Below are 49414 nucleotides of genomic sequence, written 5' to 3' on the forward strand. Positions count from 1 at the left end.
CGGGCCGCATGCGGCCCGGTCGCATGCCTGCAGGGCCTCTTTCAATTGATCAGCCGTCCAGCGTCCCTCGCCGACACATTTCAGCGAGCCGACCATGGACCGCACCTGATTGTGGAGGAATGAGCGCGCGGAGGCTTCAACCCTGATGATTTCGCCATGCCGCGAAACGTGGAACCGGTCGAGTGTCTTCGCCGGCGATGCCGCCTGACACTCGGCGGAGCGAAACGTCGTAAAATCGTGATGGCCGAGGAGTCCTTGCGCGGCTGCATGCATGGCCTCAGCGTCGAGTGGCTTGAACACGCCCCAGGCCCTGTTGCGCTCCAGCGCCAGCGGCGGGCGCCGATCGACAATGCGATAGAGGTAGTGGCGCGCCTTGGCCGAGAAACGTGCATCAAAACCTCTGGCCACATAGTCGCATGACAGAACGGAAATGGGATCTGGTCGCACCTGCGCATTCAGGGCATCGCGCACCTTTGCTGGCGCCCAGTCTTTCTCAAGGTCGAGATGGGCGACTTGGCCTGTTGCATGCACGCCCGCATCCGTGCGCCCTGCGCCGCGCGGGATGGCGGCCTCGCCCGAGAACGCACGAACCGCCTCCGACAACCGTCCCTGTACGGACATTTGGCCGTCCTGTACCTGCCAGCCTACGAAGGGGGTGCCATCATATTCCAATGTGAGCTTGTAGCGGGGCATCCGTTAGTCTGCCTCAACAAGCGAGCTGCCAGGCGGCAGGTCGATGCCACGCAAGAAGGCATCAGATAACATGGGCTTCTTGCCGGCTCTCTGGACACGAGTTAGGCGCACCGCTCCTTCCGAGCAAGCGACCGTCAGGCGATCGTCCAAAAGCGTACCCGGTGCGCCATGTCCTTTTTCCCTAGTGGCTTCTTGGACTTTGACACGCTCAGTCTTACCGTTCCTCACAATCTGGAACCAGGCGCCCGGATACGGCGACAATCCACGAATGTGATCGTGGACTTCCCTCGCGGGCCGCGCCCAATCGATCTGGGTCTCTTCGTTCGAGAGTTTCGCGGCATAGGTCGCAAGACTATTGTCTTGCTCGATGCAACGAAGTTCTCCCTCATCGAGAGAGCCCAGCACCTCGACCATCAACTCCGCCCCAATAACAGACAGTGCATCATGCAATGCGCCCGCGTTCATGTCTGGTCCGATTGCGACGCGCTCCATGAGGCAAACCGGTCCTTCGTCGAGCCCTGGCGTCACCCGCATAATGGAAACACCGGTTTCGGGATCGCCTGACATGATAGCCCGGTTTATCGGAGCAGCCCCTCGCCAGCGTGGCAGCAAAGAGGCGTGGATGTTGAACACCCCGTAGCGCGTCCCGTTGAGGATTACCTTCGGCAGAATGAGCCCATAGGCCACGACGACCGCCGCGTCGGCTTCTAGGGCAGCAAACTGTCTCTGTTCGGCTGGGCTCTTGAGGTTTTCTGGCACCCGCACGGGCAGGCCAAGCGCCTCGGCTTCTAAGTGTACCGGTGACCTGCGCAACGCCATGCCGCGCCCTGCCGGCCGCGGCGGCTGCGTGTAGACCGCTACAACATCATGCCCAGCTGTGGCGATAGACAGCAGCGCAGGAACAGCAAAGTCCGGCGTACCCATAAAGATGATCTGCATGAGCCGGTCTTAGGCTGGTTCTATGCATAAGGGAAGCCGCTACGCTGGGATCTACGTCGTCGCTGCGCGCTTCTGCTTGGTAAATTTCCGAACGATCATGTCGCGCTTCAGCCGTGACAGATAGTCGATGAATAGGACGCCATTCAGATGGTCGACCTCATGCTGCACGATTGTGGCCAGAAATCCATCGAGCTCCACCTCTCGTGGCTTCCCCTCACGGTCGAGATACGACACGCGCGCGGCAGCCGGTCGCTCGACCTCGGCTGTCACCTCGGGAATTGATAGGCATCCTTCCTCGTAGATGCGCATCTCCTCGGAGCGGTCCAGAATAATAGGATTCGCCATGGCGATTGGCGCAGGCTCCTCTTCGTCGCGCGCAGGGTCCATTACAATCACGCGGCGGAGGATCCCAATCTGAGGCGCCGCAAGTCCGACGCCAGGCGCGTCGTACATGGTCGCGAGCATGTCGTCCATGAGCGTGCGTAGTTCATCGTCCACGCGTTCAACGGGCTTAGCCGTCTGGCGTAACACCGGATCAGGAATGGTAATGATGGGGTGGGTTGTAGCCATATCTGACGCTGAGATAAGTACCGTTGGCTCTCGGGTCAATGCGCGCCATCGATCCGACGGTTCGTGCTGTCCCTCTGTATGTTCCCGTTTTGGTCTAGCTTCCCGAATCAGCCTATAGCTACGCCTATGGTTCTTGAGCCGCTTCAAGTCGGGACGATAACGGTCGACCCTGTTTTGGTTGGCCTGGTGCTTGCCGGCCTGGCTGTGCTCGCGCTGCTGATATTGGCGATTGTTACGATCGTTCATCTTATGCGCCGGAAGCAGGACGCCGTTGCCCAAGACGAACAACTGGGCGAGCTGCGCGTGCGGCTGCAGACGCTGGCCGAAATCAGCGTATCGCGGCACGGCGAGCTCGCGAGGGCCGTGAACGAGCGCCTCGACCGCATGACTCATAAGGTCGGAACAGATCTCAACGAGAGTGCCCGCAAGACGCACGAGACCATCTCGCGCCTTAACGAACGTCTTGCGGTCATCGATACGGCCCAGAAAAACCTGACGGATCTCTCCAGCAACATGGTCAGTCTTCAGGAGATCCTTGCCAACAAACAAGCCCGCGGCGCATTCGGCCAAATGCGCATGGAGGCCATCATCAAGGATGGGTTGCCAGCGGGCGCCTACACTTTCCAGGCGACGCTCTCGAACAACAAGCGGCCAGACTGCCTCCTGCATATGCCGAACATGCCTGCAGGCCTCGTGATCGATGCCAAGTTTCCGCTTGAAGGCTTCGAGGCATTTCGTGCCGCCCGCAGCGAGGAAGAGAAGAAATACGCCGCGCGGCGCATTCGCACCGACGTGGGCGAACACATCAAGGCGATGGCAGAGAAATACTTCATCGCCGGCGAGACTCAGGACACCGCTATTCTATTCGTCCCGTCCGAATCGATCTCTGCAGATTTGTCGGAACACTTCCCCGATGTTCTGCAAAAGGCCCATCGTGCGCGCATTGTCATCTGCGCTCCCAACATGCTGATGCTTGCGGTGCAGACCATGCAGGCAATCCTGAAGGATGTGCAGATGCGCGAGCAGGCACATCTCATCCAACGCGAAGTAGCCGCCCTCATGTCGGATATGGGCCGCTTTCGGGATCGGGTCCTCGATTTGCAACGCCATTTCGGTCAGGCCAATGCCGACATCGATAAGATTCTTACGTCGGCAGACAAGATCACCAAGCGCGGGCAAAAGATCGACCAGCTCGACTTCGACGAGGAGGTCCGAACCGCGCAAGTCTCGAGCAATGGACGGCCAATCTCACCAGCAACGGCGTCCGCGCCGAACGTGACCGAGGCAAGCACCGAGCGAGGCGTCCGCAAGAGGCCGCGGATCATCCGCCAGCCCGATCTCTTGGCCGGCGAATAGACAAGCAAGACAAAATGCAGGGCGCCAGGACTCCGAAGATAGTTGAAACAGGGCTAAGGCGCGTCCGCGCTGCGCGCGCTTTCGGCACCGCCAGCGCCCTCGCGCCTGAAGAGCTTATCTAGCGGCCAGAGCCCGCGCTTGGGTGCAAACAGGAAAGCCATCAGGAACACGAAAGCTTGCACAAGCACAATGCAGGCCCCCGTTGCGCCGTCGATGTGAAAGCTGATGAGCGTTCCCAGCACCGATGACCCGCACGCCACCGCAACGGCAATCGCAAGCATCCGCTCGAACCGGTCTGTGAGAATATAAGCAGTGGCGCCCGGTGCGATCAGCATGGCAATTACAAGGATGATGCCAACCGCTTTAATCGAACTGACGATGGTAAGGGACAGCAGAATCAGCAGTCCGTAGTGCAAAAGGTTGACCGGCAAACCGATCGCTCGCGCATGGTTTGGATCGAAGCAGAAAAGTAAAAGGTCGCGGCGCTTTGCGAACACGATCAGAAGGGTGCCGCCGGCGATAATTGCCGTTTCGATCAAATCGCCCACGGTAACACCGAGGACATTGCCAAACAGGATGTGATTGAGATGTTGATCCGTTTCGACCTTGGTGAAAAGCACAAGCCCCAAGCCGAACATCCCTGAGAACACGATTCCCATCACCGTGTCTTCTTTGACCCTGCTGTTGTACTTCAGATACCCGGTCGCTAGCGCACAGGCGAGACCAGCGACGAACGCACCAACCGCCAGCGGAATGCCGAGCACAAAGGCGATAACAATGCCTGGCAACACAGCATGGGCTATGGCATCGCCCATCAGAGACCAGCCCTTGAGCACGAGATAGCAGGACAGCACGCCACAAACGGCCGCGACGAGTAGCGACATGCCAAGCGCCCGCTGCATAAAGTCGTAAGCGAAGGGCTCTATGAGGAACGCGACCGGGTCCATCAGGCACTCTCCTGTATGGTAGGTCGCTCACGGATCGCGTTGCCTTCCCGAAGGTTTTCATCCTGGACAGCCCGTGCCTTGCGTCGCGCCGCGATCACCCCATGTTTCGGCGCGAAGTAGAACGCAGTCAAGAACAGCAAAGTCTGGAGCGTCACGATGACGCCGCCCGTCGCCCCGTCGATGAAATAGCTCAGATACGCGCCGACAAAGCTTGTTACCGTGCCGATCGCGACGGCGATAGCGATAAGACGGTCGAACCGATCTGTGAGCAAGTAAGCCGTCGCACCCGGCGTAACGACCAGCGCGATAACGAGACATGCGCCCACGGTCTGCAGCGCTGCCACCGTACAAGCGCTGAGGAGCGTAAAGAAGACCACCTTCAGCGTGCGCGTTTTCAAACCAATGCTTTGCGCATAGGTCTCATCGAAGAAGGTGATCATCAGGTCTTTCCAAATGAAGAACAGCACAGCGAATGAGATGGCTGCGATGATGACGACCTGCATGGCATCCTCGTCAGGGATCGCGAGAATGTTCCCAAGCACAATTGTTTGGATTGAGACCGAGGTCGGATACAGCGAAGCCATGAGCACGCCGAGCGCAAAAAGCGTCGTGAACACAAGGCCAATCGTTGCGTCCTCACGCAGCCGGGAGTGCTGCTTCACGAACGCCATGCCGAGCGCCGCCAAGATGCCCGCGAAGAAAGCCCCGGCGGCAAAAGGCGCGCCGATGATGTAGGCGCCAGCAACGCCGGGCACGATAGAATGGCTTAGCGCGTCGCCCATCAACGACCAGCCTTTGAGCATCAGGTAACAGGACAGGAATGCGCACACCGCACCCACGAGCGCGCTCACCCACATCGCTTTCCACATGTAGTCGTACGCGAACGGAACAAGGAGTTCTGACAAGAGCTCACTCATTCGCTACGTTCCCGATCGGCTTTGCCTGCGTTCGTCTTCTTTTTGCTCTTCTTCACGCCATAGAAGACCAGAGGCCGCTCGTCGTCCGTGATGACGTTGAGGCTGCGTGCGTCGTCGTCTTTGTGGAGCGCATGTCCGCTCAACTCGAAGTTCCGCAGCACACCTCCGAATGTGCGCTCGAGGTTTTCTTGGGTGAAGGTCTCCGCGGTCGGCCCCGCCGCCAATACCGTACGATTCAACAACACGACTTGATCGCAGAAGTCGGGAACGCTGCCGAGATTGTGCGTCGAAACTAGGATCAAATGACCGGCATCGCGCAACTCGCGCAACAAATCGATGATTGCGGACTCCGTTGTCACATCGATGCCGGTAAACGGCTCGTCGAGCAGGATGATGCGTCCTTCTTGGGCCAGGGCACGGGCGAGGAAGACGCGCTTCTTCTGTCCGCCTGAGAGTTCACCGATTTGGCGCGTGCGATAGGCCGTCATGTTCACGCGTTCCAAAGCTTCATCCACTTTTCTGCGATCTTCTTTGGATGGAATACGGAACAAGTTCATATGGCCGTACCGGCCCATCATAACGACGTCATCGACGAGAACCGGGAAGTTCCAGTCAACGTCCTCACTTTGCGGAACATAAGCGACAATGTTCTGGGAAACCGCTTCGTCTACAGGCAGGCCACAGAGCCGCACCTCGCCGGCGGAGGGCGTCACAAAGCCCATGATCGCTTTGAATATCGTCGATTTGCCGCTGCCGTTGACACCCACGAGCGCGCAGATTGTTCCTGGCCCCAGTTCAAACGAGGCATCACGAACGGCTGTGAAACCGTTCGGATAGGTTACGCTTAAATCTTCAACCGAAATGCTCGGGGCGGCGGCTTGGGCGTCTGTTCGGGGCAGCAAATCAAGACGGTTCATCAGCCTCTTCTCCAACCTCCGTCGTCTTGCTGGCCCGCTCGCATCTCTTAGGACCCTTGCGCGTTCTCAAAACCCTTTGCGACTGTATCGACCGTCACACTCAAAAGGTCCAAATAGGTTGGAACGGGACCACCTTCCTTGCTCAGCGAGTCGACGTACAAGACGCCGCCGTAAGAGGCGCCGCTTTCCTTCGCGACCTGCTTCGCCGCCCGATCAGAGACGGTGCTTTCGGAGAAGACGACGGGTATTCCGTTTTCTTTCACAAGCTCAATCACGGCACGAACCTGTTGAGGCGTACCCTGTTGATCAGCGTTGATGGGCCAAAGATAGGCCTCTCGCATGTCGTAGTCCCTCGCGAGATATGAGAAGGCACCTTCCGATGTGACAAGCCAACGCTTGTCCTCGGGGATCGCTGCGAGCCGTTTCCGCAGCGGCGCATCCATCGCTTTGATTATGTTCGCATAGACCTCTGCGTTCTCGTTGTAGACATCCGCGTTTTCGGGATCATGCTGCACAAGCGCCTTGCGGATGTTCTCGACATATTGGAGCGCACTGGTCGGCGACATCCACGCATGAGGATTGGGCTTGCCGTTATACGGACCTTCGGTGATGCCCATCGGCTCGATGCCCTCACTCACGACCACGCCGGGCACGTCTTTGATGTTCTGAAAGAACTTCTCGAACCAACGCTCCAGGTTGAACCCGTTCCACAGAATAAGGTCCGCATCCTGCGCTTTGACGATATCGCCAGGTGTCGGCTGATAGTCATGAATTTCGGCGCCAGGTTTTGTGATGGAGTCGACAATAGCCACGTCGCCAGCAACATTCTGGGCAATATCCTGGATCACCGTGAAGGTCGTTACGACGCGAAACTTGCCGTCTGACTGTTCTGGGCTCTTCGATCCCGATGCCGACTCTTGATCGCCGCAGCCCGCAAGCCCCGCCAAGACGACAACAACCATCGACGCGAGCAGTCCGCGGGTCAGAATTAACCAATTTTCTGTCAACGAGGCCTCCTTGGCATTGTGACCCTGGCTGAGAAAACCATCTTTTTGCATTGCAGCATAGCGCCAGTTGCAAATCATTCTCAAGTAGAAATTGGGATAATTCGCAAAGTCCAACGGGACAGCGGGCCGCGTGAGCGCTTTTTCCGGGACAGGGAGCTGGGAAGCCATGACGTATGGTCGGGCGGCTGGTAAGAACGACTCATGACGGCCACAGGGGGATCGCCCGACAAATCGCAGGTCTCGGAAACCCGGCGGAGCTGGACCGAGATTCTGTTCACACGGAAGATGCTGGCTTGCATTTTCCTCGGCTTCAGCTCCGGCATGCCGCTGTTTGTGCTGGTATCGCTGGTGCCCGCGTGGCTTCGTGACAACGGTGTGGACCTCGCGACGATTGGTTTGTTCGCCCTGGTCGGCCTGCCCTACACTTGGAAATTCCTGTGGTCGCCGGTGATGGACCGCTTCAAGCTGCCCTTCCTCGGCCGCCGGCGCGGCTGGGCTCTGCTGACACAGGTTTTGCTTCTCCTATCGATTGGCCTACTGGGCCACTTCAACCCGGCGACATCGATACAATCCATCGTCTGGATCGTTTTTGCGGTCGCTCTGTTCAGTGCCAGCCAGGACATCGTGATTGACGCCTACCGTCGCGAACTCCTGGCCGACGACGAACTCGGAACCGGCACCTCTTTTTGGATCAACGCCTACCGGTTGTCAGGCTTGGTGCCGGGCTCGCTTGCTCTGATCCTGGCAGACCACCTGCCTTGGTCGACTGTTTTCTGGATAACGGCCCTCTTCATGCTGATCGGCATCATCACGACGCTGCTCGTGAAGGAGGTCAGCGACGACGAGCTGGCGCCGCATACATTGCGCGAGGCGGTGATCGATCCGTTCGTAGAATTCTTCAGCCGTGATGGCATCGCAACCGGGCTTGCGATCCTCGCCTTTCTGTTCCTCTACAAGCTGGGGGACAACATGGCGACGGCACTGGCTACACCCTTCTATCTCGACATGGGCTACAGCAAGACGGAGATCGGCAGCGTTGCCAAATTTGCCGGTCTCTGGGCGGTTCTCGCCGGCGCCACAATCGGCGGTGCGGTCATGCTCAAGCTGAGTATCAATAAGGCGCTTTGGCTCTTCGGGCTCGTTCAGCTCCTAACGATCATTCCTTTCATTTGGCTGAGCCAAACAGGGCATACACTCACCGGATTGTTCATAGTGGTCAGCGGAGAGTATCTCGCGGTTGGCCTCGGCACGGTGGCCCTGACTGCCTTCATGGCGCGCGAAACCAGCAAAGCCTTTACAGCGACCCAGTTCGCTCTCTTCTCAAGTCTCATCGCCGTCCCGCGAACTTTTGCCAATGCGACGACGGGGTTCATCGTCGAGAACGTGGGCTGGACGCAGTTCTTCGTCATCTGCACGCTGCTTGCGATCCCGGGCATGTTGATGCTGTTCATCGTAGCCCCCTGGGGCGTGGAGGATGAAACGCCCGACGAGGAAGCCCTTGGGGAAGAGGCAGCCGCTGAGGAAGAGGCTCGCCTGTGAGCGATGGCGGTCGGCTCTTGTGGATCGTTGGCGTGTTTGCCGCCGCCACCGTTGGCATGCTCATCGGAATCTGGATCGGCGGCGATATCGAAGCCGGTATCTACGAAGACATCTTGAAGAAAGCCAACCTACCCGCCGAGTGCTGGGAAAAGATCTCAGCCGGTGCTCAAGACTTGGTCCGCGAGCTTGAAGGTGGCGAGAAACCGGCAGCCACAAAGGCCGAGTAGCCTCACCCACCCATCGCCTTGCGGGCCTTCACGGCTGCGGCCAGCGTGCCTTCGTCGAGATAGTCGAGCTCACCACCAATGGGAACGCCCTGCGCAAGACGCGAGACCCGGACGCCGCAATCGGCCAGCTGGTCGGTGAGGTAGTGCGCGGTGGCCTGTCCCTCCACGGTCGCATTGAGGGCGAGCAGAACTTCGGTCACAGCGTCCGCCCCCGCCCGCTCTACGAGCTTCGGAATATTGAGATCGTCAGGTCCCACCCCATCGAGCGGCGATAGCGTTCCGCCCAGAACATGATAGCGCCCGTTCACGACGGCGGCCCGCTCCAGCGCCCAAAGATCACCGACCTCTTCTACGACGCAGATGAGCGATGCATCCCGCGTCGTCTCCTGGCAGAGCGCACACGGGCTCTGAGTGTCGATATTCCCGCAGATTTCGCAGGTGAGAATACTATCACGGGTCTCCGCGAGCGATGCTGCCAACGGGTCGAGCAGTTGCTCCTTCTTCTTCACAAGATGCAGCGCTGCCCGTCTGGCCGAGCGTGGCCCAAGACCCGGCAACCTCGCCAAAAGCTGTATGAGCCGCTCGATTTCGGGACCAGCCGCCGCGCGCGCCATGAACCGTCCTTCTTTTCAAAACCTCGGTATCGCGGAAAACCCGCGTACCGATTAACCGCGTGACGATGTCCGCTACGCCCGCTTAGGTCGTCAGCTTAGCTGAGTCGTGCCGTTGATCTAGTTCGGAGAATAGTTCGGAGCGGTTTGAACGCCCGCCAGGATTCCCGGCTGGGCCGCTTACGCCCGGTTCCCCAGTGCGGCGACGCTAGAAGAGCTTGAATCCGGGAGGGATCGGCAGACCGCCCGTGAGGGAAGCCATCTTTTCCTTCATGGCCTCCTCGACCTTCAGCTTCGCGTCTGAATGCGCGGCAAGAATGAGGTCTTCGAGGATCTCGGCCTCCTCCGCCTTCAACATCGATGGGTCGATCGCGACGCCCGTCATTTCGCCCTTGCCATTCAGCGTCACGGTCACCATACCGGCGCCTGCTCGGCCTTCGCAGGTCATGGCCTCCATCTCCGCTTGCATATCCTGCATGCGGCCCTGCAGTTCCTGTGCCTGCTTCATCATCTGCGTGAAGTTCTTCATCGCGGTCCCATCTCGTCGCGTTACGTGGTCGTTTTGATCTAGACGTTGTCCGCCCTAATTTGTCTCGCCGCTCGCGATGACATCGTCGTCGGTGTCATCATCCGGAGCCTCTTTAGCATCCTCCAGCTCTTGCGAAGCCTCGCGAACGGTCTTGATCTTTGCTCCCGGGAAGTGCCGCAGCACTTCTTGAACTGCCGGGTGCGACTGAAGTGCTTCGACTTCTTGTGCCGCGGCTGCGCGGCGCTGCGCGCCCAGAGGCTCTTCGCCCTCTTGTTCGCTTGTAGAGACGATCCAAACGCGGCCGGTCCAAGCTTTGAGCTTTCGCATCAACTCTTGCAAAAGATCCGGCGCCGCGAGCGGCAGCGGGTTGAGAGAAATATCCCCCGGCTTGAAGTGTACAAGACGCACCTGTTCCAAGAGAGCGTTCTTCAGCTTCAGGTCGCGTTGGGCCTCAGCAAGATCGACTACGTCCGCCAAACTCTGCGGCATGGGTGCTTCGGGAAGCGGTTTAGTCTGTGGCGCTTCCTCGACATCAGACGGCGCAGTGTTTTCCGACTTGGCGACCGTCGGCGCATCGACCGGCGCGTTAGCGGTAACCTCTGTCCCAGCGGACGACTTATCGCCCGGTTTCGGAGGCTTCGTATCTCGTGCTGTGGGAGCGGGCTGGCGCGCTACATCGCTCGGTGGTGGCAGGTCAACCACGTAGGAAAGCCTCACCAACACCATGTCGGCGGCCGCAAGCGGACGCGGACTATTGCGCACTTCGTCATGGCCTTTCAGCAGCATCTGCCAGGCGCGTGCAAGCACGGGCATGGAGAGTCGCTTGGCGAGGTCCTCAATCCGGCGGCGTTCCTCTTCGCCGGCAGCTGGATCGATCCCTTCTGGCCCTGCGGCCTTTGCAACTGTCACTGCATGGACGGCGTCCGCCAGGTCCGTAATTACTTGGCCTGGCTCGGCGCCGTCGCGATTGAGTTGGTCCAGAGCCTTCAAGGCGCCGCCCGTATCACCCTTAAGCACCGTTTCGAGCAAATCGAAAATGCGTCCTCGGTCTGCGAGGCCCAGCAAATCGCGCACAGTCCCCGGCTCAATGCAGCCTGAGCCGAATGCAATAGCGCGATCGAGGATGGAGAGAGCATCGCGCACCGAACCCTCGCCCGCCCGCGCGATGAGCGAAAGCGCAGCATCGTCGGCCTCGGCACCTTCCTCTTTGGCGATGCGCGCGAGATGCGACACCAGGGTTTCAGCCTCAATCCGCCGCAAATCGAATCGCTGACATCGCGACAACACAGTCACGGGTACTTTACGAATTTCGGTCGTCGCGAAGATAAACTTCACATGCTCTGGCGGCTCTTCGAGCGTCTTCAACAGGCCGTTGAAAGCCTGTTTCGATAGCATGTGAACCTCGTCAACGATGTAGACTTTGTAGCGGGCAGAGTTCGGCTTGTAGTGGGCGCTATCGATCAAATCCCGGATGTCGTCGATACCGGTATGCGAGGCGGCATCCATTTCGATCACATCGAGATGCCGTCCTTCCAATATTGCCTGACAATGGGCGCCTTCCCGTTCGATATCGATCGTGGCCCCCTCGCCATCGGGACCCTCATAGTTGAGGGCGCGCGCCACCAATCGCGCCGTGGTCGTCTTACCGACACCCCGAACGCCCGTCAGCATGTAAGCCTGAGCTATGCGGCCCGACGCGAAGGCATTCCGCAAGGTGCGAACCATTGGGTCTTGGCCAATGAGTTCGGCAAAGACCTTCGGCCGGTATTTCCGCGCCAAGGCAGCGTGACTGCCTGTCGCATTCTGTGTCGTGTCTAGAGCCTGGTCTTTGGACATCGAGAGAATAGCGCTTGCGCCGAGGCTTCAGTGAAAGCGGGCATTTGGACCGTGGGGACCAAGTCGACCGCCCGGTGCATTGTACTCGACGAATGGAGAATGGCACATGGGAATGGTGGGAGGCTGAACAATCAACCCGCGAAACGCTCGTTAGGGCTGCTTCCTTCCGGACCTGACCCGGTTGGCGAGGCACGCGCCTGCCGCCAACCTCCCTACCCCTAATATCGTGGAAGCCGAGCCTTGTGGCAAGCGGGCTCAGTACCAAGCCAGTCGGCAATTCGACATGAGCAACCCACCGGCGCCGCGGGACTTACCCTAGGCCCCTAGCGTCTGCCGAAACTTGCTCGCCGGATACGTCCCGAGCACTGTGATTTCGCTTGTATAGAAGCCGAGTTCTTCCATTGCGAGTTGCACCGCGCGCGTGTCGGGGTGCCCCTCGATATCCGCATAGAACATCGTAGCGTTGAAAGACCCTTCGAGCTGGTAGGATTCAAGCTTGGTCATGTTCACGCCATTCGTGGCGAAACCGCCGAGCGCTTTGTAGAGCGCCGCAGGCACGTTGCGGACGCGAAACACGAAGGTTGTTAACACGGGGCCGTCCTTGGCCTTTGTCTTTACAGGCTTCGAGGAGAGAACCACAAACCGCGTCGTGTTGTGGGCGGCATCCTCAATGTCGCGCTTGGCGACTTTCAACCCATAAATTTTAGCGGCAAGCTTCGAAGCTATTGCAGCCTGCGTAGGATCGGCGGACTCACTCACATGTCGAGCCGCACCAGCGGTATCGGCTTCGGTCACGGGCGTCAGCTTCATATCGGCGATGACTTTTCGGCATTGTCCCAACGCCATGATGTGACTGTGGACGGACTTGAGGTCCGACAGGTTGACGCCGGGCAAAGTCAGCAATTGATGCCGAATCCGTTCGAAGTGCTCGCCGATGATGTAAAGCCCCGAGTCGGGCAAGAGATGATGAATATCGGCGACACGTCCTGCCACCGAGTTCTCGATCGGGATCATCGCCAGCTTCGCTGAGCCGGATTTGACCGCCGCCAACGCATCTTCAAATGTCGCGCACGGAACAGCCTCCATCTCTGGATAAGCGTCATTCGCCGCCAGGTGAGAATTGGCTCCTGGCTCTCCCTGGAAGGCGATCCGATTTGCGCGCTTCTTGGCCATTGCGTTCTGAGAGTTCTTTGCGGGTCGTGCTGCCGAGGGTCAGAAATTCCTATGCGGTTTCAAGAATTTCGCGCGCCCTCGCGAGGTCGGCGGCAGTATCGACACCGATCGGAACCGTGTCAACGAGACCGACATGGATACGCATACCGTCTTCGAGCGCGCGCAGTTGTTCAAGTTTCTCGCGCATTTCGAGGGGTGACGGCCTTAACCCCACAAACCGTTCTAGTGCGGCGCGGCGATAGGCGTAGAGCCCGATGTGATGATAGAGCGGCCCGTCGCCATACGGCGCGGTTGCGCGTGTGAAATACAGCGCATTGAGGATCCCACCCCGCGACAGCGGAGATCCAACGACCTTCACGACATTTGGATTTGTCCGCTCCTCGTCACGCACGATCTCCGCGGCGATCGTTCCGATATCCGCCTCGCCAAGCTCAAGGGCTTCGACGCATTTCCGGATCAGGGCGGGCGAGAGCGTAGGCAAATCCCCTTGCAAATTAACTACCACGTCGTACTGCCGCTCTTCATCGACGGCCTGGAGCGCTTCAAAGATTCGGTCCGAACCGCTCACATGGTCGGGACGCGTGAGGATGGCTTCGCCGCCGGCAGTCGCAATGGCATCCTCGATCGCCTGCGAGTCTGTTGCCACCAAGACGGGCCCGCAGCCCGCCTCAATCGCCCGTCGCCACACATGAACGATCATGGCCTCGCCGCCGATATCTGCTAATGGCTTGTCCGGAAGGCGGGTTGCCGCAAGTCGCGCGGGAATAACAACAATCGATTTTACCATATTTTTCAGTCTGTTAACATTGATACGCGTTTCAGAATGACTCAGTGACCTGCGCTTATTCTCTCAGTTGCAACAACGGGCTGCCCCTTATAGTGTCGGCCTCCGTAAGAGCTACTCAGAAGTAGCCTTTATTGTTGCCTGCCGGGGGGTCGTCGCTGATGAAATACTACTTCTACAATAAAGTCGCTATGTCGGTGCTGCTGGCGCTGCTGCTGTTCTTTGGCACACGAACACTCATTGACATCGTGTTTCAGGAGGAGCTGCCCGAGACGCCGGGTTACGTGGTGGCTGGCGCCGGAGACGACCTTGTTCAAGGCGGTGGAGAGAAGAAGGAAGAGGATAAGGGCGCAGCCTTCATTCTAGCCCTCAACAAGGCTGACCCGGCAAAAGGCGAGCAGGGTGTTGGGCTGTGCAAGGCCTGTCACAGCTTCGAAAAGGGCGGCCCGAACATGATCGGACCGGGACTATACGGAATCGTCGGAAAGAAGATCGGCGCCCATGAGGGGTACACATATAGCGCGGCTCTGAAGGACAAAGGCGGCGAGTGGACCTTCGAGGACATGAACCTCTGGCTCGAAAATCCGCAAGGTTACGCCGCGGGGACGACCATGGCCTATGCCGGCATCCCCGATGTGCAGGACCGCGCTGATTTGATCGCATACCTAAACCAGAACAGCGACGATCCACTACCAATCCCTGAGCCTCCTGAAGAGCCGGCTGCCGAAGAGGCTGCGGACGCAAGCGCGGCAGAGGAAAGCCCCGACGAGGCGGCCCCTGAAGTCTTGTCTCTTCTTGCCGAGGCCGACCCGGCCTTAGGCGAGAAAGAAGCGGCACTCTGCAAGGTCTGTCATTCCTTCGAGGCTGGTGGCGCCAACATGGTCGGTCCGAATCTGCACAACATCGTCGGGGCGGAACTCGCAAAGAAAGACGGATTTAGCTACTCGCAAGCGCTCAAGGACAAAGGCGGCGCCTGGACCTATGAGCGGCTAGACGTTTGGCTCGAGAATCCGCAAGCGTTCGCAGCCGGCACAACGATGGCGTATCCGGGCATTGCCGACGCGAAGAAGCGCGCCGATGTCATCGCTTACTTGCGCAGCGAGACCGAAAACCCGCCGCCCCTTCCCGCAGCTGACGCCGCAGCGGCGCCTGCCGAGGGCGAGGCCGCTTCCGAGAACGCGGATGACCCCGCAGAGGCTGCCGAGGACGCTGCCCCTGCCGGGGAGTCTGCTGCCGAGGAGCCTGCTGCCGAGGAGCCTGCTGCTGAGGAGCCTGCTGCTGAGGAGCCTGCTGCTGAAGAACCAGCTGCTGAAGAACCAGCTGCGGCCGCTACAGAGGCACCTTCCGCGACCAACGGAGAGGCGTCCGGCGAAGCGCCGATCGTCAATCCGCCGACTGTGGCGGAGGATGCGCCCTCGCTACCGCACAAAGGCGAACCGCCTTCTCCGAACCAGCCGCAGCCAGTCGTTCCGGCCGACCCGGCATCCACGACCACGCGGGCCGATGAGCCGAGTGCGGCCGGTAGCAGCGATGGCCAGTCTTCCTGGCCACAGCCCGTCTACCCAGACGGCAAACCGGACGGAGTCGAGTAGACGCCCCTTCACACCAAAGTGTTTGGATCCAGGGCCCCTCTTCAGGGGCCCTTTTTTGGCTCCAATTGAGCCTAATTCAGTCGTTTGACGCACACCCCACTCGCTTATCGGCCCGCTAGACATGACCGATAATTCATTTGGCGCGGCAGACGCTCATGCTAACTTTTTTGCTGGCTGAGATTTTTTGCAGCCCCAGTATAGATTTGAGTCGCTTCACCGATCCGTGGCGCGCTCGGATCAGACTCGCCGAGATAATCCCGATAACGCGAAATGGTGCACATTTTGTCATGGCATTTTCACGACTAGCATTTGCTACGGCGCTCATGGCGCTTTTGATTGGCCCCGCCACGACCCAAGGGGGCGCTGCGCTAGCTGAAGACGGAAAGACTGATGTTACCGGGTCATCTGGCCAGAATAAGCATCACGCCTTGTCTCTCGTGGGAGAGCCGCGTTATCCGGCGGACTTCGCACATTTCAGTTTCGTCAATCCGAATGCCCCAAAGGGCGGGCTTGTACGCCTTCCGTCGATTGGCAGTTTCGACAGTCTCAACCCGGTGCTTTATCGCGGCGAACGCGCGCCGGGCATCGGCCTCGTCAACGAAAGCCTCATGTCCGATAGCATTGATGAGCCTTCAACAGCCTATGGACTGATCGCTGAGTGGGTTTCGTATCCGGAAGACTACTCGTCGGTGACCTTCAAACTGCGCGACGAAGCGCGTTGGCATGACGGCAAGCCGATCACACCCGAGGACGTCATTTACAGCCTTGAGGTGAACAAGGCCGCAAATCCGCGGATGGGGCTCTACTACAAAAACGTCACGCATTGCGAGAAGACCGGCGACAACGAAGTGACGTTTTACTTCGACACGAAAGGCAATCGTGAGCTCCCGATGATCATGGGGCAACTCATCATTTTACCGAAACACTTTTGGACGGGGACTGACGCCAATGGCGACGCGCGCGATCCCCTGAAGACGACAATGGAGCCGCCGCTCGGTTCCGGCGCCTACCGCGTCAAGACTGTGCAGCCCGGCCGCTCCATCAGTTTCGAAAGGGTCGACGATTATTGGGGTAAAGACCTACCCGTGAATGTTGGTAAGTGGAACTTCGACGAGATCCGGTTCGATACGTATCGCGATATGACAGTCGCCTTTGAGAGCTTCAAGGCAGGGAATTTGGACTACTGGACGGAGACCAGCTCCAAGAACTGGGCCATGGCTTATGACTTCCCGGCTGTAAAGGACGGCGAAGTAAAGCGCGAAGAAATCACGTTGAATCGCGGCATGCCGATGCAGGCCTTTGTTCTCAACCTCCGGCGCCCGCAGTTTCAAGACCGGCGCGTTCGCCAGGCGCTGAATCTGGCCTTCGATTTCGAATGGGCTAACAAGAACCTTTTCTACGGCCAATACGAGCGCGTTGGCAGTTACTTCCAGAACACTGAACTGGCAGCACCAGCGGCACTTCCAGCAGGACGCGAACTCGAAATACTCGAGACGGTGCGTGGCGAGGTTCCCGAGGAAGTCTTTACGACTGTCTACACGAACCCGACGAACAAAGATCAGATGGAGATGCGCAACAATCTGCGTGAGGCCGTCAAAGTCCTTCGCGAAGCCGGCTGGCAAGTGAAAGACGGCGCATTGACGAATGCGGAGACCGGTCAAACAATGACGATCGAGTTTCTGCTCGTGTCACCGCTCTTCGAACGCATCGTCCAGCCCTATATTCGCAACCTCGACCGGCTGGGCATAAAGAGCACCATCCGCCTGGTGGACTCCGCGCAGTACACAAGACGTCTAAATAAGTTCGACTATGACATCATTGTTGGAAACTTCGCGCAGTCTCAGTCACCCGGCAACGAGCAGCGTGATTTCTGGGGTAGCGAGGCAGCAGATCGTGAGGGAAGCACGAACCTTATCGGCATCAAGGACGAGGCTATCGACAAGTTGATTGATCGCGTGATCTTCGCAAAGGATCGTAAGGAACTTGTTGCCGCGACTCGCGCTCTCGATCGGGTCCTTCTCTGGAACAAGTTTGTCGTACCGCAGTGGTTTTCGCCGCACTCGCGCATCGCGTTTTGGAACCGCTACGACCAGCCAGAGAGGCTTCCGGGCTTGACGCCAGGTTTCTTGCAGGTGTGGTGGTACGATTCAGCCAAGGACAAGTCGCTGCCAAAACAAGCCGACGCGAGCTGACAAGTTCGAGACCCGATCAATGAACCTCACACGTGTCGCGTTTGTCCTTGCCGTCAGCGTTTTGTGTGTCGCACACGCATCCTCGCCCTTGGCAGCATCTGAGCGGAGCCATGGGCTCTCCGCCTTCGGAGACGTCGCCCTACCAGAGGATTTCACAGCCTTCGCCTATGCCCACCCTGAAGCCCCTAAAGGCGGTGACCTGTCTCTTGTCGGTTGGGGCGGGGTAACGACCTTCAACAGTCTCAACAACTACATCCTTAAAGGCGATGCCGCTCAAGGCCTCGAACTCCTATTCGACAGCCTCATGGTGCGGGCGATGGACGAGCCAGATGCTGTCTACGGGCTCGTTGCGGAGAGCGCCACTGTTGCGGAGGACGGTAAGACGGTCACATTTTATCTTCGGCCTGAAGCCCGTTTTTCCGACGGCACCCAAGTGACGGCCGAAGATGTCGCCTTTTCTTTCGACGTCCTGAAGGAAAAGGGTCACCCGCTGTTTTCCCAGACGTTGCGCGATGTCGAAAAGGCTGAAGCACTCGACCCGACGACAGTGCGCTATACGTTCAAAGGTGACCTTGTCCGCGACCTACCGCTAACCGTCTCGGGACTGCCGATCTTCTCGAAGGCCTATTACACCGACAGGAAATTCGACGAAACGACTCTTGAGCCACCGCTTGGGTCCGGTCCCTATCTTGTCGATGACCTCAAGCAAGGCCGGAACATCACTTACAAGCGGAACCTCGACTATTGGGCGAGGGACCTGCCCGTTAACAAGGGACGTTGGAACTTCGATAAGATCCGCTTCGAGTATTTTCGCGATCGCACAGCCGGCATGGAAGCATTTAAGGCTGGCACTTACGACCTTCGTGAGGAATTCACCTCCAAGGTCTGGGCAACGGAATACGACTTCCCAGCTGTCCGGGACGGACGCGTGAAGAAAGACACGTTGCCCGACATGACGCCGTCAGGTACGCAAGGTTTTTTCCTCAATACCCGTCGTGACAAGTTCAAAGATAAGCGCGTCCGTGAAGCGCTTGGCTTGGCATTCGACTTCGAATGGACCAACCGCAACATGTTTTACAATCTCTACGACCGCACGCAGAGTTATTTTGAGAACTCACCCATGAAGGCCGAAGGAGAGCCTTCTGAGGCGGAACGCGTACTGATTGAGAATCTTGGTGTGGACGTGGATCCGGACGTTCTTGGGCCGGTTCCCGTGCCGCCGAAGAGTGATGGCTCTGGGCGCGACAGGGCGTCGCTACATCGGGCCAGCAAATTGCTTGATGAGGCCGGTTGGCGCATCAAAGATAGAAAGCGTGTCAACGAGGCGGGAGATCAGCTTACCGTCGAGTTCCTCACATTCGCGCCGACCTTCGAACGCATCATCGCCCCTTACGTCAAGAATTTGTCCCTGCTTGGGATCGATGCGCGTATCCGCCGGGTTGACCCCGCGCAGTTTCAACAACGCCTGAAAGACTTCGACTTTGACATAACGACAAGCCGCTTTGCCATGCGGATTACACCAGGCGTGGAGTTGCGAAGCTATTTCGGTTCGCGCGCCGCGGACATGGGCGGGTCGCTAAACCTCGCGGGCATAAAGGACCCAGCGGTCGACGCACTGATAGAGAAGATCATCGGCGCCCCAAGTCGCGAGGAGATGAACTCGGCCGCGCGGGCACTCGACAGGGTCCTACGCGCTGGCCACTACTGGGTCCCACATTGGTACAAGCCCTCTCACACGATTGCCTATTGGGACAAGTTCGGCAGGCCCGAGACGAAGCCCAAATTCGATCGGGGCATCCTTGATACGTGGTGGTCCGAGGACGCGCAGAATTAGAGGACCTCGGTCAATCCCTTCGAAGCGTTCGGGATTCCAAGAACTGCCGCAGGTGCGGCGCCTAAGAGCTTTGGCCGTCTCGTCCTTAGCGCTGCAGCGGAGAGCCTTACCAACTTGCAATGATTCAGAGGCTCTGTCGGGTTCCACTCGTCCCTAGAATCCAGTAAGCAAGGGCTTCGGATGCTGTTCGCGAGCCCTGAAGGGCGCCGCGGCGGCAGTCATTTTCGACCCGTATCGCAGCGACAGGAAGCCCAGCTCAATTGGCCGCCTATATCCTTCGCCGACTCTTGCTGATCATTCCAACGATGCTCGGCATCATGCTGGTGACCTTCGTCATCGTGCAATTTGCGCCGGGCGGGCCCGTCGAGCGGCTCATCGCACAGCTGACGGGTACAGACCCTGGCGCAACGGCGAATTTCAGTGGCGGCGGCAGCGACTTCGCCGGTGGTGGACAGGAGGGTATGGCTGGCGGCGACGTCGCGGGCACGTCATCGAAGTACCGCGGTGCGCAGGGGCTGGACCCTGAATTCATAGCCAGCCTTGAGAAGCAGTTCGGCTTCGACAAACCGGCTCATGAGCGCTTCGGGCAGATGATCTGGAATTATCTGCGCTTCGACTTTGGCGAAAGCTATTTCCGCGACACAAGCGTGTTGGAATTGATCGCGGAGCGTATGCCGGTTTCGATTTCTCTCGGGTTATGGATGACGCTGATTTCCTACGCGATATCCATCCCTCTCGGCATTCGGAAGGCCGTCAGCGACGGCACCCGCTTCGATATTTGGACCTCGAGCGTCATCGTTATCGGCTACGCCATCCCAGGATTCCTCGTGGCCGTGTTCCTCATTGTGCTGTTCGCGGGCGGGTCCTTCTTGCAGATCTTTCCGCTCCGGGGCCTCGTCTCTGAGGATTTCTGGTCGCTCCCTTGGTACGCAAAGATCGCCGACTATTTCTGGCACCTGGTTCTTCCACTGACGGCCATGGCGCTGTCGGCCTTCGCGACAACAACGTTCCTGACGAAAAACTCCTTTCTCGAAGAGATCCGTAAACAGTATGTCATCACGGCACGCGCCAAGGGCCTGACCGAACGGCAGGTGCTGTACGGTCATGTTTTCCGGAACGCCATGCTGATTGTGATTGCCGGGTTCCCGGGTGCCTTTATCGGTGCGTTCTTCGCCGGTTCGCTTCTGATCGAGACCATTTTCACGCTCGATGGGCTGGGGCTGCTTGGCTTCGAGTCCATCGTAAACCGCGATTACCCGGTCGTGTTCGCGACTGTGTACATCTTCTCGCTACTCGGCCTGCTGATTAACCTTCTGTCTGACCTCACCTACACCTGGGTCGATCCGCGCATCGACTTTGAGACGCGGGAGGTCTGATGGACGCGCCGACCGACGTGAGCGTCACCGAAGAGATCGCGGCGAAGGGCATCCCCCGGCCGCGTCCTTGGGTTTCGGCTCTCAACAAACGGCGCTGGCAGACGTTCAAGGCTAATCGGCGCGGCTACTGGTCTTTGTGGATTTTCCTGATCCTCTTTGTGATCAGCCTCTTCGCCGAGTTCATCGCCAACGATAAGCCCATTCTTATCGAGTATGAGGGCCAGTACTATTGGCCCGTCTTTCAGGCTTATCCGGAAACCGATTTCGGGGGGATCTTCGAGACGGAGGCAGACTATCGCGATCCTGTCGTGCAGGAGCTGATCACTGAAAAAGGCGGGTGGATGCTGTGGCCGCCAATCCGGTTCTCCTACAACACCCAAAACAAGAATCCGCCCATGGCCTTTCCGGTGAAGCCAACATGGCTTCTTTCCGATAAGGACTGCGAGCTTGCGGTCGAGAAGGGTTTCCACCCATGCGATGCCAACCTTGAATGGAATTGGCTGGGAACGGATGACCAAGGACGCGATGTCATCGCGCGGATCATTTACGGCTTTCGGATCTCGGTCCTGTTCGGATTGGTACTGACAATCTTCTCGACGATCATCGGTGTCGCCGCCGGCGCTATTCAAGGCTATTTCGGCGGCTGGACCGACCTGTTGTTCCAGCGCTTTATTGAGATTTGGACCAGCGTGCCGCAGCTTTACTTGCTCATTATCGTTGCGGCTGTCATCGAACCGAACTTCTGGATCCTGCTCGGCATCTTGCTCGCCTTCTCTTGGGTCGCCCTTGTGGGCGTCGTGAGGGCGGAGTTCCTCCGAGCACGAAATTTCGAGTATGTGACTGCGGCGCGGGCGCTGGGTCTGCCTAATGCGAAGATCATCTTCAAGCATCTGCTGCCGAACGCGATGGTTGCGACACTGACCTTCATGCCATTCATTTTGAACGGCTCCATAACAACGCTGACGTCCCTGGACTTTCTTGGATTTGGATTGCCGCCGGGGTCGCCGTCGCTCGGCGAACTCTTGGCGCAAGGCAAGGACAACCTGCAGGCCCCCTGGCTAGGGCTGACGGCTTTCTTTGTCATCGCCATCATGCTGAGTCTTTTGATTTTCGTCGGCGAGGCGGTACGCGATGCTCTCGATCCGCGCAAGACGCTGACCTGAGGCAGGACAAATGCACGGCTCGAACGATCAGGCCCTTGCCGCCAACGAGAACGAGACCAGGATGGGGCTCGCCGCACTGATTACGGGCGGGTTTATGCTTGTCGAGTTCGTCGGTGGGATCATCGCCAATTCGCTCGCGCTGATCGCCGACGCTGGCCACATGCTGACAGACTTTGCGGCGCTGGGGCTCGCATGGTTCGCCTTCCGCTTGATGCGGCATCCCGCAGACTGGAAGCGTACCTACGGATTCGATCGTTTCCAGGTTCTGGTCGCCTTCGCCAACGGTCTAGCGCTTTTCGTGATTGCCGCGTGGATCGTCTACGAGGCCATTCATCGCCTGCTGTCGGGCGACGCCCATGTCATCGGCGGCATCATGGTCGTCATCGGCATCGCCGGGCTGCTCGTGAATGTCGTGTCGTTTCTGCTTCTCCGAGGAGCGGATCGCGACAACCTTAACGTTCGGGGCGCTGTACTCCATGTCATCGGCGATATGCTGGGTTCCGTCGCAGCCTTGGTTGCTGGCGCTGTGATCATGATCACCGGATGGACGCCGATTGACCCGCTACTCTCCGTTCTTGTTGCCCTGATCATTTTGCGCAGCGCATGGTTTGTCGTAACCGAGTCCGCGCATATCCTCTTGGAGAGCGCACCAAGCGAATTGGACACGCGGAGCATTGCGCCAGACCTCATCGGCAATATCGAGGGCGTGGATGACATCCACCATGTCCATGTCTGGTCGCTCACCCAGGCCCGCAAAGTGGCAACGCTTCATGCCGTCGTCAAAGACGCAACGGACATCGAAGAGGTCGTTCGCGGCATCAAGACGAGATTGAACCGGAAGTTTGGTCTCGATCACATCACGGTCGAGGTCGAATATCGCCGTTGCGCCGACGAGATCTTCCCAAACAACCGAGCGACTTCATGAACGACAGGCCCACCCTTCTCTCCGTTGAAAGATTGTGCGTCGATTTCAACGCGGGCGACAAAGTGACAACCGCCGTCAAGGACATCTCATTCGAGATCGACCATGGGGAGACACTGGCTTTGGTTGGCGAGTCTGGGTCTGGTAAGACTGTTTCGGCCTTGTCGATTCTCCAACTGCTCCCCTACCCGGCAGCCTCGCATCCTGGTGGCGCGATCTATTTCAAGGGCGAGAACCTCTTGGGTCTGCCGCCCGACGGGCTTCGGCATGTGCGCGGCAACCAGATCTCCATGATTTTTCAGGAACCGATGACCTCACTCAATCCGCTTCATACGATCGAGCGGCAAATCGCAGAGGTTCTGAGCATCCACAAAGGGATTACGGGCGAGAAAGCGCGTGCTCGGGTGATCGATCTTCTCACCAAGGTCGGCATTCAGAATGCTGAGGAACGGCTCGGCTCGTATCCGCATCAGCTCTCTGGCGGCCAGCGTCAACGTGTGATGATCGCTATGGCGCTTGCGAACGAGCCAGATCTGCTAATCGCGGACGAACCGACAACGGCGCTCGATGTTACGATCCAGGCGCAGATCCTCGAACTGTTGTTGCAGCTCAAGGCCGAATTCAACATGGCCATGCTGCTCATCACCCACGACCTCGGGATTGTCCGAAAGATGGCGGATCGTGTTTGCGTCATGCATCAAGGCTCGATTGTCGAACGAGGCAAGACGACGGAAATTTTCGAAAACCCAAGGAACGACTACACGAAGCATCTAATTGGTTCCGAGCCAAAAGGCTCGCCGCCACCCGCCGATGTTACTGCCAAAACCATACTCAAGACGGACGATCTGAAAGTGTGGTTCCCGATCAAGCGCGGCTTTCTGCGCAAGACCGTTGGGCACGTAAAAGCCGTGGACGGGGTCGATGTCGATGTCAAAGAGGGACAGACGCTTGGTGTCGTCGGTGAGTCGGGGTCTGGCAAGACGACCCTGGGCCAAGCAATTCTACGCTTGATCTCAAGCGAGGGGCCGATCGTTTATCTGGGCGAGCGCATTGATGGCTACAACTCGAAACAAATGCGGCCTTTGCGCAAGGACCTGCAAATCGTCTTTCAGGACCCGTACGGATCTCTGAGTCCGCGCATGTCGATCGGACAGATCATCGAAGAAGGATTGCTGATTCAAAACCCGGACATATCAAGCGAAGATCGCATTGCTCGAGTCTCGCGCGCGCTAGATGAAGTCGGCCTCGACCCGAATGTACGAGACCGCTATCCGCACGAGTTCTCCGGCGGTCAACGTCAGCGCATCGCAATTGCGCGTGCGCTCGTTTTGGAGCCGAAGTTCCTGATCCTAGATGAGCCGACGTCGGCGTTGGACGTGTCGGTGCAAGCTCAAATTGTTGATCTGCTGCGCGACCTTCAGAAGCGCCACAAGCTGGCCTATCTTTTTATCAGCCACGACCTCAAAGTCGTCCGTGCACTGGCGAACTCAATTCTTGTTCTTCGTCATGGCAAAGTTGTGGAGCAAGGCCCATCGCAAGAGGTCTTCGCAAACCCGAGGACGGACTATACCAAGGCGCTACTCGCGGCCGCTTTTGAACTTGAGACGACGCCCGCCGACGCTGTTTCCACCTAGATTCGTTAGCTAGCGGCTTGGCGCTAGTCGCCGCGCACTTGTGACACGGAAACCGGCTTCCTGAATGCGTTGGCGCGCCTGCGCGAAGGGCTCGAGCTCGACCGCCATGTGAAAGGCATTTGCGTGCAGAAAGTCCTCAGTACTCGTCATAATGCCTACGTGACCCTCCCAGAAGACTAGGTCTCCACGCTTGAGGCCTGCGCCAGCCATGATGTCGAGCGGCTCGCCGGCCTCGGCCTCTTGCATGTCTGCATCGCGCGGCAACGTATGGCCTGCTGCGGCAGCAGCGAGCTGAACCAGGCCAGAGCAGTCTAGGCCGACGCTGGTGCGCCCACCCCAAAGATAGGGGGCGCCTAAGAAACGTTCTGCGATCTTCACGTAATCCGGGTCATGCGCCCCGATGACCGCAAGATGGCTGGTATAGATGAAACCTCCGCCGTCGAGCCGAGCATAACGCCCATCACTGTCCAACACAGTCACGCGGGCATTCAGACTGAGCATACGGATCGGCGGCACCTTGGCATCCGGCTCGGGAAACACGTAGGTCCGCAGAACGGCAATTCGGTGCGTGGCCGGCTTGCCCGGGTCGCCCAGCCCCTCCACTGGCACATAACCCACGTAGCCATCGTGATCGAGTTGCACCCAAGCCCAGCCGTCGGCCTCGTCGAAAACCACAAGCGTTTCCCCGTGCAGGACCTCGGTATCGAGATTCGCCTCGTCACGCGGCGCGCGGCGCAGCGGCAGTGAAGAGGCGGAAACCCGGCGGCGATCCCCTTCTGTGAAACGCTTGGCATCGATTAACCCACGCAAGGCCGCTCCGGCGAGATCGTCGCGGAAGGGATGCCGGCGTGGATCGAGCTTCGTCACGCGTTGAATTCTCCACGAAGGTACTCATAGAGCGCACGCGCGCCATGAGGCTCGCCGCCGCGAGGCCGGCCCGGCTGCTCACGCGGAACCCACCCATATATGTCGAGATGGGCATAACGCTTTGCGTGTTCAACAAAGCGCTTGAGGAACAGCGCCGCCGTTACAGAGCCTGCGAATGGCCCCTCGGAGATGTGATTGACGTCGGCAATGCTGCTCTTGAGCAACTTATCGTAGGGAGCCCAGAAAGGCATGCGCCACACGGGATCGCCGACCGCTGACGCCGCCTTGAGCATGCCTTCCGCGAATACCTCATCCGTCGCGTAGAAGGGCGGCAGGTCTGGACCCAAGGCGACACGTGCCGCGCCGGTCAGGGTCGCAAACGTGATCAGATAGTCTGGCGCTTCCTCATCGGCGAGGCTCATGGCATCGGCCAATACCAAGCGTCCCTCCGCGTCGGTATTGCCTATCTCAACTGTCATGCCGTTGCGACTAGGGAGCACGTCGCCAGGACGGAATGCGTTGCCTGCCACAGAGTTGTCTGCGGCCGGAATGAGTACGCGCAGGCGAATAGGCAGCCCCGTTCGCATAACCATCAGGGCGAAGGCCATAGCAGCAGCGGCACCGCCCATATCCTTCTTCATGAGGCTCATCGCATTCCCAGGCTTGAGATTGAGCCCGCCCGTATCGAAGCAAATGCCTTTCCCCACAATCGTAATCTTCGGGGCAGTCTCGGAGCCCCAACGAAGATCAATCAAGCGCGGAGGCCGATTGCTCGCTCGGCCAACAGCGTGGATCATTGGAAAATTGTCCGACAGTAGACTCGAGCCTTCTGTCACTTTGATCGAGGCGCCAAAGGTAGTCGTCAAATCGCGCGCCACGGATTCGAGTTCCGCGGGTCCCAGATCGTTTGCCGGCGTATTGATAAGGTTGCGCCCAAGGTAGACCCCTTCCGCTAGTGCAAGGATATGTTCCCGGTCAGCGCCTTTCGGCATCACGATACGCTTCGCCTCACTGGCGTCTCCGGACTTATAGCGTGCAAATCGGTAGCACCCCTTTAGGAAGCCGAGTACGGCGAGGTCGGGGTGCTTTAACGTGTCTGCAAATCGGTAGTCGCCTGCCGGCAGAGCGCCAGGAAGCGCGCCTGTGAGCATGGGTGCATCCTCAGCCCAATCCGGGCCACCGGTCCCAAGAAGCACTTTCTCGATCGCACCGGTCTCGTCAGGCACCAAAAGAACAGCACCTTGTGACGGCTTCCAACGACGCGACTCGATCCAACGAGCTGCACGCTCGCCAAGCCTCTCGACGTCCTCACTCGAATTGACGAGTTCAATGGGAATAGAAGGAGAGCCGTGCTCCAGCACGGAGTCTTCGAGCGTTTGGCGCATGGAATCGAGCGACAGCAGATGTGGAGGCATGAAAAATCCCGGATGAGTCTTGAAGGGGCCGCGCATTAATGGCAGGGGAGCGGAAACATGACAACGACGGAAGGCGGAACAATGACGGACACGGGCTATACGTTGGTGCTTGGCGACAAGAACTACTCGTCATGGAGCCTGCGCCCGTGGTTGTCGTTGAAGGCCTGTGGCGCGCCTTTTGCAGAGGAGCGCATCCGCCTCAGACTTCCGGACAGTAAGGCTGAGATCTTTAAGCGCTCTCCCTCCGGGAAGGTGCCGGCTCTAAAGACCGAAATCGGGGTGATCTACGACAGCCTCGCAATCGTCGAATATCTCGCGGAGCGTTACCCGAATGCGGGCCTCTGGCCGACAGACCCTGCGGCGCGCGCAGCAGCGCGATGTATCTCGGCTGAGATGCATGCGGGCTTTCAGGCCTTGCGCAACGACATGCCCATGGATCTCGTTTCGCGCTTCCCGATGCCAGATGTCAGCGAAACCCTCGCTAATAACATTCGGCGTGTTATCGCGATCTGGAAGGATACACGTGCACGCTTTGGCCATGAGGGGCCGCTGCTGTTTGGCACATTCACGAACGCCGACGCGATGTATGCCCCAATCGCGACACGCTTCCGTACCTATGGCACGCCGCTCGCCCACTACGGCGACGACGGCACTGCGGCGGATTACGTGGACGCGATCTATGCAATGCCGGATATGACCGAGTGGCTTGAGGGGGCCCGGGCCGAGATGCACGAGCGCGAACTGGTCTAAGCCGCCCAGAGCCAATTGCTTGCAGCGCCGGAGCAAAACCGTTGCAACAGATCTCAATTGGGGCTTATGTCACGGGACCTTGGGGTGCGCCGAAAACTCCCCTTTGCGTGTGGATGGGAGTTTCCAATGCGTCCGCGTCTCACGTTTTTCACCCTACGCAGTGCCGCGCTCCTGGCGTTTGGATCGCCGGGGACATCTTAGGCCCAAGAGACATCGGCCGCTAAGAAGGCACCCGCTGCGGGGGATGCCAACAAGCCGAGCACGCGCATTGCCGGAGGCTACGGCAATTGGACATTGGTGTGCGGCAAGGAGGGCGACCCAAAGACGGCGGAGGAGCGATGCTCTCTTGTCCTGCCACTGATCGAGAAGGAAACGCAGAAGCTCATCTTCCGGATGATCCTCGTCTACGGCCCCAAGGGCAATCTTGTTCTTCGCGTAGATGACCCGACGGGTGTTGCGCTCCAGCGCGGCGTCCAGATCTCGACCGATTTAGGGAAAGTCTATGGGCTGCCGTTTCAGACCTGTCTCCCAGTGGGCTGCAAAGCGCTCAACATTGTCGCCGACGATATCCGGCAGGATCTGAAGAAATCGAAAAATGCGACGATCGTTGTTCATGCGTTGAACGGCAAACAAATCCAGACCGTTGCCGAACTGAAGGGCCTCGACCTGGGCCTTGCGGCCCTGGACAAGAAAACGTACTGCGTTACTCAAGAAGAAATAGCTGCGCCAGTTCTAGGGCTGCGGCTCAAGCCGCAGCGGTGGAGACTGTCTGGTGTCCTGTGGCGCAGCGGAGAAGGACGGCGCAAGCGCACTTGGCTGCCGGGTCTGTCCTGCCGCCACCCCTCCGCTCGTGACCTGGTTGCGGCGTTTGGTGCCTCGCCTTTCACGAAGGACGAGACCCGGGAACACCAAGTCCGACGCCGGCTTTGCGTCTCCCGCGGCAAGCGGATTGTTCGCAAGGCTCATCCGAGGACTCTGTAGGGACCCCACTATCCGAAGCGGTGGCAGATGCTCTGCCAAAGAGACGACGCCCCCACCCTGTTCTTTTGCGACCGGCCCTGGGCTCACCGTGAGGTCGAGACTGTCGCGCGCAAGATTCACACCGCCGTCAGCCGTGATGTTTGCCAACGGGCTTCTAAACCTGAGATTACGGGTTGATGCAACACCATGATTGATATCGAAGCTACCGGCGAGCAGTGCGAATGGGAGTACAGCTTTGGGATCCGCGCGCAAATTTAGCGTTCCGGCCTCAAGCCCGCTCACCAAGGCAGGGGCTGCGATCCCGTCAATAGCACCCTCGGAGACTGCAAAGGCGCCGTTCCCCATAAGCGACAAGGCCATTGTTTCCCAGTCGCCGCCCTCGCCCGTGATGTTCAAGGTCAATTTTCCCTTGCCGCCCATTCGCTGCAAGCCGAGCGTGTCCCTCAGCAACGAGCGGGTATCGACATCCTCAAGCCGCAGATCGCCGGCAAAGCTTGGCACGGCGTTGTGCATGGCGACGGTCAGAGTCCCGCGTCCCTCCCCGCCGTAGAACGCCATGCGCCACATCGTGGCATCGAGCTTTCCATCTACGAAGGCAATGCTGACGGCGCTCGGACCGATACGCATGTCGTCGAGCTGAGCCTGACGGACATCCAAGTCGAGATCGGCATCAAAGAGAGGTTCGGCAGGCGTAGACTGGGCGGATGCCGTCAGTACTTGGTCGATTTCTGCTTGTGGTAGGGAAATTGTTAGGCTGGGTTGCGACACGCCTGGACCAGGCTTCAAGAGTCTCGGACCGCTCGTAACGGTCTGCGGACTCGGGGGCGGAACGACGGCCTGCTCGACCTGTGTCGAAGGCTCTGCGAGTGCAGCGTCGGAATCCGCTTGGCGCTCAGGCTGGTCTGCAGACATAGGCGCCGATGGGAACGCGTTCGCCGCTACCGACGAGACGTTGCGCCCTGCCAGCGCGAGAAGCGGGCCAAGATTGAGCTGATCGACGACAAAGGTTCCCTCGATGCGAGGGCGCGGCTCCACCAACTCCAACGTTGCGCGTCCCCCACCGCGCGCGTTTTCCTGCTCGAAACGAATCTCGCGAAGCGCAATGTCTTCGCCCGTCCACGCGACAGCGCCCATCATTTCGCCTTCACCTGAGACGGGGACGGCTCCTGACACACCTTTGAGCCAGGCGAGCAGTTGGCGAACCGAACGTGTCTTCGCAGCGAGCGTTCCTCGGCCCGACAGCCGCGGCACCGTTGCGATATTGCCCTCATAACGCATGGATAAAATATCGGTCGCGATGGCCAGTTCAAGCTGAGCCGCGTTCCGATCTGCCAGAGCGGCCAGGGACGCCAGTTTGAAATCAAATTCGATCGCCTTCCCCTTCCAGTTGGCCTGTCCGCTGCCAACCATTGGGGTCGTAGTCCCAGGCACGCTCAACGTGGCATTCACACGCTCGAAGCGTCGCGGCACAGACCGGCGCGCACTGTGAACGAGCACGGTGCCGTCACGAACGAGCACCTCCCCTATGGCGAGCTCCCGCACCGCCTCAGCGCTGTCCGACCCGCGCACTGTATCTTGAAGTAGCGTCTCGGGTGTCGAAGGGCCATCTGCGCTCAGTGAGAGCACTGGTCGATCAAAGACAATGCGCTCGATCTTCTCAGGCGCACCAAAAACCTCGAACAAACCAAGATCGATTTCGAGCTTCGAAACTTCGAGCTTGGAATCTTGGGGCGTAGCATCCGGCTTGCTGATGACGGCGTTGGTCATCAAGATATGAGGAAAGGGCGCGAAGGTAAGCCGAGTGACACCCTTTACGGTGAGATTGCGCCCCGTGTGTTCCTTGAGCAAGGATACCGCGCGCGCTTCGACCCAGTTCGAGGGGGCGAAGAGGTTCACAGCGCCGAGCACGATCGCAATCGCGGCGGCTGCACCGCATGCGAACGTTAAGCCGATCCTCCAAAGACCGCGACGGCGCGGCTGCTTCGAAAATCCGGCCAACAGCTCGACTGCGCTCAACCGAGGAGAGGCGGCCGGCAGCGATTTAGGAACAGGCACAAGCGCCCGCGAACGCGGCTGCGGCTTGTTAGAAGAATGGCGCTGCATTTATCCCCCGAACTAATTGTTCCAATCAGCCCGACAAATGCGGTGAGAATTGGAACGAATCGCGCACCCTCGCACCTCGTTGGCGCGGAACTTAGTGTGAGCCGCAGCGCACGCCAAGCCTAGCGGACAAGAATTGCATGATTCTCCCACTGAGAACGCTTGGATTGGCGCCAATTATTTCGATCCAGACTCCCGGACAGCAGCCAGCCCTCCCGCTGGTGAGCAACAATGTCGCAGCCTTATGGGATGGCGCGAACCCACATCCATCACGCCGAGGGCCAGAATCGAGAGATCAGCCGCAGGCTGCGGCCTCTGGAGAACCTTTATCTGCGAGAACTCCAGTCAAGCCGTATGTCGCTATCAAACTGGTTGGACTTGGGGAGTGTGGGCGCTGTTTTGGGATCGACCCGCTTATACACGTTCTGCATAGGTGCCAAGTTCGCATCGCGACCCCGGAGAAAACTCTGCTCGCGCACAATCGTCCAGTACGCCTTGTTGAGGTCTAATGCCCTGGATCTAGATGGGCTGATTAATTCGTAGATGTCCTTTGAGACAACTTCGTCCGTGCGAACAGAGTCGCCCGTGCCGAAAAAGCGTTTGAGCAGCTCCTTGTTCTCGCGGAACTCGTCCCCACCCCCAACCCTGCGGAAATACTGCAAGATCTCACCAACCTGCTCGCCGAGAATCGGCGCGTCGGGCATCCCATGCAGATCGATATAGCCCCAGCCTGGCGCACCGGTGACCTTACGTGCAAATGCGAATGTGCTGTCTACAGTAGCTCCAACGCTAGCGTGGCAGCCCATGCAGAACAGGCCCTCCTCAGTATTTTGGGGCCTAAGATCGCCCCGGGCATCCTCGATAAAACCCTGCACGTACCAGCCGAAGCCGTTGTCGTAGCCGAGGTCGCCAGCCTGCTTCACGCCCCCTTCAGCGTGATCCTCAGCCTTATCGTGAGCCGGGCTCAAACCGTCGTCTTCATGCTCTTCGTGCGCAAGATCTTCGTATCGCTCTCGGATCTGTTCGGGGGATAGAAGCGTGTGCTTACGCATATAGCGTAACTCCTTCAGTCGAGGAGTCGCCTCAATAGTCCCGTCCTCTCCTAGTCCCAAATAACGCACGGTATGCAGAAACTCCGTCCCCTTCGGATAGAGGAAGTGATCTACGGGAACAGTCGCTGCTGAGCCCAAATAGCTCTCAGGCCTTTTTAGCTGCGCGACCTTTGCACGAAGTTGGCCATCGCCGTCGAGGTCAACGCCGATCCGTTTCTCATCTGCGGGCGGGATCGAAAGTTCCGACAAGCCCTTGATAGCCGCCTCGGCAATGCTGAGATTGAGCAGATAGATTTCTCTATCGTAGTTGCCCTCGGCGTCGTTCCGGAATGCCTCAGGCAGACGAATCATCACGTCGTCAGTGGAGCCGTTGGTGGGCCAAAAAGTGCTGGGTAGCGGTTTGTAATTGAAGGCAACCCAACCGCTGCCGTCGCGCGCCACACCACGTTTGTCGAAAGCAGCACCAGCCTTCTCAAGATCCTCGATCTGAGGGGTGTAGCCTTGCCAACCAGATTGCTTTAGCCGCCCGGCAAGGGGCGAGTAGTTATCCCGTGATATGTAGTCGAGAATCTGCTTGTCTTCGATCTGAGCAATCAGCGGACGCCTATCCACAAAAAGGTTGGTCCAGTGATTCTTGAGGGCCACCTCAACGAAGTCATACTCGGACTGCAAGCGTTGGTCGTTCATGGCATTAAGGCGCTCGCTACCTCCGTGATCTTGGTGGCAGACGTAGCAGGGATTGAACCGGCCTTCATGTTTCGTATAGCACTGAGGCGGAACAACTGCCTCAGCATTGTACAAGTCTTCATTGGCGTGGACGGGAGTGGAGGACGCCACCAGCAACACAACCCCGATCAAGGCTGCCGAGACGGACCTACTCGCCACTAGCATGGTGTAGGCGATGCTTTCCCAGGATCGCTCAAGCTCAAGAGTTATTGGCTTTGCTTGAATGAGCGCGTGCTTATCTGAGCACTCAACAGCTTTTCTCAGTGCTCTGCTCATTTCCGTAGGTACTCTTCTACCCCGTCAGCTAGTTGCCCTGTTAATTGAGACTAGCGGAACCCTGAATTGCACCTTCGTGTCTCGGTGCATTCTTGAGCACGGCTTTGTAACCCGGGAGTGCCTTCTCGCGCTCGCCCAGCCTCTCATAAGCTTCGGCACACGCCGGCCCGGAAGTAAAATTATCACAAACCCGACAAACGCACATCGAAACCACATGATCACACTAAAGATGAGGCTCAGACTTTTGGCAACCGAACTTGCGCTGTGTCCCACGGCACGGAGCGCTGCTTGCCTCTAAAAAGCGAGCGTGTTGCGCACACCGACGACTTGCGCATCGTCGGCCTCTGTGCCGCCGCTTGGATGAAAGATATACTGGAAGTCCGGCTGAAGCGTCCAACCATCCATAACTTTCATCGTGTATGCCACTTCAATCAGGGCTTCATGCCCGCTACCGATCGGCTCGCCAGCGTCGCGATTGAAGGCCTGCACTTCATCGGAGATGCCGGTATAAGCATAGCCAATGGCCAACGCATCGTCTGGGCGGCCTGGGATCATACCCGTAAAGGTCAGACCCACATCGAAGTAGAAGTCGATAAGGTTGCGGTCTTCAGGCGCACCGCCGAAGCGGGTGAAGAAGCCGATACCCTGTCCCTCCTCGGCGCCGGGTGCGGCCCAAATCTGTTGATCGAGGACAGCATACACAGCGTAGTTGCCTTCGACAGGCTTGCCTCGGTTCTTGGTGATAGCAATCAGCTCTCCCCCGACGTCGATGCGATTGTTCTCGAATGTGCCGAAGTGGTTCCAGACGCCAAACTTTAGGGTTCCGGGAAGTTCACCACCGCGCAAGGCGTAGCTATAGGCAGCTTCCACCATGAGCAGCGGCCGGTCGCGTAAGCCCCAGTCCAAACCATCGGGGTTGCAGCGCTGCGGATTGCCACCGTCCTTGTTGCAGTCCGGCGCGGGGTCGCCGTTGAACACACCGACCATCAGATGAGTCTGTTCTGTTGGCGTCACCGCGACGCGCACGCCGGGCGTAGCCAACGGATAGGCCGGACCGCCGCCGCGTGTGTTCTCTGCCGCTTTCGACGCCCAACCCCATGTGCCGTTGATCAAATAGCCGGTGCCATCGGACAAGAAAAACTCCTCGTCCGCTGCAAGCTGACCGAAACGGACGGACACCGTTTCGTTGAACAGATACTGCTCGAACCAAAGCTGGAAGAGGCGCGTAGCTGGGACGGCTTCGAAGCTGGTGACGGGCATGAGACCGCCAATATTGGCGGCCGTTATCGAGTACCCGTGAATTTGAAAGCCGTTCGCGAAGAAGCAGAGACCGTCCCACAGGCCTAGCCTCTCCATATCGGCACTCACATAGATGTCGAGGATACCCTGATACTCACCGCCCTCGTCGAAGGCACCCCAGTTGTAGAAGGGTTCCGAGATATACGCACCGCCGACGTCAATGCCCATCGCATGGAGATCGGACGGCGCATCACCAACAATGCGATCGACGATGGGGAGCCGACCATTAGCCGTCACAAACGGGTCGAGCCGTTCTATAGGCACGTCGCAACTAGCGCTCGCAGCGACAGGAGCCGAGATAAGCGCAAGTGCTCCCAGCGTGGCAGTGCGCAACCTCTCGCGAAGCTTGGAAACCATACGGACGCACAGGGCGTCCTGACTCTTCTGAGTGTCGGACATTCTTCCCTCCGAAGCCGAGCGCCTGAACAAACGCGTCAGTGCTCGCGGAGTGGCCCCCATGGAACATCCCGACAATGTGCGAGCAACCCCGTTCGCCCATTAACCCTGGCACGGCTGAAGGCAGGTCTCCTGGCTCGCGGGTCAACGCCGTCTGCCTGACCTTCCCGGTTTCCCAGTGGTCACAATTGGCAGAAAGCTCTCTGCTCACAGTTGCGGGGGCAGCCACGGCATCCGCGCCATCGAGGCGCACACCGTGTTCCCTTTTCATCCCGTCAGAACAGATCCTTAGGGAACCTTCAACGTTGGTAAGCTGTATTACGACGGAAGCATTGTCAATTATGCGACAAGGTTTCCGTATCGGCGCTGCCCGATAGGCCTCGATCCACCGAAAGACAGGAAACCCGCAGGTAGTCAGATCCAGTTTTTCTCCTCGATCGCCGCTTCTGTCGGAGTACCAGAGAGTGCCAGCCTCCTCGTTGCAGCGCGGCTCTCTGCTGAATGCGCCGATGTCTGCTTTGGTTCAAAAACGGACAACCGAATTCCGTCATCGATCCTTGAGTGCGCGGCGTTGAACGTCCAACGCGCCTTCACCGTTGCGAAGGCCGATGTCGGCGCGCCGTACGAGATGTTGTTGTGCGACGAGATCCAGTACTCGGTGTTGAACATGTTCTCGGCATTAACCTGCGCCGACCAATGCTCGTTGAGATCTTGATAGGCGGCACTATCGAAACGCGTATAGCCGGGCAGCCGAATGTCTTGCAATCAACCTATGGCTCCGCCTATCATGAATGACGCAAATAGTTTTCTAGATAATAGTTGAGCATTTTGCATCTTAAGGAAGTCGACGCCAATCTACTGGTTACGCTCGATGCTCTGCTCGTCGATGCAAGCGTGACGCGGGCGGCTGAGAGGCTCGGACGAAGCCCCTCCGCAATCAGCCATGCCTTGGCTAAGTTGCGGGAATTGTTCGACGATGAGCTCTTCGTGCGCGCTGGACAAAGGCTTGTTCCCACCGCCCGAGCACAGGAACTCGCACCGACGGTGCACGTGATCCTTGCCGGCATGGAAAGCCTACTTCGACCCAACAAGCCTTTCGATCCATCACTCACGATGCGCGCGTTTGCCGCGGCGTCGAGCGAAGCCGGCGAGCTGATCCTCATCGAGCCCTTACGCAAGCGTCTGCAAGAAAGCGCGCCGAGCGTTCGGGTCGACTGGGCTCCCTCGCATACGGAGTCCTTGCTCGACGACCTGCGCAACGGTCGCTGCCACTTTGTGATCGACATCACGGGCGAGAGCGCGGAGACGCCAGACATCCGGGCCGCCAAGCTATTCGACGATGAACTCGTGACTTTGGCGCGTCTTGGGCACCCTCTCTTGGAGCAGCGTCCGGATGCGGATGGTTTTGGCGCCGCGGAGCACATCGCCGTACACGGTCTGCCGAGCTTTCACAGCCTGGAAGGCCGACTTGCTCAGTCAGGCCGCGCGATACAGCAAGTATCGCTGGTGTCCTCGGCCCTCGTTGGCGTCATGACAACGTTGGGTAGTAACGCCCTACTCACGCTCCCGGGCTCGCTCGCTCGCCATTTGGAGCGGCAATTCGACCTCGCTAGAATCCCGCAACCTATGGACCCGGTTACGTTTCCCGTACGGCTTTTGTGGCACACGAGCTACGACCGTGATGAATGCCATCAGTGGCTACGCGAGGAATTTGCCAGCCTTGCACAGGGGTCGACGGCTTAAGCACCAGGCCGCGCACTGCCAATATAAGACGATCGTAGTGGCGCCGCCTTGAGCCAGACCCATTGGCGATCGGCGGCTCAATTGTTTCCGTCATGATGGTCAGCTACGATGAACTCGTCTGCTCGCAGCCGAGAGCCGGGCGCTCGGAGGATCTCCATGGTCGTATGGTTCAGCACTCGCGGTGTCGCGGTGCTTTTCGCCTGCCTCTCCTTTCCCGTTATGGCTGCTGACCATCCCTATGAAGACGACGCGCTCGACGTCACATTTCACTGCGATACCCATAGCGGGCGGGCCGTCGCTCTCGAAATGCTGATACGTCCGCAGGCAACCGCCGGTGATCGGTATCCGCCGGATCACAATGTCCGAATAGAAGCGGGCGCAATCACCGTTACGGCGCACTGATGGCTAGCCCGAAGAAACACGACCCGCGCCGTCGCCTGACCTACGCTGTCATCGGACTTCTGTGCTTTGTCGCTATCGCTGCGGGCGCGCTTGTGGGACTCGCCGAGTCGTTCGGACCGCCACCGCTCGGCAAAAACCTCGCCTATTCCAAGACTGTTCTGGGAAGCGACGGCCAACTGTTGCGCGCTCATCTGGCGTCCGACGGACGTTGGCGTCTCCCAGCCTCAAAGGCTGATGTAGACCCACGCTTTCTTGAGGCCCTGCTCGCCTACGAAGACAAGCGCTTCTACGACCATCACGGTGTCGATCCGCTAGCGACGGCACGCGCAGGCCTGCAACTCGCCGTGCACGGAGAGATCGTGTCTGGGGGCTCGACGATCACAATGCAGGTCGCACGGCTCCTTGAGCCGCGGCGCAAACGCTCGATGTACGCAAAGTACCGCCAGATGGTGCGCGCAATCCAGCTTGAACAGGTCTATCGCAAAGACGAGATCCTCGCTCTCTATCTCACGCTTGCGCCCTATGGCGGCAATCTGGAAGGAATTCGCGCGGCGTCCTTCGCTTACTTCGGCAAGGAACCGAAGCAGCTAACCCTCAGCGAGATTGCGCTGCTGGTCGCTTTGCCGCAATCGCCAGAGCATCGCCGGCCCGACCGCCACCCCGAGCAGGCACGCGCGGCTCGAAACCGCGTGCTCGATCGCATTTCGGATAGCGGCATATTCGGCCCTGAAGAGAGGGAGGCGGCAAAGGCAGACCCCGTCCCAACCGCGCGCAAACCATTGCCGCTCGGCGCGCCGCGCGCCTCAGACGACGCGAAGGCCGCATCTTCGGGTCAATCAGTCATACGTCTGACGATACGAGCCCCTCTGCAGTGATGGCTGGCGCAGCATGGCCGCGATCATGCGGTCGCCTGGGCGAACGGTGTTGATGGCCGTTGTTGAAGATTGAATTGGACGCATGAAACAAACCTTGTTTCTTCTAGGCAGCGCCCTCTTGACGAATGAGGGGACCTTGCCCACAAACAGCGCATGAACAAGGGCCACAAAAAGCTCCACATCAAGACCTTCGGCTGCCAGATGAATGTGTACGACTCGGAGCGCATGGTCGAAGCGCTTGCGCCTGCCGGTTACGACGTGACCGAGGCAATGGACGACGCCGATCTCGTCATCCTTAACACCTGTCACATTCGGGAAAAGGCCGCGGAGAAAGTCTATTCGGAACTCGGTCGCGTGCGGCGGAGCAAAGAGGCGCGGAAGGTGCGTGGTAGTGGCACCATGGTGGCAGTAGCCGGCTGTGTTGCGCAAGCGGAAGGCGAAGAGATGATCGCCCGCGCACCGATTGTCGATATCGTAGTCGGACCCCAGAGCCTGCACAGGATCGCCGACCTTGTCGCCAAGGCCGAGTCAGGGGAACGCTTGGTCGAGACCGAGTTCCCTGTAGACGAGAAATTCGCTGCATTGCCTCAACGCGCAAGCGGCAAGCGACCCGTATCCGCTTTCGTGACGGTGCAGGAAGGCTGCGATAAATTCTGTACGTTCTGCGTCGTGCCTTACACGCGCGGCGCAGAATACTCTCGGTCCGCGTCGGAAATCATTGCCGAGGTGGAACGCCTCGCGTCCACGGGCGTACGTGAGGTCACGCTGCTCGGCCAGAATGTCAACGCCTATCACGGCGTGGGTGAGGACGGCACGACATGGTCGTTGGCGAGGCTGTTGAGGCGGCTCGCGGAGGTGCCAGCTATTGCGCGCATGCGCTTCACCACAAGCCATCCGCGTGACATGGATGACGACCTCATCGCGCTGTTCGGCAACGAAGAGAAGTTGATGCCCTATCTGCATCTTCCCTTTCAGGCAGGGTCTGACCGCATTTTGGCGGCCATGAATCGGAAACATACGGCAGATGAGTATGAGCGTCTGATCGAACGCATTAGGGCGGCGCGTCCTGACATCGCGCTTTCAACCGATATTATCGTGGGCTTCCCCGGTGAGACGGATGCGGACTTCCAGGACACGCTGGTCCTCGCCAAGCGCTTGGGTTTCGCGCAGGCATTTTCGTTTAAGTACAGTGCACGTCCCGGTACGCCAGGAGCTTCGCTCGACAGACAAATCTCGGAAATGGTTAAGAAGGAGCGTCTTTCTATCCTGCAGACGCAGCTCGAGAAAAGCCGCCGCGAGTTCGACCGAGCGATGGTCGGAAGGCGGATTCCGGTGCTCTTTGAGGGCAAAGGGCGTAAACCAGGCCAGATTGCTGGGCGGTCCCCTTACCTTCAGCCTGTGTATCTAGATGGATCGGAACGGTTGATAGGTCACATCGCCGAGGTTGACATCTTGGCTGCGGGGCCGAACAGTCTTACCGGTGTCATGAACGCAGGACTTGAATGGCACGAACCGATTCGAGCAGCTATTTGAGTTGCAAGGTAGTTTTCGGAAACCACATTTGACGCGCGGGCGAGTAGCAACGGCAAAGCGCCTGGAGATGGCGCAAGCAAATGGGGATCAAAGTCCCCTGGTCGTCTATTTTGACGATATGGGCCTCGTGCGCGATCTCCTTGGACACTACGACGCCAATCTCGCTGTGCTTGAGGAAAGGCTTGGTGTCGAGGCTGTCGTCAACGGCACAGCGATTTCACTACGCGGCACGGAAGAAGCCTGCAACGCAGCAAGAACGATCTTGGAGCACCTTTACGGCCGACTCGCCGACGGCGAGACGATCAGTGTCGGCGACGTGGCGGGCGCAATACGTCATGTCACGGCGGCCGATGTGGCCGAGATCGGCTTACGAAACAAGGCGCAGCAGATCAAGACGCGCAAGCGTGTCATTACCGCACGCACGCCAGCGCAGAGTGCTTACCTCACCTGCCTTCAGGATAACGACCTCGTTTTCGCTACAGGGCCCGCCGGTACAGGTAAGACATACTTGGCTGTCGCATTTGCCGCAGCAGCGTTGGAGAGCGGTCTCTGCGAACGCTTGATCCTCTCGCGACCTGCCGTAGAGGCGGGCGAGCGCCTTGGTTTTCTGCCTGGCGACATGCGCGATAAGGTCGACCCATATTTGCGCCCTCTTTATGATGCGCTGTACGATACGCTTGGATCGGAGCGCGTCGAACGCGGCCTCGAGACAGGTATGATCGAAATCGCGCCGCTCGCATTCATGCGCGGTCGAACCCTATCCAACGCCATGGTGATTCTTGACGAGGCGCAAAACTGCACGGCGGTTCAGTTGAAGATGTTTCTCACGCGCCTCGGCGAAGGCAGTAAGATGATCGTGACAGGAGATCCGACCCAGGTCGATTTGCCCAAGGGGCAGGACTCTGGCCTTTTCTCCGCAATCGAGATGCTGCGAGGTATCGACGTGATTGGTCACATTGCCTTTGCCAATACGGACGTTGTACGGCGGGAACTCGTAGGGCGAATCGTGGCAGCTTATGACGCCGCGGACCAGTCGACGCAAGCGCAGGGCGCCTCACAGTCTAAGGAGCTTCTTCCTGAGACGACCACCGACGCTCCTAGCTCCAGTAGAACCACATGAGCGAAGACGGCCCTAGACCGAGCAATGAACAGACTGTTGCCACGCCCGCGCTGGACACGGAGATTGTACGCCGTGACGACGCCTGGACCGCACACGGCATCAGCGATGCGATGATCGATCTTGCTGCTCACGCTGCACTCGCTGTCGCGCTACCTGCCCGACCGGCACATTGTGAACTATCTGTACTGCTAACCGGCGATATGGAGATCCGCGACCTGAATAAGACATGGCGCGGAAAGGATCAGCCGACCAACGTGCTGTCCTTCCCAGCTGAAGACAACCCGCGCGACATAGGCTTCGTTTCATCACGTGACGTGCACGGTGTTCCCGTCTTTCTTGGTGACATCGTCCTCGCACTAGAGACGGCGATGGCAGAAGCCTCCGAAAAAGAGATTACCCTCTCCGATCACGTGTCGCACCTGGTCGTGCATGGCGCGTTGCATTTACTTGGTTTCGATCATCTCGAGCAGACTGAAGCGGATAGAATGGAGAGCCTGGAACAGCAGGCACTTGCCTCGCTTGGAATTTCTGATCCGTATGCTGACGCTATCTCTTCAGAGAAAGCATTCTTGGGCGTCGCGGAGATCGCAAAATGAGTCCGTCTGCGCCCGAACACGAAACCGAAAGGGAACCGACCCAACCGGCCGAGGACGAGTCTACCTGGTTTGAGCGACTGCTTCAGACATTCGGCCTCAGCGACGAGCAGGACTTGCGCACGCTTATCGAGAGCACTCTGATCAAGAGCAAGAGTGACGAGTTGAGTCCGCAGGAACGAAGCATGATGCTCCGTATTCTGCGTTTTGGCACTCTAACGGTGGAAGATGTGATGGTCCCCCGCGCCGATATCGTCGCCGTGGACGATAGCGTAACCATCGAAGATCTCTTGCGCGTGTTTCGGAAATCGGAGCACAGCCGGGTCCCCGTCTACCGTGAAACTTTAGATGATCCGCGCGGCATGATCCATATTCGCGATCTGATGTCTTGGATCACCGAAGAAGCAAATGGCAACGGAAACGACCGCATCGATCTCGGGAAGGTCGATTTGACACGCACTGTGGGCTTGATCGATATCACGCGCGAGCTCATTTACGTTCCACCCTCAATGTCCGTACTTGACCTTTTGCTGAAGATGCAAACAGCGCAGCTACATCTGGCGCTTGTCGTGGATGAGTATGGTGGCACTGACGGCCTTGTTTCCATCGAAGACCTCGTTGAGGAAGTCGTGGGCGATATCGCTGATGAGCACGATGTGGAAGACGAGCCGATGCTGGAAAACGATCAAGCGCTCGGACTTGTAGCGGACGCTCGGCTACCGATTGAGGAACTTGAGGATCAATTGGGAATCGACCTCGTCACCGACGAGCAGGAAGAAGATATCGATACGCTGGGCGGCGTTGTGTTCACACTCGCCGGCAGAATTCCCGCGCGGGGCGAAGTGGTCAGCCATCCCTCCGGCGTTGAGTTTGAGGTACTGGATGCCGATCCGCGCCGCATCAAGCGGCTGCGTATCCACGTGCCTGAGGGGCATGTCGAACCCTCCAACGCGAGTGACGCAGCACCCATCGCATCTTGAGGGGCAATATGATGGCCCCCGCACGAATTGCGGCCTGGACAAGCGAACTGACCGGGGTGAGACGTGCGATCACTGCTGTGCTGCTGGGAGCGCTTTCCCTTCTCGCCTTCGCGCCCTTTCACCTCTGGCCAGCTCTTTTCGTAAGTCTAGGCGGACTCACTTGGCTTCTTGATGGAAGCTATCGCGCTGGACGAACGCTTTTCGTTCGCGTGTCGGGCGCGGCAATCACGGGCTTTTGGTTTGGTTTCGGCTTCTTCTTGACGGGTCTTTACTGGGTCGCCGAAGCTTTCCTTGTCGAGCCTTGGCGCCATGGCTGGCTCATACCCTTTGTAATGACGGCGCTCCCCGCCAGCATGGCCCTTTTCTTTGCGGCAGGTAGTGCAATCACCATGGTGCTTTGGCGCCCCGGCCCGGCACGCGTTTTCGCACTGGGGGTTGGCTTGGGGCTCTCGGAGTTGGCACGCGGCCATGTCCTGACGGGGTTTCCGTGGAACTTAATCGGCTATGGATTGCTCGCAAACGACGCGTTGATGCAGCTCGCCGCACCGTTTGGCGTCTATGCCGTGACGGTTTTCGCCGTGTTGCTCTTTTCGGCGCCGGCGGCCATCTGCAGCGACGGTGAACCGCAAAGCCGAGCAACAGTTCTGCTGACTGCCCTTCTTGTTGGCGTCCTCGGCGCGTCCTTTTTCTGGGGTAGCGCGCGCCTCTCGGGCGCTTATGACACGCCAAGTGATATTCGGCTTCGTCTCGTACAGGCCAATATTAGTCAGGCCGAGAAATGGCAGCCTGAGAATGCCACGCGGATTTTTGAGACCTATTTGGAGATGACTCAGCGACCGGGCATCGAAGAGATCAATATTGTTGTTTGGCCGGAAACGGCTCTACCGTTTCCGCTGGATAAGTCCGAAGATGCGCTTGCGGCAATTGGCGCGGCGTTGCCGTCGAAAACTATTCTGCTCGTCGGCAGCGTTCGTTGGGCTGAGAAGCGCAACGACAAAGGAATTCTCCTTAGCCGAGAGGCCTTCAACAGTCTAATGGCGGTCAACGCCGCGGGTGACGTCTTCACCGTCTTCGACAAGATACATCTCGTTCCTTTCGGCGAGTTCTTGCCGTACCAAAACTTTCTTGAAAGCCTCGGCGTCATGCAAATGACAGGCGTGCGTGGCGGCTTCAACGCTGGCGCGGGACCCCGTTTGCTGACCGTCCCTGGCGCACCTCCCGCATTGCCGTTGATCTGTTATGAGATCATCTTCCCCGAAGAAGTTCGCCCCTCACGGTCGTCACAAGCTGACACCGACCGACCAGGCTGGATGCTCAACGTCACCAACGATGCATGGTTTGGGTCGAGCGCCGGCCCCTATCAGCACTTCTTCCAGGCACGTGTCCGTGCAGCAGAACTCGGACTGCCTTTGGTCCGCGTTGCAAATACAGGCATATCCGCCTTGATTGATCCTTGGGGCCGCGTCGTTGCTGAGATTCCGCTCGATGCTGAAAACATTCTCGACATCTCATTGCCCAATTCGGGACCGCCGACGCTCTATTACAGCTTCGGGTCATGGGCGGACCTGCTTGCTGTCATCGCAGCTCTCTTGGGCTGGTTTGCTTGCGCTATTTCTACCCGACGTCCAAGCTTGACTGGCTGACCGTCGGCAACCTATGAACTTGAGTCACCCGAAAACATATTGCGCTTAATCGCAGTCACACGTTTTGACACAAGACCTTTCGAGACGAAAAAATGGCAGGGAAGAAACCAAATCCCATTGACGCTCATGTCGGCAGCCGGGTCCGACTTCGCCGAATGCTCATGGGAATGAGCCAGGAGCGTCTCGGCGAAAGCATGGGTCTGACCTTCCAGCAAGTACAGAAGTACGAGAAGGGCGCGAACCGGATCGGCGCTAGTCGACTGCACCACATCGCTAAAATACTGGACGTACCGGTCGGGTACTTTTTCGACGAGGCGCCCGTAGTGGAGGAACGGTCGACCACGCCGTGTCTGTCTGAGCCGGAATCCGAAGGGTTCATCCTAGAGTTTCTGAATACGCGCGAAGGACTTGAGCTCAACCGTGCCTTCACCAAGATTTCCAGTGCGAAGGTTCGTAAGTGCGTCGTAGACCTTGTCCGATCTCTGAGCGACCCCAAGAATCCGAAATAGGGTCTTCATCCCACGCCCCAGTAAAGGGCTTGACCTCTGCCCGCCCCGTTGCCAGAACCGAGCCCGCGTTGGTCTGGGAGCCAACGGCCTCACACGAAGGGATGCGACAGTGGCTCGAGTAAACTACCTCTTTACAAGTGAATCCGTCTCGGAAGGTCACCCGGACAAAGTGTGCGATCGCATCTCTGATGCGGTTGTCGATCTATATCTTGCTGCCGACCCTTTCGCACGAGTCGCATGCGAGACGCTTGTCACAACCAACCATATTGTCCTTGCTGGCGAGGTCAGGGGACCAGAAAGTGTGACGCGCGAAGCAATTGAGGCGGCCGCGCGGCGCGCCGTTCGGGAGATTGGCTACGAGCAAGAAGGTTTCCACTGGGACCTCGCATCGTTTGAGAACCACCTTCACGAGCAGTCCGCCGACATTGCCATGGGCGTAGATGCCGATGCCGAGAAGGACAAGGACGAGGGGGCGGGCGACCAAGGGATCATGTTTGGCTACGCGTGCCGCGAGACAGACGCGTTGATGCCTGCGCCGATCTTTTACTCCCATCGCATACTTCACGAGATGGCCAAGGCCCGCCACGCAGGCCGCACACCGGAACTCGGCCCTGACGCCAAGAGTCAGGTTACACTTGTGTACGAAAACGGGATGCCGGTTCGAGCCGATTCCGTTGTGGTCTCCACTCAGCACGACGAGAAGGCGACGACCGAACAGGTTGAAGCGATCGTCCGCAGCGTAGTGGATGAGGTGCTTCCAAAGGGCTGGATCGACGGGAGAACCAAATTCTACGTAAATCCGACCGGCCGATTCGTGATCGGCGGACCAGACGGTGACGCCGGGCTGACTGGCCGGAAGATCATTGTCGATACGTATGGTGGGGCCGCCCCTCATGGCGGCGGTGCCTTTTCCGGCAAGGATCCCACGAAAGTTGACCGGTCCGCAGCCTATGCCTCGCGCTACCTCGCGAAGAATGTCGTTGCGGCGGGTCTCGCTGACAAGTGCACGCTGCAGCTGTCCTATGCCATCGGCGTGTCGCAGCCGCTCTCAGTTTATGCCGACCTCCACGGCACAGGACAGATCGCAGAGGACAAGCTTGAAAACGCTCTTCGGGAAGTCATGGATCTCAGCCCTCGTGGGATCCGCGAACACCTCGGCCTCAGCCGTCCGATCTATGAGCGCACAGCCGCATACGGACATTTCGGCCGGACTCCGGAAAACGACGGCGGCTTTTCATGGGAGCGTGTCGACCTAGCCGACCAGATTCGTGGCGCGCTCAACTAGCCAAGAGACATGGGACTCGCGGACAAGATGACCGGGGATCGTCTCGGCCATGATGGCTCCTGCGCGCATTTATTGGGTGGACACGCAACCCTAGGCTTGGCACGCAGCTTAGATGAACACGGAGATACGAGAGGGAACCAAGGCTCGTCCGTTACGGTCTTATGGGAGGCGCAAGGGGAAGCGGCTCACAGCGCGCAAAGAAAAGCTGATCGCCGATCTCCTGCCTGAACTACGTCCGAATCTGTCGAGGCCTGCGCCAAGAGATGTGGGGGCACTTTTTGGCGGCGCTGTACAGGATGTTTGGCTCGAGGTCGGCTTTGGCGGTGGCGAGCACCTGCTTTGGCAAGCTCGCGCCAACCCGGAGATTGGCATGGTCGGCTGCGAGCCCTTTATCAACGGCGTCGCAAGCCTCCTTGGCGGTATCGACGAACACGGCATCGACAACATCCGTATCCATGATGGCGATGCGCGTGACCTCATCGCATGGTTGCCCCAACACTCAGTCGCACGCGTGTTCATTCTTTTTCCGGACCCCTGGCCGAAAAAGCGGCAGACCAAACGGCGCCTGGTTTCGCCTGAGCTCGTCCATTCACTTTCCCAAGTGCTCGTCAGAGGCGGCGAGCTACGTTTCGCGAGCGACGACATGAACTACGTACGTGTGGTGCTGCGTACGATTCTCAAAAATGATGCCTTTGTTTGGACCGCGCGCCGGGCTGACGACTGGCGCGAGCGCCCGGCAGACTGGCCCGAGACGCGCTATGAGCGAAAGGCGTTGGGCGCCGGCCGTAAGCCCGCCTATCTCTCTTTTCGACGCCGCTGAGTTCGGGGCGTCCATCGACAACGCCTTGTGCGTTGTACCCGCGCTCCTCCGACGGGCGTTTCGGTTGCGCTCTTGCCCAATGCACGCGGCCGATTCATCGCATCTTGGCCGACAGCCTTTTTCACAATAATCAGAAGCCACTGATAAATCGGTGCTTTCTTCGCTGCAGCGTGCTTGAAACGTTCGAAAAAGCCCGTATATTACGGCCAGAAACTCGTGATTGATTTGATCAGGGGTGGGCCTCGGCCCGCTCCTTTTTGTTATGGGCTTCGGCCGCGGATACTGGATCTCACCGTCAAACGTCTCGGGGTCCGGAATTGCCGAAACCTTGGGCGTGGACAGTGATGACGAGGCTTGCTGCAGACGAGGACCGCCGCTTCGTGCGGGAAACCGGTCCAGAGCGCGCGGTGGCGGATCTCGCCGAACCAGTGCTGAACGAGCTCGGATTCCGCTTGGTGCGGGTCAAGATCTCGGGGCGGGATGGCGGGACAGTGCAAATCATGGCCGAGCGGCAGGATGGTCAAATGAGTGTGGAGGACTGCGCGACGATCAGCCGGCGCCTATCTCCCGTGCTCGACGCTTATGACCCGATGCCCGGAACGTATCGGCTGGAGATTTCTTCTCCGGGGATCGACCGGCCTCTCGTCCGCCGCAGCGATTTCGCGAAGTGGGTCGGGTACAACGCAAAGGTCGAACTAACAGAGGCCGTCGACGGTCGAAAGCGGTTTAAAGGCCGTATTGAAGACGTGATCGACGAGGAAGTGCAATTGAAGATTGAGCTGGATGGAACCCCCGAGCCGGTGATCATCGGCCTACCTTTTTCGCTCATCGGTGAAGCGAAGCTAACCATGGATGCGGATGTACTCCGCTCTGATTTATCGGGTGGCGAAACAGCTCATTGAGCTTGGAGGCAGTCTTTCTGGGGCTGCCATATACGAACGCAACTTTGTTTGGAGGCCTAAACAATGTCTCAGGCAGGCGTGAGCGCCAATCGGTTGGAGCTCCTGCAGATCGCCGACGCCGTCGCGCGAGAAAAGTCCATCGACCGCCAGGTCGTCATTACCGCAATGGAGGATGCGATCCAAAAAGCGGCCAAGTCGCGCTACGGCAGCGAGAACGAGATCAAAGCCGAAGTCGACCCGAAGACGGGCGAAATTTCTTTGGCGCGCTTGCTGGAAGTGGTGGATGACGTCACGCTCGAGGCTACGCAGATTGCGCTGACCGAGGCTCGGCGGAAAAACCCTGCCGCCCAAGTCGGCGATTTCATCGCCGAGCCGCTGCCCCCGCTAGACTTTGGGCGCGTCGCCGCTCAGAACGCGAAGCAAGTCATCGTGCAGAAGGTACGAGAGGCAGAGCGAGAGCGTCAGTACGACGAGTACAAGGACCGCGTGGGCGAAATCGTCAACGGTATCGTCAAGCGCGTGGAATACGGCAACGTGATCGTGGACCTTGGGCGTGCCGAGGCGGTCGTGCGCCGCGACGAGACCCTGCCCCGCGAAAATTTTCGCTATGGCGATCGCATTCGTGCCTACGTCTACGATGTTCGGCGCGAACAGCGCGGGCCGCAGATCTTTCTGTCGCGCACACATCCGGAATTCATGGCGAAGCTGTTTTCGCAGGAAGTCCCGGAGGTCTATGAGGGCATTGTCACGATCCAATCGGTCGCTCGCGATCCAGGCAGCCGAGCGAAGATCGCGGTCGTCTCGCGCGATAGCTCGATTGATCCCGTCGGCGCCTGTGTCGGTATGCGCGGCTCTCGCGTTCAGGCGGTCGTCAATGAGCTGCAAGGCGAAAAGATCGACATCATCCAGTGGTCGCCGGACGCCGCGACCTTCATCGTGAATGCGCTTGCACCAGCAGAAGTCGTCAAGGTCGTGCTCGACGAAGATGCCGAGCGCATTGAAGTCGTCGTACCTGATCAACAATTGTCGCTTGCCATCGGCCGCAAGGGGCAGAACGTCCGCCTCGCGTCCCAACTGACCGGTTGGGATATCGACATCATGACGGAAGCGTCGGAATCGGAGCGCCGTCAAGCCGAGTTCGCCGAACGCTCCGCCAAATTCATGGAAGCGCTCGATGTGGATGAGGTCATTGCCCAACTGCTGGCCTCGGAAGGATTTACCTCCGTCGAGGAAGTCGCCTTTGTCGACACAGACGAGATTTCCTCAATTGAGGGCTTCGATGAGGAGACGGCTGGCGAGATTCAAACCAGAGCGCGCGAACATCTCGAGAGGCTCGAGGCGGAACTGGACTCCAAGCGCAAGGAACTCGGCGTATCGGACGAGTTGCTTCAGCTCGAAGGGCTGAATACGGCCATGCTTGTCGCTCTTGGCGAGAACGACGTGAAGTCGCTTGAAGACCTGGCCGACTGTGCCACCGACGATCTCGCCGGCTGGATCGAGCGGCAGGACAAGGAAACGACCCGTTTTCCAGGATTTCTCGACGGCTTCGGCATGACGCGCCCGCAGTGCGAAGATCTGATCCTGGCAGCGCGGGTCAAGGCTGGTTGGATTGACGAGGCCGATTTGGTTTCTGAAGAGTCTGATGAGACCGAGGAAGACGGCGCCGAAGGCCCTGGGGGTGATGAGGTGGCGGGAGGCAATGACGAAGCTTCTGGCGAAGACGCAACCGCGTCATGAGCCGGTATAGATATAAGGCAGTTGTAGTTGGAGACGGCGGTGCAGAGCGAGACGCGACAGACGAAGTCGCGGCAGGCCCCTGGGGTTACCCAGCGGCGCTGTGCACTGACACGCGCCCACCGGGCTAAATCTGACCTCATCCGCTTTGTGCTGGGGCCGGATGGCACTGTCGTCCCGGATCTCAAGGAGCGCCTTCCTGGGCGTGGCGCCTGGTTCACCGCGGCCCACGATACGATCTCAGACGCCGCAAAACGCCATGCATTCGGCCGTGCGCTGAAGGCCGATGTCCGGGTCCCGGACGGCCTTGCCAAGCAGGTCGATGGGCTTTTGACCGAGCAGGCCCTTGGCGCATTTGCCCTGGCCAATAAGGCCGGAGAGGCCGTTTTCGGCCGCTCCAAGGTCGAGGAAGCGCTCCAAAAAGGTAGGACTATTGCCTTGGTGCACGCAGCGGACGCGGCCGCGGACGGCTGCCGGAAATTGGACGGCAAAGCCCGCGCCGCTACTGGTGGACAAGGGATCCCGTCGGTCTGCGCATTTACCGCAGATCAATTGAGTTTGGCATCGGGCCGGACAAATGTGATACATGCTGCCCTCATCCAGGGCGGTGCGGCTCAAAAGTTCCTGGCGGCAGCCTCGCGTGTCGAGCGTTACC

At 58.8% G+C, this 49414-nt stretch carries 43 protein-coding genes, 1 other RNA gene, 1 pseudogene and 1 riboswitch; of the genes and pseudogenes, 26 read left to right on the forward strand and 19 right to left on the reverse strand.

What is annotated here, in order from left to right; genetic code table 11:
- From truA to def, 3 genes are all read right to left on the reverse strand, one after another.
- On the reverse strand, positions 1-693 hold a 693-nt coding region (truA, locus tag AC33YF_RS03690), incomplete at its 3' end, for a tRNA pseudouridine(38-40) synthase TruA (RefSeq protein WP_491775849.1).
- A gap of 3 nt (positions 694-696) precedes the next feature.
- Positions 697-1632: a methionyl-tRNA formyltransferase gene (gene fmt, locus AC33YF_RS03695; protein WP_491775850.1), complete on the reverse strand. Its 936-nt coding sequence runs from the start codon at positions 1630-1632 to the stop codon at positions 697-699.
- A 51-nt stretch (positions 1633-1683) separates the two neighbouring features.
- Positions 1684-2202 (reverse strand): peptide deformylase, encoded by a 519-nt coding sequence (def, locus tag AC33YF_RS03700; protein WP_491775851.1) that lies wholly within the window; start codon positions 2200-2202, stop codon positions 1684-1686.
- Between the two features lie 126 nt (positions 2203-2328).
- Here def and AC33YF_RS03705 point away from each other — a divergent pair, with 126 nt between their 5' ends.
- On the forward strand, positions 2329-3558 hold the full coding sequence (locus tag AC33YF_RS03705; protein ID WP_491775890.1) for a DNA recombination protein RmuC: 1230 nt from the start codon (positions 2329-2331) through the stop codon (positions 3556-3558).
- A 53-nt stretch (positions 3559-3611) separates the two neighbouring features.
- On the opposite strand, the gene AC33YF_RS03710 is transcribed toward AC33YF_RS03705, so the two are convergent.
- Genes AC33YF_RS03710 through AC33YF_RS03725 form a run of 4 tightly spaced genes read right to left on the reverse strand, consistent with a single transcriptional unit; the run spans position 3612 to position 7301 of the window.
- Positions 3612-4505 (reverse strand): metal ABC transporter permease, encoded by an 894-nt coding sequence (locus AC33YF_RS03710; RefSeq protein ID WP_491775852.1) that lies wholly within the window; start codon positions 4503-4505, stop codon positions 3612-3614.
- On the reverse strand, positions 4505-5422 hold the full coding sequence (locus AC33YF_RS03715) for a metal ABC transporter permease (RefSeq protein ID WP_491775853.1): 918 nt from the start codon (positions 5420-5422) through the stop codon (positions 4505-4507). Before AC33YF_RS03715 ends, AC33YF_RS03710 begins: the two co-directional genes overlap by 1 nt.
- Complete coding sequence (locus tag AC33YF_RS03720; protein WP_491775854.1) at positions 5419-6339, reverse strand: manganese/iron ABC transporter ATP-binding protein; 921 nt, start codon at positions 6337-6339, stop codon at positions 5419-5421. Before AC33YF_RS03720 ends, AC33YF_RS03715 begins: the two co-directional genes overlap by 4 nt.
- Positions 6340-6386: 47 nt before the next feature.
- Complete coding sequence (locus AC33YF_RS03725; protein WP_491775891.1) at positions 6387-7301, reverse strand: metal ABC transporter substrate-binding protein; 915 nt, start codon at positions 7299-7301, stop codon at positions 6387-6389.
- A gap of 246 nt (positions 7302-7547) precedes the next feature.
- Between AC33YF_RS03725 and AC33YF_RS03730 the strand changes: the two genes are divergently transcribed.
- Positions 7548-8885: an AmpG family muropeptide MFS transporter gene (locus tag AC33YF_RS03730; protein ID WP_491775855.1), complete on the forward strand. Its 1338-nt coding sequence runs from the start codon at positions 7548-7550 to the stop codon at positions 8883-8885.
- Positions 8882-9112 carry a hypothetical protein gene (locus AC33YF_RS03735; protein ID WP_491775856.1) on the forward strand — a complete coding sequence of 77 codons (231 nt, stop codon included), beginning with the start codon at positions 8882-8884 and terminating at the stop codon, positions 9110-9112. Before AC33YF_RS03730 ends, AC33YF_RS03735 begins: the two co-directional genes overlap by 4 nt.
- A 2-nt stretch (positions 9113-9114) precedes the next feature.
- Here the strand turns inward: AC33YF_RS03735 and recR are convergent, their stop codons facing one another.
- The 6 genes from recR to AC33YF_RS03765 all read right to left on the reverse strand — a co-directional run bounded on the left by recR (position 9115) and on the right by AC33YF_RS03765 (position 14048).
- Positions 9115-9726 carry a recombination mediator RecR gene (gene recR, locus AC33YF_RS03740; RefSeq protein WP_491775857.1) on the reverse strand — a complete coding sequence of 204 codons (612 nt, stop codon included), beginning with the start codon at positions 9724-9726 and terminating at the stop codon, positions 9115-9117.
- A gap of 205 nt (positions 9727-9931) precedes the next feature.
- Positions 9932-10252: a YbaB/EbfC family nucleoid-associated protein gene (locus AC33YF_RS03745; RefSeq protein ID WP_491775858.1), complete on the reverse strand. Its 321-nt coding sequence runs from the start codon at positions 10250-10252 to the stop codon at positions 9932-9934.
- 54 nt (positions 10253-10306) lie between these two features.
- Positions 10307-12088: a DNA polymerase III subunit gamma/tau gene (locus AC33YF_RS03750; protein WP_491775859.1), complete on the reverse strand. Its 1782-nt coding sequence runs from the start codon at positions 12086-12088 to the stop codon at positions 10307-10309.
- A gap of 115 nt (positions 12089-12203) precedes the next feature.
- Positions 12204-12300, reverse strand: an RNA gene (gene ffs, locus AC33YF_RS03755) — signal recognition particle sRNA small type.
- A gap of 103 nt (positions 12301-12403) precedes the next feature.
- Positions 12404-13261: a prephenate dehydratase gene (locus AC33YF_RS03760; protein WP_491775860.1), complete on the reverse strand. Its 858-nt coding sequence runs from the start codon at positions 13259-13261 to the stop codon at positions 12404-12406.
- Positions 13262-13310: 49 nt separating this feature from the next.
- Positions 13311-14048 (reverse strand): 3-deoxy-manno-octulosonate cytidylyltransferase, encoded by a 738-nt coding sequence (locus AC33YF_RS03765; RefSeq protein ID WP_491775861.1) that lies wholly within the window; start codon positions 14046-14048, stop codon positions 13311-13313.
- A gap of 158 nt (positions 14049-14206) precedes the next feature.
- Here AC33YF_RS03765 and AC33YF_RS03770 point away from each other — a divergent pair, with 158 nt between their 5' ends.
- The 7 genes from AC33YF_RS03770 to AC33YF_RS03800 all read left to right on the forward strand — a co-directional run bounded on the left by AC33YF_RS03770 (position 14207) and on the right by AC33YF_RS03800 (position 24758).
- On the forward strand, positions 14207-15637 hold the full coding sequence (locus tag AC33YF_RS03770) for a c-type cytochrome (protein WP_491775862.1): 1431 nt from the start codon (positions 14207-14209) through the stop codon (positions 15635-15637).
- A gap of 287 nt (positions 15638-15924) precedes the next feature.
- A complete protein-coding gene (locus AC33YF_RS03775; RefSeq protein ID WP_491775863.1) occupies positions 15925-17829 on the forward strand; it encodes an extracellular solute-binding protein in 1905 nt (634 codons plus the stop codon).
- 19 nt (positions 17830-17848) lie between these two features.
- A complete protein-coding gene (locus AC33YF_RS03780; protein ID WP_491775864.1) occupies positions 17849-19663 on the forward strand; it encodes an extracellular solute-binding protein in 1815 nt (604 codons plus the stop codon).
- 260 nt (positions 19664-19923) lie between these two features.
- Positions 19924-21039, forward strand: coding sequence for a microcin C ABC transporter permease YejB (locus AC33YF_RS03785; RefSeq protein ID WP_491775865.1), 1116 nt, complete (start codon positions 19924-19926; stop codon positions 21037-21039).
- Entirely contained in the window at positions 21039-22202 is a 1164-nt protein-coding gene (locus AC33YF_RS03790) for an ABC transporter permease (RefSeq protein ID WP_491775866.1), read from the forward strand. The genes AC33YF_RS03785 and AC33YF_RS03790 overlap by 1 nt, the downstream gene beginning before the upstream one ends.
- Before the next feature lie 10 nt (positions 22203-22212).
- Entirely contained in the window at positions 22213-23127 is a 915-nt protein-coding gene (locus AC33YF_RS03795; RefSeq protein ID WP_491775867.1) for a cation diffusion facilitator family transporter, read from the forward strand.
- Positions 23124-24758: an ABC transporter ATP-binding protein gene (locus AC33YF_RS03800; protein WP_491775868.1), complete on the forward strand. Its 1635-nt coding sequence runs from the start codon at positions 23124-23126 to the stop codon at positions 24756-24758. Before AC33YF_RS03795 ends, AC33YF_RS03800 begins: the two co-directional genes overlap by 4 nt.
- Before the next feature lie 9 nt (positions 24759-24767).
- On the opposite strand, the gene AC33YF_RS03805 is transcribed toward AC33YF_RS03800, so the two are convergent.
- Both AC33YF_RS03805 and AC33YF_RS03810 read right to left on the reverse strand, forming a co-directional pair.
- Positions 24768-25625, reverse strand: coding sequence for a C40 family peptidase (locus AC33YF_RS03805; protein WP_491775869.1), 858 nt, complete (start codon positions 25623-25625; stop codon positions 24768-24770).
- Positions 25622-27040, reverse strand: coding sequence for a leucyl aminopeptidase family protein (locus AC33YF_RS03810; RefSeq protein WP_491775870.1), 1419 nt, complete (start codon positions 27038-27040; stop codon positions 25622-25624). Before AC33YF_RS03810 ends, AC33YF_RS03805 begins: the two co-directional genes overlap by 4 nt.
- A gap of 57 nt (positions 27041-27097) precedes the next feature.
- Between AC33YF_RS03810 and AC33YF_RS03815 the strand changes: the two genes are divergently transcribed.
- Positions 27098-27790: a glutathione S-transferase family protein gene (locus AC33YF_RS03815; RefSeq protein WP_491775871.1), complete on the forward strand. Its 693-nt coding sequence runs from the start codon at positions 27098-27100 to the stop codon at positions 27788-27790.
- Between the two features lie 297 nt (positions 27791-28087).
- A pseudogene (locus tag AC33YF_RS03820) lies at positions 28088-28414 on the forward strand (invasion associated locus B family protein); the annotation flags it as partial.
- A gap of 108 nt (positions 28415-28522) precedes the next feature.
- On the opposite strand, the gene AC33YF_RS03825 reads toward AC33YF_RS03820, so the two are convergent.
- The 4 genes from AC33YF_RS03825 to AC33YF_RS03840 form a co-directional block, all read right to left on the reverse strand.
- Positions 28523-30787, reverse strand: coding sequence for an AsmA family protein (locus AC33YF_RS03825; protein ID WP_491775872.1), 2265 nt, complete (start codon positions 30785-30787; stop codon positions 28523-28525).
- A gap of 410 nt (positions 30788-31197) precedes the next feature.
- Positions 31198-32925, reverse strand: a complete 1728-nt coding sequence (locus tag AC33YF_RS03830; RefSeq protein ID WP_491775873.1) for an Aq_1262 family (lipo)protein — start codon at positions 32923-32925, stop codon at positions 31198-31200.
- 294 nt (positions 32926-33219) lie between these two features.
- On the reverse strand, positions 33220-34623 hold the full coding sequence (locus AC33YF_RS03835) for a carbohydrate porin (protein WP_491775874.1): 1404 nt from the start codon (positions 34621-34623) through the stop codon (positions 33220-33222).
- A gap of 102 nt (positions 34624-34725) precedes the next feature.
- A riboswitch (cobalamin riboswitch) is annotated at positions 34726-34936 on the reverse strand.
- Between the two features lie 98 nt (positions 34937-35034).
- Positions 35035-35385 (reverse strand): hypothetical protein, encoded by a 351-nt coding sequence (locus AC33YF_RS03840; protein ID WP_491775875.1) that lies wholly within the window; start codon positions 35383-35385, stop codon positions 35035-35037.
- Positions 35386-35439: 54 nt separating this feature from the next.
- Here AC33YF_RS03840 and AC33YF_RS03845 point away from each other — a divergent pair, with 54 nt between their 5' ends.
- The 14 genes from AC33YF_RS03845 to AC33YF_RS03910 all read left to right on the forward strand — a co-directional run.
- Complete coding sequence (locus AC33YF_RS03845) at positions 35440-36363, forward strand: LysR substrate-binding domain-containing protein (RefSeq protein WP_491775876.1); 924 nt, start codon at positions 35440-35442, stop codon at positions 36361-36363.
- Positions 36364-36519: 156 nt separating this feature from the next.
- The gene (locus tag AC33YF_RS03850; RefSeq protein WP_491775877.1) at positions 36520-36765 is read left to right on the forward strand and encodes a hypothetical protein; all 246 of its coding nucleotides are present in this window, start codon (positions 36520-36522) and stop codon (positions 36763-36765) included.
- Positions 36765-37640, forward strand: a complete 876-nt coding sequence (locus AC33YF_RS03855) for a transglycosylase domain-containing protein (protein WP_491775878.1) — start codon at positions 36765-36767, stop codon at positions 37638-37640. Before AC33YF_RS03850 ends, AC33YF_RS03855 begins: the two co-directional genes overlap by 1 nt.
- A gap of 153 nt (positions 37641-37793) precedes the next feature.
- Positions 37794-39173 (forward strand): tRNA (N6-isopentenyl adenosine(37)-C2)-methylthiotransferase MiaB, encoded by a 1380-nt coding sequence (gene miaB, locus AC33YF_RS03860; protein WP_491775879.1) that lies wholly within the window; start codon positions 37794-37796, stop codon positions 39171-39173.
- 67 nt (positions 39174-39240) lie between these two features.
- A complete protein-coding gene (locus tag AC33YF_RS03865; RefSeq protein WP_491775880.1) occupies positions 39241-40293 on the forward strand; it encodes a PhoH family protein in 1053 nt (350 codons plus the stop codon).
- Positions 40290-40889, forward strand: coding sequence for an rRNA maturation RNase YbeY (ybeY, locus tag AC33YF_RS03870; protein ID WP_491775881.1), 600 nt, complete (start codon positions 40290-40292; stop codon positions 40887-40889). Before AC33YF_RS03865 ends, ybeY begins: the two co-directional genes overlap by 4 nt.
- The gene (locus AC33YF_RS03875) at positions 40886-41866 is read left to right on the forward strand and encodes a hemolysin family protein (RefSeq protein WP_491775882.1); all 981 of its coding nucleotides are present in this window, start codon (positions 40886-40888) and stop codon (positions 41864-41866) included. The genes ybeY and AC33YF_RS03875 overlap by 4 nt, the downstream gene beginning before the upstream one ends.
- 11 nt (positions 41867-41877) lie before the next feature.
- The gene (gene lnt / locus AC33YF_RS03880; protein WP_491775883.1) at positions 41878-43509 is read left to right on the forward strand and encodes an apolipoprotein N-acyltransferase; all 1632 of its coding nucleotides are present in this window, start codon (positions 41878-41880) and stop codon (positions 43507-43509) included.
- A gap of 92 nt (positions 43510-43601) precedes the next feature.
- Positions 43602-44018, forward strand: a complete 417-nt coding sequence (locus tag AC33YF_RS03885; RefSeq protein ID WP_491775884.1) for a helix-turn-helix domain-containing protein — start codon at positions 43602-43604, stop codon at positions 44016-44018.
- A gap of 109 nt (positions 44019-44127) precedes the next feature.
- Positions 44128-45303, forward strand: coding sequence for a methionine adenosyltransferase (gene metK / locus AC33YF_RS03890; RefSeq protein WP_491775885.1), 1176 nt, complete (start codon positions 44128-44130; stop codon positions 45301-45303).
- Between the two features lie 112 nt (positions 45304-45415).
- Complete coding sequence (gene trmB / locus AC33YF_RS03895; protein WP_491775886.1) at positions 45416-46123, forward strand: tRNA (guanosine(46)-N7)-methyltransferase TrmB; 708 nt, start codon at positions 45416-45418, stop codon at positions 46121-46123.
- A gap of 344 nt (positions 46124-46467) precedes the next feature.
- Positions 46468-47025: a ribosome maturation factor RimP gene (gene rimP / locus AC33YF_RS03900; RefSeq protein ID WP_491775887.1), complete on the forward strand. Its 558-nt coding sequence runs from the start codon at positions 46468-46470 to the stop codon at positions 47023-47025.
- A gap of 63 nt (positions 47026-47088) precedes the next feature.
- A complete protein-coding gene (gene nusA, locus AC33YF_RS03905; RefSeq protein ID WP_491775888.1) occupies positions 47089-48762 on the forward strand; it encodes a transcription termination factor NusA in 1674 nt (557 codons plus the stop codon).
- Positions 48763-48801: 39 nt separating this feature from the next.
- On the forward strand, positions 48802-49414 hold a 613-nt coding region (locus AC33YF_RS03910), incomplete at its 3' end, for an RNA-binding protein (protein WP_491775889.1).

The organism is Methyloceanibacter sp., assembly GCF_058506495.1.

Bases quoted from the DNA above. Each gene is read 5' to 3' on its own strand.
- AC33YF_RS03765 (WP_491775861.1), bottom strand. From the start codon at position 14,048: ATGGTAAAATCGATTGTTGTTATTCCCGCGCGACTTGCGGCAACCCGC.
- AC33YF_RS03790 (WP_491775866.1), top strand. From the start codon at position 21,039: ATGGACGCGCCGACCGACGTGAGCGTCACCGAAGAGATCGCGGCGAAG.
- AC33YF_RS03835 (WP_491775874.1), bottom strand. From the start codon at position 34,623: ATGTCCGACACTCAGAAGAGTCAGGACGCCCTGTGCGTCCGTATGGTT.
- AC33YF_RS03705 (WP_491775890.1), top strand. From the start codon at position 2,329: ATGGTTCTTGAGCCGCTTCAAGTCGGGACGATAACGGTCGACCCTGTT.
- AC33YF_RS03710 (WP_491775852.1), bottom strand. From the start codon at position 4,505: ATGGACCCGGTCGCGTTCCTCATAGAGCCCTTCGCTTACGACTTTATG.
- AC33YF_RS03715 (WP_491775853.1), bottom strand. From the start codon at position 5,422: ATGAGTGAGCTCTTGTCAGAACTCCTTGTTCCGTTCGCGTACGACTAC.
- AC33YF_RS03750 (WP_491775859.1), bottom strand. From the start codon at position 12,088: ATGTCCAAAGACCAGGCTCTAGACACGACACAGAATGCGACAGGCAGT.
- AC33YF_RS03760 (WP_491775860.1), bottom strand. From the start codon at position 13,261: ATGGCCAAGAAGCGCGCAAATCGGATCGCCTTCCAGGGAGAGCCAGGA.
- AC33YF_RS03865 (WP_491775880.1), top strand. From the start codon at position 39,241: ATGGCGCAAGCAAATGGGGATCAAAGTCCCCTGGTCGTCTATTTTGAC.
- AC33YF_RS03795 (WP_491775867.1), top strand. From the start codon at position 22,213: ATGCACGGCTCGAACGATCAGGCCCTTGCCGCCAACGAGAACGAGACC.
- AC33YF_RS03770 (WP_491775862.1), top strand. From the start codon at position 14,207: ATGAAATACTACTTCTACAATAAAGTCGCTATGTCGGTGCTGCTGGCG.
- fmt (WP_491775850.1), bottom strand. From the start codon at position 1,632: ATGCAGATCATCTTTATGGGTACGCCGGACTTTGCTGTTCCTGCGCTG.
- AC33YF_RS03725 (WP_491775891.1), bottom strand. From the start codon at position 7,301: ATGGTTGTTGTCGTCTTGGCGGGGCTTGCGGGCTGCGGCGATCAAGAG.
- ybeY (WP_491775881.1), top strand. From the start codon at position 40,290: ATGAGCGAAGACGGCCCTAGACCGAGCAATGAACAGACTGTTGCCACG.
- AC33YF_RS03875 (WP_491775882.1), top strand. From the start codon at position 40,886: ATGAGTCCGTCTGCGCCCGAACACGAAACCGAAAGGGAACCGACCCAA.
- miaB (WP_491775879.1), top strand. From the start codon at position 37,794: ATGAACAAGGGCCACAAAAAGCTCCACATCAAGACCTTCGGCTGCCAG.
- AC33YF_RS03855 (WP_491775878.1), top strand. From the start codon at position 36,765: ATGGCTAGCCCGAAGAAACACGACCCGCGCCGTCGCCTGACCTACGCT.
- AC33YF_RS03745 (WP_491775858.1), bottom strand. From the start codon at position 10,252: ATGAAGAACTTCACGCAGATGATGAAGCAGGCACAGGAACTGCAGGGC.
- def (WP_491775851.1), bottom strand. From the start codon at position 2,202: ATGGCTACAACCCACCCCATCATTACCATTCCTGATCCGGTGTTACGC.
- AC33YF_RS03815 (WP_491775871.1), top strand. From the start codon at position 27,098: ATGACAACGACGGAAGGCGGAACAATGACGGACACGGGCTATACGTTG.
- AC33YF_RS03780 (WP_491775864.1), top strand. From the start codon at position 17,849: ATGAACCTCACACGTGTCGCGTTTGTCCTTGCCGTCAGCGTTTTGTGT.
- AC33YF_RS03885 (WP_491775884.1), top strand. From the start codon at position 43,602: ATGGCAGGGAAGAAACCAAATCCCATTGACGCTCATGTCGGCAGCCGG.
- lnt (WP_491775883.1), top strand. From the start codon at position 41,878: ATGGCCCCCGCACGAATTGCGGCCTGGACAAGCGAACTGACCGGGGTG.
- rimP (WP_491775887.1), top strand. From the start codon at position 46,468: ATGACGAGGCTTGCTGCAGACGAGGACCGCCGCTTCGTGCGGGAAACC.
- nusA (WP_491775888.1), top strand. From the start codon at position 47,089: ATGTCTCAGGCAGGCGTGAGCGCCAATCGGTTGGAGCTCCTGCAGATC.
- AC33YF_RS03810 (WP_491775870.1), bottom strand. From the start codon at position 27,040: ATGCCTCCACATCTGCTGTCGCTCGATTCCATGCGCCAAACGCTCGAA.
- AC33YF_RS03775 (WP_491775863.1), top strand. From the start codon at position 15,925: ATGGCATTTTCACGACTAGCATTTGCTACGGCGCTCATGGCGCTTTTG.
- AC33YF_RS03800 (WP_491775868.1), top strand. From the start codon at position 23,124: ATGAACGACAGGCCCACCCTTCTCTCCGTTGAAAGATTGTGCGTCGAT.
- AC33YF_RS03730 (WP_491775855.1), top strand. From the start codon at position 7,548: ATGACGGCCACAGGGGGATCGCCCGACAAATCGCAGGTCTCGGAAACC.
- AC33YF_RS03720 (WP_491775854.1), bottom strand. From the start codon at position 6,339: ATGAACCGTCTTGATTTGCTGCCCCGAACAGACGCCCAAGCCGCCGCC.
- AC33YF_RS03830 (WP_491775873.1), bottom strand. From the start codon at position 32,925: ATGAGCAGAGCACTGAGAAAAGCTGTTGAGTGCTCAGATAAGCACGCG.
- trmB (WP_491775886.1), top strand. From the start codon at position 45,416: ATGAACACGGAGATACGAGAGGGAACCAAGGCTCGTCCGTTACGGTCT.
- AC33YF_RS03850 (WP_491775877.1), top strand. From the start codon at position 36,520: ATGGTCGTATGGTTCAGCACTCGCGGTGTCGCGGTGCTTTTCGCCTGC.
- recR (WP_491775857.1), bottom strand. From the start codon at position 9,726: ATGGCGCGCGCGGCGGCTGGTCCCGAAATCGAGCGGCTCATACAGCTT.